Below are 57,671 nucleotides of genomic sequence, written 5' to 3'. Positions count from 1 at the left end.
TGTTGGCATTGCTGGGACAGGACGGTGCCCGGCTGGTTGCCAAAGCCAAAGTGGCCTGTATCGGCCCGATTACCGCCGAGACCTGTTTGACTCACGGCATCAAGCCTGACATTATTGCCGAGGAATATACGATTAAAGGTCTCATTGAAGCCATTACCACCTTATATGGAATCGGCTAGAATTTTTCCGGATATGCTGCCGGTAACGCCTGCAAGGCTTTGCCGGCTACTATATAGTTAGTGCTGCAGCCAGCGATAATATGAAGCATATCAACGGATGCAGCACACAAGGAGGAATTATATTATGTCCATGGTATATCGTCCCCGGCGGCTGAGAGCTACCAGCGGCATCCGCAATATGGTGAGAGAGACGGCTTTGACACCTGACAACCTGGTCTACCCAATATTTGTCGTACCAGGCACCAAAGTGAAAAAAGAAATTTCCTCGCTGCCGGGCAACTACCATCTGTCGCCGGACATGGCCGTTGAATTGGCACGGGAAGTATATGCTCTGGGCATACCTGCTGTGCTGGTATTTGGCCTGCCTGAATACAAAGACGAGCGCGGCAGCAGTGCCTGGGATATGAAGAGCCCGGTACAGCAGGCTATTTTAGCCATCAAAAAGGCGGTGCCTGAACTTGTTGTCATTAGTGATGTCTGTTTGTGCCAGTATACCGATCATGGGCATTGCGGCCTGTTAAACGGACATAAAGTGGATAATGATCCGACGCTGCCGCTGCTGGCTGCGGTTGCCTTAAGTCATGCCAAGGCCGGTGCCGACATGGTGGCGCCTTCCGATATGATGGACGGCCGGGTGGCTGCCATCCGGACCGGACTTGATGCCGGTGGCTATAGTGATGTAAGCATCATGTCCTATGCCGCTAAATATGCTTCTGCCTATTACGGGCCATTCCGGGCGGCCGCCGATTCGGCTCCCCAGTTTGGTGACCGGCGGGCCTACCAGATGGATCCGGCTAACTCCCGGGAAGCGCTAAAAGAAGTGGCGCTGGACATCGAAGAAGGCGCCGATCTTGTTATCGTTAAGCCTGCTTTGGCTTACCTTGATATTGTCCGGCAGGTAAAAGACCGGTTCCTGCTGCCGGTTGTTGCTTATAATGTGAGTGGCGAATATGCCATGGTTAAGGCAGCGGCGGCTCAAGGGCTGATTGACGAACAGCGGTTGGTTATGGAGACACTGCTGGGGATGAGGCGCGCCGGTGCGGATATTATTATTACCTACCATGCTCTTGACGCTGTGCGGTGGTTATAACGTTTCTGTTTGAAAGGAGTTAGAATGGCATGAATTTTACATTAGAGAAATCAGCAACTGCCTTTGCGGAGGCTAAGCGCTATATTCCCGGCGGTGTCAACAGTCCGGTCCGTTCCTTCCGGGGTGTTGGCGGTACGCCGCCGTTCATTGCCAAAGCGGCAGGCAGCCGGATTTATGATATTGACGGTAATTCCTATATCGACTATGTTGGTTCCTGGGGTCCCATGATTTTGGGCCACGCGCATCCGGAAGTAATCGGCGAATTAACCGAGGCTTTAATGCGCGGCACTAGCTACGGTGCTCCTACTCTGCTTGAAACCGAGTTGGCGCGGCTGATTACCGAAGCCGTACCCTCTATGGAACTTGTCCGCTTTGTCAACTCCGGTACCGAAGCCACTATGAGCGCTCTCAGACTGGCCCGGGCCTATACGAAACGCAATAAAATCGTCAAATTTATCGGCTGTTATCATGGTCATCATGACAGTCTGTTGATTAAAGCCGGGTCAGGCGCTGCTACCTTCGGTGTGCCGGACAGTCCGGGGGTGCCTGATAGCATTGCCAGCAATACTCTGACAGTAGAGTATAATGATGCGGCAGGTTTGGCGGCGATATTTGAAAAACAGGGTGAGGATATTGCCGCTGTCATTATTGAACCCGTACCCGGCAATATGGGGATGGTTCTGCCGCGCCCCGGTTATCTGGAAGCAGTACGGGACATTACTGAAAAACATGGTGCTCTGCTGATCTTTGATGAGGTCATGTCCGGTTTTCGGGTAGCCTATGGCGGAGCCCAGGAAGTATTTAATATTACACCCGACCTTACCTGTTTGGGCAAAGTTATCGGCGGCGGCCTGCCTGTTGCTGCCTATGGCGGCCGCAGGGATATTATGGAGCTCATAGCGCCGTCCGGGCCGGTTTACCAGGCCGGGACATTAAGCGGCAATCCGCTGGCTATGACGGCAGGGATTGCCACCTTGCACCTGTTAATGCAAACCGAAACCTTCTACGAAGATGTGACGAAAATGACAGCTGCGTTATGTGCCGGTATCAAGGCACAGGCAGAGAAACATGGCTTTAACTTCCAATTCCATCAGCTTGGCACGATGTTTGGCCTATTCTTTAGTGAAACCCCGGTCTATGATTATGCCAGTGCCAAACAGTCGGATATAGCCGCCTTTAATATTTTCTTCCATGCCATGCTGGAACAGGGAATTTATCTGGCACCGTCACAATTTGAAGCCGCTTTTATGTCTGGAGCACATTCGCAGGCTGATATAGATGCAACCATTGCCGCCAGCGGCAATGCCTTTGCGAAAGTGGCTCAATACTATAGTCAACAAAAAGCGTAACTGGATCGACCCTGTGTACACGATACACTGGGTCGATTTTTTATCCCAACAGAAAATATAACTTCAGCTCGGTGCAAGCCGTGTTTTCTTTATGTCTAACAAAAATATATACGTTTGCGCGCCCCCTGAAGCCTTATAAAGAAGATGCCGGTACGAGGGCCGGCCGGACGGCCGCCATACAACGCTGTATTACTGGCACTTAACTTATGTCGATTTTTGTAAAATTATAAGGGAATTTGCGTTTGGATTTTCTAGAAAATAACAGAAAATTTTTAACTTTTTATTTTGTGAATATGATAAGATAGTACTATTAGCAAAGTATATACTATACCTCTGCAGGTAAAGGAGCTTGAGGTTCGTGAGTTTTGCCAAGCGCATGTTGGTGATACGAATATGGGGTGATCCCGCCTCACAACTGCAAATTATTGTCAGGCGCATGAGCAGTATTTCCGCCTTATTCAGCATGATAGCTGCTGTGGCAATCTCCGGCCCGCAGTGGCTGGTAGTTGTTGCCTTAGCGGTTACGCATATTATGTATAACTTGGTTTTTTGCTGGCAGCGACCTAAACTGCAATTGGGTGAACTTGTTTTCAATTTGGCATTGTGTGCGGGTTTTACGCTGGCTGGGGCTTTGCATAGTGAAGTCTTATATCATTTGCTGTTGATGCGCATGGTACTCAGGGGCGGGCGCAGCCGGGTCTGGCGAATGGTTGCGGTTGTTTCGTTTGTGTATATGGCCGCTCATTCATTGGTGGCAGGAGCCTTTACAGCTGCTTTTTGGCTGGAGCACATTTATAATATTATTGCGTTTGCCGTGGTATCCTTTACTACTGTTTATATGCTGCGGGTTGCTGAAAGCCAGCAGCAGCAGGAAGGACAAATTGCCCAGCTTATGCGGGAAAATGCCCGGCACTATAAACTAGCCCATACCGATGAGCTGACAGGCTTGCTGAACCATCGCTCCTATTTGGAAAAAACGGCTGATTTACAGCAATATGCCCTGTTAATTGTCGATATTGACCATTTTAAGCAACTCAATGATGCTTATGGCCATTTGTTTGGGGATCAGGTGCTGACAACCATCGGCAATATTATCAGAATGAATATTCGTAGTAAAGATATGGCTTTCCGCTATGGCGGCGAGGAATTCGCGCTGGTTTTACCGGGAACATCTTTGGAACTGGGGTTTAAAATTGCTGAGCGCCTCCGCTTTCAGGTAAGCAGCTGCGATTTTTTCCATCATGGGGAGCGGGTCAAAGTCACTATCAGTATCGGGGTGGCACTCAAGCAGCAAGGACTGACTTGCCAGGATGCATTTCAGGAGGCTGACAGCGCTTTGTACCGGGCTAAACGGCAAGGCCGCAACCAATGTGTGGTGTTTGAAACCGCAATTTAATGTTCGTGTACATAATTCAAGGCGAGAGAGTCTGTGTTGAAGAGCATAGTTTCGGCACGGCTCTTTTTACTATTTTAAATTCTCTTATCACAAGCAATTCAGATTGAATCTATGCAAAAAAAGCTACCACCTAATCAATGGTTACAAAATGTTGAATATTTTTGCAAGTACCTTATAAAAACAATGTTTAAAAATCTTTATTTTTATGGCATAATAAAAGTAATGTATCGATTATTTAGAAGTACACTGTTATCATATTTTTTCATATGCTAAATGTAAGATTACTAAACATGAAATCCGGAGGTAGTAAATGTATGAATATGGCAGAACGTGCTGGCCGGTTAATGGAATTTCGGCGTATTCCTGTGAGCAGCCAGGGGCAGGTCACCTTGCCTAAGGCAATTCGTGAACGTTTGGGCGTTACGGCCGGAGGAACTCAGCGCATTACTATTTTTGTTAAGTCTGACGGTATAATAGTTATTGAGCCTGAGCCGACAGTCAATGAGCTTTTTGGGATCTTAAAAACAACAACTCCCACGAGCCCGGCCAATATTCGCGAGCTTAGGGGGGCGATGGTTAATGAACGAATCCAAGGACGTGGCTATGATACCAAAGAGCAGGATTGATACCAATATTATCATCAGGTTTTTGGTGGGTGACGGCGGTGACCATGCCAATAAAGCCAAGGCTTTATTTGAAAGGGCTGCGGCCGGGGAAGAAATTTTGGTTTTATGTGATACTATTTTTATCGAAACTGTATTTGTGCTGCAAAGCTACTATAAGCATAGCCGTACCGATATTTCCAAAGCCTTACGGGCTTTGATACGGTTGCCCGTGATTGAGACTGAAACAGAGGTAGCGACACTTGCTCAAGCTTTAGATTTCTATGAAATGGATGGGATTGACTGGGCTGACGCTATTGTTGCCGCTAAAGCGTTAACCTATGGTCAGGCAGTGTATTCGTTTGATCATCATTTTAATAAATTTCCTGGCGTTATACGAAAAAAATTATAATTTTTATTGTGCAAGTCTAAGGGGCGAATCACCTGCGGTGATTCGCCCCCTTTTTAATCCCAAAAACAGGATAAGGTCAACATCGGCTTCCGCAGTTGCCAAAGGCTTGGCGCAAGCCGTGTTTTCTTTAAAATATACCTAATTAGCAATCAACACTGCCGGTGGCGTTGAGCTCTTCCTCGGTAACGCTGGCGCTGACCAGTTTCGCGATAACTAAGTCGCCGGATACGTTCAGCGTCGTTCTGCACATATCAAGGAAACGGTCAACACCGAGAATCAAGCCAAGACCTTCCACCGGCACACCGACATTTACGCATAAAATCGCAATGATTGGCAAGGTGCCGCCAGGAACGCCGGCGGTGCCGATGCCGCCTAAAACAGCTGTCAATACGACAATGATTTGCTGTTCAATTGAGAGGTTGACGCCGAAAACCTGCGCCAGGAACAACAGTACCACACCTTCATAGAGACCGGAGCCATTCTGGTTGGCCGAAGCGCCGCAGGTCAGGACAAAGCGGGAAATCTTCGGCGGCAGTTTTAAGGTTTTCTCTGCCGTTTCCAACGCGATTGGCAAAGTGGCATTGGAGGAAGCGGTAGAGAAAGCGTATATATAGGCTTCCTTGCAAGCCTTGAAGAATTCCCAGGGATTGGTTCTGGCAAATATTTTAAGAAATGCGGAGTAAACGACAAGCTGCTGAATTAAGATACTGAGCACGACCACAGCGGCAAAATAAGCGACATTGGTCAGGAACCCGGCGCCCATCCGATAGGTCGTATTGAATACAATGGCAAAAATGCCGTAAGGAGCAAGTCTCATAGCCCAGTCAATGATTTTCAGCGAAATATCAAAGATGGACTGCAACATGCGAACAAGCGGATGTTCTTCCTCCTTAATGACTATGCTCATGGCATAGCCAAACATTAGTGCGAACACCATGACGGCAATGATTTCGCCGCCAAAGGCTCTGGCGGCAGAGTCAATCGGGTTTTGCGGAATTAAGTCAGTAATATAAGTAGTCCAGGGCTTATTTTGTGCAAGCTGCACATTTTTATTGATGCTGATAACTCCTTGGTTCTTGGCCAGCGCTTCTTTGTCAAATTCCACTCCAGCTCCGGGCTGCATAATATTGGTCATGGTGACGGCGAGCATAACGGCAATTACGCTCAGCGCAACCGTGAACATGAGCGACTTGGCGGCAACCTTGCCCAGATTGCGGCCTTTGCCAAGCTCATACACGCCCAGCATTAGCGCCGATACCAACAGGGGAACAACCACCATGAAAATCATTTTGAGGAATATGGCACCGGTCAGGGTGCACAAATCGGTGACTGTTTTCATGAAGGGATAGGATTTTTCGGGAAGAGTATAATAACCAATTAGACCAACTATGATACCCAAGACAAAACCTAACAGCAGTTTTTGATATTGCTTCATACTTTTAACCTCCTATCTCAAATTTTGTTTTCATGCTGCGGAATGAAAGGGGACACCTCCTTTGGCATAATGATATTAAGTGGAAAGTATTACAATAAATGTATAATTTGCTTTTTTTATAATTATTCCTTTTATTTCTAATCAAATATTTTCAAAATTTAAAAAATACAAAATACATTCGTTAGGTTACTTGTGCAACCAAGCAAAAAAAAGGGGACGAATCACGCGTAGTGATTCGCCCCTTGACGTTTCTGTTAGCCTAAGATGGCTTTCAAATCTTCATCCGGAGTGGTAATTGGCTGAAGACCGAAATTGTCGTTGAGTACTTTGAATACTCCCGGGGTTACGAAAGCCGGAGCTGTTGGCCCTAAGCGGATGTCCTTCACGCCGAGGTGCAGGAGGGTAAGCAGGATGGCAACAGCTTTTTGTTCAAACCAGGAGAGTACAAAGGAGAGCGGCAGGTCATTTACGCCGCAATTGAAGACTTTGGCAAGAGCAACCGCCACTTGAATACCCGAGTAGGCGTTATTGCACTGGCCGAGGTCGATGAGGCGGGGAATGCCGTCAATGGTGCCGAAGTCAAGATGGTTAAAGCGGTATTTGCCGCAGGCTACGGTAAGAATTACGCAATCTTGCGGAATTTTTTCAGCCAGTTCGGTGTAGTAGTTACGGCCGGGTTTAGCACCGTCACAACCGCCAATGAGGAAGAAGCGTTTAATTTTTCCGGCTTTAACAGCATCGACAATTTTGTCAGCCAGGCCGAGAATGGCGTTGTGGTGGAACCCGGTAGTCAGCGTGTAAGCGCCTGCTTTGTCAGCAAGCTGCGGCAGAGCCTTAGCTTTAGCGATAATTTCCGAGAAGTCGCGGTCGGCGATGTGGTTACCACCCTGGAGGCCGGCTACACTGCGGGTATAGATGCGGTCACCGTAGGTCTCATTGGCTGTCAGCGGCATTACACAGTTGGTAGTCACTAAGATTGCACCGGGGAAGGCTTCAAATTCTTTGCGCTGGTTCTGCCAGGCGGTACCATAGTTGCCAATAAGATGTTTGTATTTTTTGAGTTCAGGATAAGCATGGCCTGGCAGCATTTCACCATGGGTGTAAATATTGATGCCGGTGCCTTCGGTTTGTTTTAAGAGTTCTTCCAAATCAAGCAGGTCATGGCCGGTAACTAAGATACCGTGGCCGGCTTTAAAACCTGTGAATACTTCTGTAGGTACAGGTGAGCCAAAACGGTCAACATGGGCTTTATCCAACAGTTCCATGACCTTAAGGTTAATTTCACCGCATTTCAATACCATGGCAATATGTTTTTCCAAGCTGAAATTTACGTTAGTCAGCGTGAAGAATAAGGCGTCATGCATGAAAGCGTCAACTTGCTCGTCACGGGCACCCAGTTCGCGGGCATGGTGAGCATAGGCGGCAATGCCTTTGAGGCCGAAAATCAGGGTATCCTGTAAACTGGCAATATCTTCGTTTTTTCCGCAGACGCCAATTTTGGTACAGCCTGAGCCACCTGCAGTTTGTTCACATTGATAACAAAACATACTCATTTCTCAAATCCCCCTTGTTTGTTTGTAGCTTATGTTGTCATTATAAGGGATAAAGCAACCCGGGACTGTGACGTATGTCACAGTCCCGGGTGATTTTTCTCAAATTTCAGTTGTTTTAATATCCACCTTGTCTCCATTTGTAACAACTGCCGTATATTCAGTGGGTAAACCATTGAGCAATACGGTAATCCTGCCAACCGGCGGCAGGGTACGAGGATCAAAATCGGCAGCCAGCAATACATCACTAATGAGCGGCTGGCGGTCAGGGGATATAGTAAATTCAATGGTACTGCCGGGAACTGCAGTTTGGCCGGCTTCTGCCGGCTGGCCATCCAATACTATGCTATAGCGGCGGACCGGGATAGCGCAGGGGGCGCCGTTGAATAATACATGAATGGTATCGTCATCTTTGGCGGTAATTCCCAGGACTTCTGCCAGGGTGGGCAGCGGTGGCTTGAGGGTTTCAATCCTGTCGCCCGGGGAAAGCGGACTGTCCAGGGAAGCGGTAACAGCATTAATTGTATATTTGGGCCATACTCTGTAGGAACGGTCGGCACCGTTGACCTGGTAGCGATATTCAGCAGGTGTGGCGACGAGATTCAACCCGGCAAGCACTTGTTCTAATGTTTCTATAGATGTGATGCAAATTTGATCACGGTCGCACAGGCGCGTATCAGGCTCAGCCGGAATCCCGTTTACCGTTACCGGCGATTCCAGTTGAAAGCTTTGACCGTCAAGCAGAATGGTCAGCGGCTCAGGCAGGGGTGCGATTTCTCTGAGCAAAGGTGTCGGCGTTATACCGTCAGAGCCTGGTGTTATTTCCAGAATATCCTGATCACAGAGGATATCGGTAAGCTTGGCTGGCTGGCCGCTGCGCATAATTTGACCGGCAATACCATGACCGCCGGGAATAAAGCGGGTTTGGCCATTGACGGAAATGGTCAGACCCATGCCTGGCCGGCCGCGCAGTGCCCGGATATCAATGCCGGCGGCCAGGAGCGCATCGGCTATGGTTAAGCGGCTTAGGTTAAACAAGCGGATGGGCCGCTCGTTGACGGTAATATTGATGAAGTTTAAGGTACGTCCGCCGGCCAGTTTTAAAATGCCCAGTGGTGTCACCGCATCAGGGGTGCATAAGGCAGAGGGTATGCCGGTAATGCCTTCAATGGAATCAGGGCGGCGAATGGCAACTCTGGCTGCCGGAATATCCAGAGCCTCCGCTAATGCTTCCGGTAAGAGCGGTGTCAGGGCGCCGCCGCCGACCAGGAGGACGGCCTGCGGCTGCTGGGTATTGAGAGTCAGAATTTCGCCGGCAATGGCTTGGGCCAGTTCAACTACTTTGGGGGCCAGGGAATCAATAATGGTCTTGGCCGACTCTTTGTGAGGCATGCCCAGCACGTCGGTGAAAGCAATTTTTTTATTATTACTGCCAAGCTGGCGTTTAACCGTTTCGGCGACATTGAAATCAAGCAAAAAATGTTGTGATATGGCTTCGGTAATTTCATCTCCGGCCAGTGGCACCATGCCATAGCCAATCACTGAGCCGTCGCGGGTAATAGCTACATCGGAGGTGCCTGCGCCGACATCGACAAGTACGAGATTTAGATGGCGCATGGTTGAGGGGATGAGGACATTAATGGCGGCAATGGGTTCCAGCGTAAGGGTTGCCATTTCCAGACCGGCGGCCTGAATGGAAGATTGCAGGGAATCAATGACTTGCCGGGGGAGGAAGGTGGCAATGACTTCAATGGCCGAGCGTTTGCCGCGCTGGCCAACAAGGCTCTTGATGCGGGTGCCATCCAGGCTGAAGCTGACGACGCTGTAGCCGACACAGTAGTAATCGGCCGGGTCAGCCACCGCACCGGAGGTAGCCAGTTCGGCCTGGGCCGTCTGGATGGCCGCCAGTTCAAGGGAGCGTTCATCCTCCGGGGTAAGTGGACCGCGGGAGGCTGTCTCCAGTTCGGCTGAAATCCGCAGGGTGCACAGGGCGCGGCCGGCGGCAGCTACCGCGACTTTGGTCAATTTGCCGACAGTCGCCTCCAGGCGGGAAGTGACTGCCGCCAGTACCCCGGCAACTTCCTGTACATCATGAATCTGCCCGTCAAGCATAGCCCGGGTATGGTGCTCTTCCCGTTCTGAGGCTGTCAGTTTGATTGTGCCGTTTTGCACCTCGCCGACAAGTCCGACGACGCTTCTGGTACCGATATCTAAAGCAAAGAGGAGTTGGTTATTGTCCATAAGTACTCCTTCATTCATTGTATTCAGAATCAACAATGCTAATTTCGCCGCAGGATATCCTATATCCTGTCAGTAAATTTAAGAATATGGCACACATTTATGATTTTTGTCTAAGATTCATAACAATATTTTAGTGTATTGCGTCAGATTATTTGGTAAGATATAGTTTAGGTAGTAGGAGAGGAGGTTACGTAAGTTGTCTACTATACATATAATACTTGACAGTACTGCTAATGCACCTGAAGAAATGCTGGCAGCTCACCCCAACCTTCATATAGTACCGCTAAAAGTGATTATCGGGGATACTGACTGGAATGAGCCTGAACTGAGCAATGCAGAACTGTTTCGCATAGCTAAAGAAAAAGGGATACATCCGCGCACCTCGCAGCCGGCACCGGGCGATTTTGCCCGGGTATTTTCTCCGACAGCCGAGGGGCATCCAATAATAATGATTAGTGTTTCGGGTGGTTTAAGCGGGACCGTTAACGGTGCCAGAGCGGCGGCCAAAGAATTTAAGGGCCGTGAAATCTATGTGATTGATTCCCGTACGTCGTCAATTGGCATGATAAAAATGGCAGAGGTGGCACTTAAGCTGGCTGCTGCCGGCAACCCGGCAGCGGCTATTGCCGAACAGCTGCAGCAGATGGCAGATGCCACCCATACGCTGATTCTGCCTGACTCTCTGGATTATCTGTATAAAGGCGGCCGGATTGGCGGTGCAGCGGCACTGGTTGGTTCGATTTTGCAAATTAAGCCTATCCTTACCTTGCGCGAAGGTAAGGTAGTGGTGTTTGATAAGGTGCGTACCCGGACGCGGGCGGTGGCACGGATGCTGGAGGAACTGGATAAGCATGGTGAACTTGAATATATTGGGGTGGCGCATGGCGAAGCCCAGGCAACAGCCCAGGAAATATATGATACGGTTTGCCAACGCTACCCCAACATTCCGGTATCACTGAGCGGTATCGGTTCGGCACTTGGCGCCCATTTGGGTCCTGGTGTCCTTGGCCTGTTTTTTCAAAAGAAGCAGTAATACAGTAGAGGAGGGAACTGTATGCAATCCAGCATGGATGTCATTAATGGGAGAGATTTTCGCCGCATGATTGCCGGGGCGTATGGAGCCTTCATGCGCGAACACGAATACATCAACAGTCTCAACGTCTTTCCTGTACCGGATGGTGATACCGGTACGAATATGCTGCTGACATTGGGGGCTGTGGCCAAAGCGGTGGCCGAAGCGCCTGATGAGGGGATTGGTTCGCTGGCGCGCCGGGGTGCGGACAGTGCCATTATGGGGGCCAGAGGCAACTCCGGGGTGATCTTGTCGCAACTCTTGCGCGGCATTGCCCGGGGGCTGTCCGGCAAGGACACGGCTACGGCGGCGGAAGTGGGCAAAGCCTTTCAATATGGCGTACTGTACGCGTACCGGGCAGTAGCCCGGCCGGTTGAGGGCACCATCCTGACGGTGGCGAAGGGCATTGCCAAGGGGACGCACCGGGCGGTGCGGGACCGGGTGGCTTTTGCCGATATTTTGACAGAAGCAATTAGCGCCGGACAGGAGGAACTTAAACGGACACCGGACTTATTGCCGGCGCTCAAGGCCGCCGGAGTAGTTGATGCCGGCGGTCAGGGCCTGATTGTGTTTCTGGCAGGGTGTCTGGAAGGGCTGGAGGGGCGGTTCAGCGGGCCTGAAGCCGACTTTGGCCGTACCCTGACAATATCCGGCATGACTGCTGAGGTCAATATTGCCCATCCGTATTGCACCGAGTTTGTGGTCAAGCGATTTGCCGCCAGTAAAGCAGAAGTTAAGCGTCAGTTAGAGCAGATGGGTGATTCACTGGTGATCGCACCCGGTGAGGGCATTTTAAAAGTACATATTCATACCGCTCACCCGGGCGCCGTACTGGAATCGGCAATCGCCTGGGGAACGCTGCATGATATTAAGATTGATAATATGTCTGATCAACACCGGCAAACGCTGGAGACTGCCGAGGAGGCGCAGGTCAGGTCAGGACTGGCCGTCATTAGTGTGGTATCAGGCGAGGGGCTTGCCAACATTATGCAGCAAATGGGGGCAGACATTGTTATTACCGGCGGGCAAACCATGAATCCGCCGGTAGAGGAGTTCGTGGCCGCTATCCACAACAGCTCGGCCGAAACCTATATTATCTTGCCTAACAACAAGAATATTGTGCTGGCTGCGGCGCAGGCGAAAAAACTATTGGGTGACGACCGGGTGGCTATTGTGCCTACCACCAATGTGCCGCAAGGCTTGGCGGCTGTACTGGCCTTTGATGCCCAGCGTGATTTGGCTGACAATCTGGCCCGGATGACGGAGGCGCAGGCTGCGGTGAAATCAGCCAGTCTGACGATTGCTGTCCGCGATTCGCTGGTGAATGGGCAGAAGGTGCCTGAAGGTGCATATATCGGCGTCATTGACGGCAATGTGGCGGTGTGGGCTGACGGGTTGTCCGCGGCGTTGACGCAGGTCGTTAAACAACTGGTTGAGCCTGATACCGGCATCGTCAGCCTGTACTACGGAGCAGAGCTTGACGAGGCTGAAGCTAAGGTCCTGGCAGCAGGGCTTGCCGCACAGCTTGATGCTGTGGAAATAGAAGTGTATTTTGGCGGGCAGCCGCACTATCAATTTATCATCAGTGTGGAGTGACAGGGAGGGAAATGATGTTAAGCTCACTAAATATCAGCGACTTTGCCGGCAGGCTGGCTGCGGCAGAGGTACCGCCAGGCGGGGGAAGCGCGGCAGCTATCAGTGGTCTGATGGGGGCGTCGCTCCTGGAGCTGGCGGTAAATTATTCGCTAAAAAGTCCAGGACAGGTGGTGTGCAGTGAATTGCTGCTTGCCAAGCAGGCCGACTTGAGTAGACTGCATATTGAACTGACTATTTTGATTGACAGAGATGCCTTAGCACTACGGGGATTGCTGGCGGCAGCCGGTTTACCGGAGAATGGTGCCGAAAAGCAGCAGGCACGCCGGCTTGCCTTGCAGAAGGCGATAAAACTGGCCGCAGAGGTGCCGATTGAGACAGCCAGGTCTTGTTTGGAGGTTGTTGAGATTGCAAAAACCATTGTGACGAAAGTAGACAAGATGGTAGTGAGCGATTTGATGGCCGGCGTAGCCATGGCCTATGCCGGCATTGTCGGCAGCTTGCTCAGTACGGCCATTAATTTAAATGAGCTGGAGGATGAGCTTCTGGTTAATGCCCTCAAAGGCCAGATATATCTGTTGCAATCAACGGCCGATGAATTGAAGGCTGCCATTGAGGACAAGGTCTATGCCAGTGCTCCCTTTAGTGTTGTCAGGGGATAATTCTCCGGTCAATACAGGAAACCGATAGTGTTGTCAACAAAGCCCTGTATCCAGGTTGTAAGCCTGGATACAGGGCTTTGGGTGCTTATGCTTTGGGAACTTGTTTTAAACTAAGCGCAATACGTTGGCGGGCTTCATCCACATTAATTACCATTACATCAATGATATCGCCGACCGATATGACATCAATGGGGTGGCGGAAATGTTTGTGGCTGAGCTCGGAACGGTGAATAAGACCGTTGATTTTGATACCGATATCAACAAAGGCGCCGAAGTCGGTAACATTATGGACTGTGCCTTTGACAATGGTGCCTGGCGTGATGTCAGACAGCTTGACAATGTTTTTGCGGGTTTGCGGCGGGGGTACATCTTCTCTGGGGTCACGACCGGGCTTGGCTAATGCGGCCAGAATATCCCGCACGGTAGGCTCGCCGGCTCCGAGTTCGGCGGCCAGCTTGGCGGCATCGGCCGCCGGTGCTGTTTGCTGGAGGGCGGCCAGCTTATTTTTGTCAGACAAATCTTTTAGGGTAAAACCGAGTTTGCCTAAGAGGGCTTCCGCCAGTTCGTAGGATTCCGGGTGAACCGGCGTGTTGTCAAGCGGATTGGCAGCCTTGGCAATGCGTAAAAAGCCGGCACACTGGGTAAAAGCGGCTTTGCCCAGGCGGGCCACCTTTAAAAGCTCTTTGCGGCTTTTAAACTGGCCGTTTTCGGTGCGATAGGCAACAATGTTCTTGGCGACACCGGCATTAATGCCGGCAATATGGGTTAACAGCGCCGGGGATGCGGTGTTGAGTTCCACACCAACATGGTTAACGCAGGATTCCACGATATTGGCTAAAGTGCCGCCTAATTCCTTCTGATTTACGTCATGCTGGTATTGACCGACACCGATGGATTTGGGATCGATTTTCACCAATTCGGCCAGTGGGTCCTGAATCCGGCGGGCAATGGAAACGGCGCCGCGAATGGAGACGTCCAGATCAGGCAGTTCGTCTTTGGCCAGCTTGGAGGCCGAATACACGGAAGCGCCGGCTTCGTTGGCAATGATGTAATGAATGCTTAAATTATGGGTATTGATGAGGCTGGCAACAAATTCTTCGGTTTCGTAGGAAGCTGTGCCGTTGCCAATCGAAATCAGCGTTACGCCATGGGTTTTGACAGCCTCCAGGACTTTGGCGGCGGCTTCTTCGCGCTGGCGTTCACTCATGGTCAGGTAGATGGTATTGGTGGTGAGCACCGCCCCGGTAGGACTGACGACAGCCAGTTTGCAGCCGGTACGGTAACCTGGGTCCAGTCCCATAACGGTATGACCGGCCAGGGGCGCTTGCAGCAGCAGCTGGCGCAGGTTAAGACCAAACACCCTGATGGCCTGTTTTTCGGCATTTTCCGTTAAGAGGCTGCGGATTTCCCGTTCCAGTGCCGGAAACAGCAGCCGTTTATAGCCGTCGGCAATGGCGGCAAGCAGGATTGGGGTAAAAATAGAGCTGCCGGTAATCACCTTATTGGCAATTAACTTGATATTGCCTTCGTGGTTGGTAACCAGCTCAACTTTAAGCGTACCTTTGGTTTCACCGCGGTTAACAGCCAGAATCCGGTGGGACGGCATGCGCTTAACCGGTTCCTGATATTCTTTATACATGAGGAATTCCCTGGCTTCGGCTTCTGCCACGGCAAGCTGGCTGGCAATTTCCGCCTTTTGCCACAACTCTTTGCGGAGCATGGCACGGATGTCGGCCTGCTCGCTGACAGTTTCGGCCAGGATGTCCTGGGCACCGGCCAGCGCCAATTCAGCGGTGGTTATTTCGTGTTCGGCATTTAGGTATTGTTCGGCAAGCACCAGCGGGTCACCGTCAGTAAGTTCCTGGGCCAGGATGGTTTCCGCCAAGGGCTCCAGCCCTTTTTCCCGGGCGATTTGGGCCCGTGTCCGCTTTTTGGGGCGGTAAGGGAGATAGAGGTCTTCCAGCTCCTGCAGTTTGGTTGCTGCCTGAATGGCTTGTGCCAGTTCCGGCGTTAACTTGTCCTGGGACTCAATGCCGGCAAGGATCTCTTCCTGCCGTTTGATCAGATTGCGCAAGTATTGGGTGCGCTCTTCAATGGTACGGATATGTTCTTCGTTAAGTTCACCGGTGACTTCTTTGCGGTAACGGGCAATAAAGGGTACGGTATTGCCGTCATCCAACAAGGTCATTGTGGCCGATACCTGATGCGGCTTAACGGCCAGTTCGCGGGCAATAATAGCGGGGATTTCGGTAATAAGCATCTGTTCACCATCTTTATTAATATGTTTTAACTTCTATATTATATCAGTTTGTGCCGTCAGGACAATATAATTGCAGTGAATTGTTGCAGTAAAGGATTATTTTTCAAAGAGCAGAATGATATATAAGTGAAGCTTGCTTCGCTGCGCCCGCAATGACCGGTTCAGGGGATCGCCTTAATGGCCGGTGCGGGTGCTTCCATGCTTTAAATGGTTTGTCAGGGGGAGCCCAGCGTGTCTTTAGCTATAAAACAATACATGAACAGACAAATTATAAAACTTGCCTGGCCGGTAATCTTTGAAGGTGTGGTCATCGTGGCGGTTAATGTGCTGATTACTGCCATGGTCGGGCGGCTTGGAGCAGTACCGCTGGCAGCCGTCGGGCTGGCCGTCATGATGCAGTTTTCGGCGGCCATGATATTTGCGGCGGCAGGCACAGGTGCTGCCGCTATTGTGGCCCGCGAAACCGGGGCTTGCCACTGGCAGGAAGTCAGAAAGATTACCGGCCAGGCTATTTTACTGGGAAGCGGGTTGGGAATTGCGCTGGCGGTATTGGGGCTGGTAATGGCGAAGCCGATATTGGATTTGACGGCGGCTGATCCGGAAATCAACCGGCTGGCGACTGTTTTGGTCAAAATTTCGTTTGGTTTTACTCCTTTCTTTTTGCTGATGTCCATCGGCAACGCTATTTTGCGGGGGATGGGGCGGACCCGGATTGCTTTTTATATAACCATCTTCAGCAATACGCTGGCTCTCATTATTGCTTACACTCTGGTCTTTGGCTATGCTGGCATGCCGGCACTGGGACCATATGGCGCGGCCTGGGGTCTGGGGGTGTCGCAGCTGGCCGGTGGTTTGGCAGCCCTGGCTGTGCTCAGGCGCCGGGAAACGGTGGGGCTGGCTTTGCGGGATATATTGACAGTCGATAAAGCAGTCATTCAACGGATTGTGGCTATTAGTGTCCCGGCGGCGCTGGAACAACTGGCCATGCAGGGCGGCCGTATGGTATTCATGTTTATGCTGGCCGGAGTGGGGGCCGTGCAGTTTGCCGCCCACCAGATCGCAGTACAAATTGAGTCCATGTCGTTTATGCCCGGCTTCGGCTTTTCAATAGCCGCCATGACGCTTGTCGGACAATATTTAGGCAAGGGTATGCCGCACCGGGCCGAGCAGTTCGCCTGGCTGACCAATAAGATTGCTTTCTGGAGTATGGCGGTTATGGGGGTAATTATTTTTGTGTTTGCCCGGCCGTTGGCGGCACTGTTTATTGATGACCCGGCGGTTATTTACTGGGGCTCGCTTTGTGTAATGGTTGCCGTGCTGGAACAGCCGACAATCGCCCTTTGCTTTGTTCTGGGCGGGGCGCTCAGAGGGGCGGGTGATACGCGCTGGCCTATGTATGTGACAACCTTAGGCGTATGGCTGATCCGCCTGCCGCTGGTATATGTATTTATTATTGTCTGGGGCTATGATATTACGGCTGCCTGGTATATTACGGCAGGCGATTTTCTCATCCGCAGCGCCATTTTATGGCGGCGGTTTGGTTCAAGAAAGTGGATGAAATAGTAAACGTCACGCGTATGCGTGACGTTTTTTTAATCTGCGATTACGTCGACAATCGTTATTTGGGGTTTCATCGCTAAATCAATCATTTGACCGGTGATCATATTGTAGCCGCGGGGCCCGCGCTCGGCAATCTGCACGGTGGGAGTAGCGGCAAACCGGGCTTTGTTTTTTATTACATAGGCCATTTGATTGGTACTGAGTTTGACCAGCGTACCTACCGGATAAAGCGGCGTAGTATGGAAGAAGGCTCTTAACAGGTACATATCAAATAAGGTATTGCCATTGGCCAGCATGGAATCGATAATCTTGCCGCGCGGCTGGCCGGTTTTAGCAGCCATATTCATGTTATTGTCAAAGTGATTGGCGATGGTCACTATGCGTGACAAAGGATGAATTTCTTTTCCGGCCAGTCCGAGCGGATACCCCTGGCCGTCGTATTGCTCGTGATGTTCGGCGGCAATACGGGCTACAATGGTTCCGAGCTTATTTTTCACCAACAGCTGTTGCCCGTACATAGGATGCAACCGCCCCGGATCGGAGGCAATCGATCCCTCAATGGTCGGCATAACTGTTTTGCCTAAATCATGAAAAAGCGCTCCCATGGCCAGGTCCATCAGTACCGGACGCGGCAGTTTAATATACAGGCCGGTGGAGATGGCCATCAGGCAGACATTTATGGCATGAGCAATTTCATCTTCGGTGGGCTGGCGTACCTGGACATTCACAATTTGTCCCAGGTTTTTTTCGGTATTGTCAATTACCTGGCCGACGGTTTGCTGAATTTGTTTTAGGTAAATTGTCCGCAGGCCGGAATTGAGAATATCCTGGCTTTTTTTGTTAAATAATGACCGAAAGCATAACGTAAGCTCTTCTCTGACCTCCGGAGCAATTACGGAATGCTTTTTTAGCTCAACTGCATATGGATCATAAATAGGGATACTGGTTATACCGAGCTGAGTCAGCCGGGTAATGTAGTATTCCGTAAGGGCAATGCCCTGTTCCAGAAGCAGATTGCCATTGTCATCAATAATATCGCGTGCCAGTACCATGCCGGCTTTTACTTCGCTGATAAGCATAAGGCAACCCTCCTTGTCCTGCTTACCATTATTATACATAAACCGCGCCAGAAAGGAAATATGCAATATTCCTAGTTATGTGGGACTTTAGGCTGATATCCGGCACAAAGCACATCTGCTTTTGGCGAGGCATATTATGTTAGTAAGAGTAACGGAAATGTTGCTTGGTCTGAAGGGGGGAATAAAGGTGTCTTTGTTGATAAAAACCCTGAAAGCTAATGTACGCTTAGCGGCGCTTGCCACAGTGCTGTTTGGTATAGTGGGGCTGATTTCCTGGATGCCTGAACATTTCTATGTCATCTATCCGGAAAATTTGTACCTTAGCATCCACACAGTAGCTGAAATCATTTGTCTGGTTATTGCTTTAAGCGTATTTATTGTGGTGTGGTATGGCTGGCCGCAAACCAACAATAGTCGTGATCTGGTTATTGCCATGGTTTTCCTGGCAGTAGGCATTTTTGATTTTGCTCATTTGCTGTCATACAAAGGCATGCCTGATTTCATAACAGCAAATAGTGAAAATAAAGCCTCTATTTTCTGGATTATCAGCCGGCTGCTGGTCAGCGGCGGGCTGTTGGCGGCAGTTTATATTCCCCGGCGCAGTATCAGTGCGGTGTTTCACCGGCTGTACCTTCTGACAATCACAATTTCAGCAGCGGTATCACTTGTCGGAATGGTTATATTGTTTGAGCGTTCTTTGGTCCCGATGTTTATTGCCGGACACGGGCAAACGGTGGAGAAGATTACCCTTGAATATATCGCTATGGGCTTCAATCTGCTGGCCATATACCTGTATGGCTGCCGCAATCCGTCACAGCAGTCGGTATTTTTGCTGCGTGTCAGTCTGGTATTCAGTTTGGCGGCCGGGATGTCGTTCACCTTGTATGCCCATACGTATGACAGTTTTCATTTTCTTGGTCATATCTACAAAATTATGGCATATTACTGCGTGTTACGGTCGCTGCTGCAAACCTCCATTTTACGCCCCTATATGCGTATCTCACGTCTTAATCAGGCACTCAAGCATATGGCTGAAAAAAGAATGAGCTTGTATAAAGAGACCCGGGACTCGGACCGCATTCTGCGGCAGGCATTTATTCAGCTTGGTGCCACGTTGGCCTCCAAGCATGATCTGGCAGCCATGCTGCAGCAGGTAGTCACCGCTACTGGAACCGTGTTTCAATGCGAGCATGTTTTTTTGTCTCTGGTTGAGGGTAAAACGCTGAAAATAGTGGCATATCTCAGCAGTTTTAAGCCGCCGGAGAGACTTCAGCCTGAGAAAAGCTTTATGGGGAAGGTCTTTTTTGATAAAAGGTCGATAGTAATTGACAATGTTGAGAATCATTCGGATGTAATTCAGGACACCTTGTGTCAGGCACAGCTGAAGTCAATGGTTGGCGCACCGATCAGGCATAACGGTGATGTTATCGGCGTGCTGGTATTATTCTCCCGGAAGGAACGTGCCTTTACCCAGCATGATGCTCAATTTTTAAGCGTGTTTTCCCACCATGCCGGCGAAGCCATTAAAAATGCCAGGGCCTATGAGACAACAGTGGAAAGCTTTACCCAGCTTACGCTGCTCTATGATGTTGTCAAAGATTTGGCTGTGCAGAAGTCGCCGGGTGCCATCCTGACAAGGGTAGCCGAAAAACTCTACTCTTTGTTTGCCGCCGATGGAACGGTAGCTTTCATCATGCATCACCGGGATGACGGTATTCACACCGAACCGGTATTTACCACCGGGTTTGAACAAAAAGAAATCGATCACCTGCAACGGGTATTTTCTGACGGGAAAATGACCTGGCCCTGGAGCGGTCTCAGCAGTATGGACGAAAGTACGGCATATGACAGTGAGCGGAGTCTGATTACCATGTCGGTACTTATGTCGCGCCGGCTTAATATTTTGCCGCTGTTAGCCAACGGCAAACTGCAAGGGCTGATTGTGCTTGGCTGGAATGATACTACTAAGGAAATTCCCCAGGGAAAAGAACTTATGCTTAGTACCATTGCCAGCCAGACCGCTATTGGCCTGGAAAGAGCTTACCTGTACGACCATTTTCAGGCCATGGCACTTACCGATCCGCTCACCCGCCTGGCCAATCGCCGTCAGTTTGAGATGGCGTTAGGCCGTGAGATTAGCCGTACACTGAATTATAACCGCCCGCTCAGTTTGATCATGCTGGATATCGATTTTTTCAAAAAGGTCAATGACACCTGGGGGCATCTGGCCGGCGATGTTATCCTGCAGAAAATGGGCGCGATGATTAAAGAGCATTTTCGCACAACCGATATAAGTGCGCGCTATGGCGGTGAAGAGTTTGCGATAGTTTTACCGGAAACCGGTTTGGCGGAAGCCCGCAGACTGGCAGAGAATTTCCGTCAATTCATTGAAACCGCCAAATTTGAAGTGGACGATACCATAATTACCATTACCATAAGTTTAGGTGTAGCTACTTTTGAAATTTGCACAGGCTGGGAAGATCCGAAAACTAAGATTATTGATGCCGCTGACCAGTCGCTGTACCGGGCAAAACAGCAGGGACGCAATCGCGTTGAATGTCATATATCACCAAATTGTCCATATATATAGAATAGTTCTGCCAGGACTTACGCATGCTAAGCCTATAAACCGCAAAGGAGGGGATTATAGGTGTTAACAGCAAAAGAATTGATGCAGCTGGAAGATTTCCTGGGCATGGAACAAAATTGTGCCAAAACCATGAGTTACTTTGGTGCCAATATCCAGGATGCTCAGACTAAACAGCTTTTTCAGCAGATTGCGCAAAAAAGTCAACAGCACTTTCAGACTATGACGAAACATTTGAATGCCGGACAAAATTTACAATAATTGAGGTGAATAACTGTGGCACAGATGGGACAACAATCCAATCAAAGTATGCAGGCCGGCATGAACGGTCAAGGAGCCACCATATCTGAGCGTGAACTTCTGCAGCTGGCGCTGTCAGATGCCAAATATACAGCTGCTGCTATCAATACATTTGCCTTGGAGTGTGTCAGTGAAACACTCCGCCGTGATTATTTGACCATCCTTGGTGAAGTGCATAGTCAGGAAAAGCAAATTTTTGATCTCATGCAGCAAAAGGGGTACTATACCGTCCAAAATGCTAATCCGCAAGATATCGCGCAAGCTAAATCCAAGTTTAGCAGCCAGGCGCAGTAATATAAGGCACATGCCCCGCGTTTAACGCGGGGCTTTTTATGTCCTGTTTCCCCAATTACTTCGGTATAAAAAGCCCTTGACAGTATATGAAATCAGAGTTAGAATTAACTAAGAATTACTCGATAACTATTTTCCAGTGGTAATTTGTAGTAAAGTAGGGGATAAGAATGGACATTTGTGTTACCACACTGTTAAGAGACAAGGGATTCAAGGTTACGCCGCAGCGGCTGGCTATTTATAGTGCTTTGGCCGCTACTAAGGCACATCCAAGCGCCGAAATGATTTACAATGAGCTGCAACCGGTTTATCCGACTATGAGTTTGGCAACCGTGTACAAGACCATTGAAATCTTGAAGGAATTGAATTTGGTGCAAGTACTTAATGTCGGTGAAGATAGTTTCCGCTATGATGCCGACACCACTAATCATCCGCATATCCGCTGCATGGGCTGCGGACGGGTTGATGATTTGTACGGAGTGGATTCTTCCGAGTTTATCAAACAGGTTTCGTCTCAGACCGACTATACTCTTCAGGGCCAGCAATTCTATTTTTATGGTATGTGCCCTCGATGTCAGAAGCAAACTGCGGCGGTCAGCTAAGGAGTAAACAACACCTATAAAGCACGAAGAGATTGGCGTATGACGGCAGTCTCTTCGTTATTCCATGTTAAGGGCAGGTTAGAATTATGAATCTGGCAAAGTATATCGATCATACGCTGCTCAAACCGGCAGCCACGGTGGAAGAAATTATCCGGCTGTGCGAAGAAGCTGCGCAGCATAAGTTTGCTGCTGTCTGTGTCAATCCGATCTATGTTGACCTGGCAGCCCATCATCTGGCCGGAACCGGCGTGAAAACAGCGACAGTTATTGGCTTCCCCTTAGGGGCTACTCTTTCCGCCGTTAAAGCGGCTGAGGCCAAAGAGGCGGTACTGCGAAAAGCCGATGAACTGGATATGGTCATACATATCGGGGCCGTCAAAGCCGGACTGTGGGAAGCTGTTAAAGCCGATATTGAGCAGGTTGTGGCGGCGGCTGACGGCGCTATTGTCAAAGTCATTATTGAGACAGGATTGTTAACCGATGAGGAAAAACGCCAAGCTTGTCAGGCTGTCATTGATGGCGGAGCCCATTTTGTTAAAACCTCTACAGGCTTTGGCCCCGGCGGGGCAACCGAGGAAGACATCCGCTTGCTCAAAGAAGTGGCTCGCGACAAGATCGGGATAAAAGCATCAGGCGGTATTCGCACCCGCGAACAGGCGCTGGCACTTGTTGCTGCCGGAGCAACCCGTTTAGGAACAAGCGCCGGTATTGTCATTGCCGGCACAGATAAGCCGGCGGTCGACGGTTCAAAAGGGTAAGCTGCAGAATTGGATTGCTGCCCGGTGTTTTGAAATCGCGGAGGAGCATGAATCATTGCGAAACACTGTGGTTGGCAATCTTATTTTTTATTTAGTTTACATAAAATACATGTAGAAGTAAACTAGAATTCATGATATACTGTCCTTTACTTGCTCGAAAGGAGGGCAGCTATCATGCGTAATCTGGTTGAAATGATCCCAGGCGGCGTGCCGGTGGTAGTTGGTCTGATGTTAGCCAGTCTGCTGCTAAGCAGCATGGTGCCTATTCGGCCGCAAATGTGGCTGTACCCACTTGTACGGCAGGCGGTTGTAATGAAAATTGATTATCAGACTAAAAACATGCTGGCACAGGAAACGCCGCATTTTATTATTCGATACACACCAAGTGATGCCGATATGGTTGCTATGGTGGCAGAAGCGGCTGAGGCTGCTTATGAGCCGGTAACTTCGGCGCTGCATTATGCGCCCGGCAAAAAAACACTGATTCTGATGCACCCTGACCGTCAAGCGATGAAACAGGCGTACGGCTGGTCCGGAGATGCCAGTGCTATGGGCTTTTACTGGGGCGGCGTTATTCAGATTCTGTCGCCCAAGGCGTGGATGAAAAACCCGTCGCTTAACGAGTTTATTGCTACCGGTCCGTTGGCCCATGAATACACCCACTTGGTGCTTGACCATATGGCCAGAGGCAACTATAGCCGCTGGTTTACCGAAGGACTGGCACAGTATGTGGAATACCGGGTTAACGGTTATGAATGGGTGACGGCAGATAACCGGTTAACAGGCAAGCTCTACACGATGGACGAGCTTGACGGGGATTTTGATAATCTGGATAATCAAGCGCTGGCTTACCGTCAGTCGTTGGCTGCTGTCCGTTATATTGCCGAAGTGCATGGAGAGGCCAAGCTGACTCAGGTGCTGACCTATCTTACCAAGGGTGAAAAGATCAATAAGGCGATTGAAAAATCGCTGGGTATGGATTATGGCAGCTATGAGACGATGGTTAACCTATGGGCACAAGGCAATATGAAACAATACAGCAAAATCGCAAAATAAGGGATGTGCCGGCTATACTGGCATATCCCTTTACATATATATACCAGACTTGGGAAAATTAACAGAGATATTGCCGATAAGGGGGGAGCCTATGCTTACCCGGCGGGAGTTTCTTAAACTCTGTACTTCTGCGGTTTTAACAACTGGTTTGAGTCAGCAATTACTGCCTGTCATGTGTCAGGCCTTTGCGGAAAACAAGACGGTAAAGCCGCCGGTAATCTGGCTGGAACTGGGGTCTTGTACCGGTAATTCCGTCTCCCTGGATAATGCCGTTAATCCCAGTTTGGATCAGCTGCTTACCCAGATGATTGATATGCGCTATAATTGGCTGCTCAATGTGGCGCAGGGGGCTGAGGCCGTACAGGCACTCACCGATACTGTGGCAAATGAAGCCGGTAAGTTCTGGCTGGTCATTGAAGGCTCGGTGATGACCGGGGACAATGGCCGGTATAATCATGTTTTTATGCGTGACAATCAGATGGTGACCGGCATGGCAGCCCTGCAGGAATTTGCCCCGAAAGCCAAATATATCATTGCCGTTGGCACCTGTGCCTGCTTTGGCGGCCCCGGAGCCGCCTATCCCAATCCGGGAGGAGGCAAGGGGGTGTGGGAGGTAATCAAACAACCGGTTATCAATATACCCGGCTGCCCGATTAACCCCGATTGGGTGACAGGTACTTTCAGCCATCTGATGCTGTATGGATTGCCTGAGCTTGATAGCTATAACAGGCCGAAGCTGTTTTTTGGCCAGACCATTCATGATTTATGCCAACGGCGCCAACAGTTTGAAGATGGAATTTTTGCGTCATTTCCCGGCGAAAGCGGCTGCCTTTACAAGGTTGGCTGCAAAGGGCCGGTCACGTATGCAGACTGCCCCAAACGGCAGTGGAATCATTATGTAAATTGGCCGGTCAGAGCCGGCGCACCCTGCATCGGCTGCGTCAATCCGGGATTTCCTGACAGCAGTATGCCGTTTTACCAGCATCTGCCCAATATCCAGACCCCGCTGGGGGCGCTTGATGTTAAAAAGTTTGGCGCCGCGGCTGCCGGACTGGGGGTTGCTGCAGTAGGTGCCTATCTGGCGACCGGCGTTGCCGCCAAGCGGGTCGGCAGACATTGGCAGCAGGGCACCAAACCCAAAGAAACTGAACCGCCTGAAAATTTAGAGCAGCTTAAACAGGAGCTTGATGATCTCATTCGCCAACAAAATAAACTCATTGATGCGAGTCAAAGCTTGGGGCAAAACAAGGGCAGAAAAAAACTGCGCAGAACTTTTCGGCAGAAAGTGGCTGATTTTTTCCGTCCGGGACCAAAATAGAGGAGGTAGAGCGGCATGGCTGTACAGACCGTTTTTCCGGTAACACGTATTCACGAACCGCTGCGGATGGACGTGGAAGTAGAGAATGGTAAAATTGTGGATGCCTGGCTGGGAGCGCAACTGTTCCGAGGGATGGAATGTATGCTGACAGGCCGTGACCCACGGGATGCGGCCCTGTTTACCCAGCGTATCTGCGGCATTTGCTCAGCCGCTCATGCTGTTGCTGCCGGCATGGCTCAGCAGCAGGCCTTTGGCGTTACGCCTACCCCTACCGGGCAGCATATAACCAATTTAATTTTTGCTGCCGACATTATTCAGAACCATCTCCGGCATTTTTATGTTTTGGCATTATTTGATTATGTAAAAGGGCCGGATATGCCGCCATACATACCCCGGCCGCAGGCCGATTTTCGTCTGCCGCCCAAAATAAATGCCGAACTTTTGCAGCATGCGAGGGAAAGTGCAATAAAGGCGATGCAGGCGCATGAGGCCATGGCTGTATTTGGAGCCAAGGCGCCGATGCAGCAAACCATTATCGCCAGTGGGGTTACCGAGCAGGCCACGGCGGAGCGGCTGATGATCTACCGCAGCATTTTGCAGGAACTGACCGAATGGGTGGAAAACGTTTTTATTCATGATGTTATGGTTCTTGCCGATTACTATCCGGATTACTATGCCATCGGGGGAGGGTATGGTAATTTTATGTCTTTTGGCATGTTTCCCGCACCGGTAACCGGTGACAGAGCGTTTGCCCCCGGACTGATAGTAAATCAGGGGCAGGTTGAGCCGCTGAATGTCAGTCATATTGGGGAGGAAATCCGCTACAGCTGGTATAAAGACGAGCAGGAACGGCGAACTCTGCCGGCAGGCCGCACCATTCCTGACCGGGATAAACCGGAGGCTTATTCCTGGGTAAAGGCGCCGCGCTATCAAGAGCTCCCGGTGGAGGGCGGGCCATTGGCCAGAGCTTTTATCAGCGGCGAGTACCGGCGGGGAGTGTCGGTGATGGACCGCCTGGTGGCCAGGGCCCAAGAGACGCTTAAGATATGCCGCCTGGCACAGGAATGGCTTAACGAAATTGTGCCTAATACTCCCAGTTGTCTGCCATTTACGCCACCGGACAGCGGGGTGGGAGCAGGCTTGACAGATGCTATGCGGGGGGTACTGGGGCACTGGATGGAATACCGGCATAACAAGGTGACCCACTATCAGATCATAACGCCGACAACCTGGAACTTCTCGCCCCGCGACAATCGCGGTGCCCGCGGTCCGGTAGAGCAGGCGCTTATTGGCACACCTGTGGCCGACGGCGCCAACCTCGTGGAAGCCGGACGAATTATCCGTTCCTTTGACCCTTGCTTTACCTGTGCGGTGCACATGCTGGAGCGTTAGAATTGTCGGCTATAATGTCAGGTATCCGGACCTTGTGAGCAGTTGAAGCAAGCCGGAGTGCGTGATACAATAGAATAGGTAAAAGCATGCTGAACTTGGCTTTATGCCAAGTTTTTTACATCTGGAAAGGGGACAAGTATGAATATATTTCAAGCTTGTGATATACGCGGGGTTGCCGGCAGAGAGTTAAGTGATGTGATGGCCAGGCGCATTGCCTTGGCTGTTGGTGTCAGGCTTACAGGGCAAAAGATTGTGGTAGGGGGCGATATCCGGCTGTCGACTCCCCGGCTGCAGCGCATTATGATTGACGGGCTGACTGAATCCGGTTGCCAGGTGGTTGACATTGGGACAGTGGCGACCCCGGTATTTTACTATGCGCTTAAGGCAACCGGTGCAACCGGCGGTGTTATGGTAACCGCCTCGCACAACCCATCCCAGTATAATGGCTTTAAGTTAGTCCTTGGGCCTCAGCCTGTCAGCGAAGAAGATGTGGCGCAAATAGGCCGTATGGTGGCAGGAAACGTTCGGACGCAGGGGAATGGTCAGGTAGTACAGCATCCGGTTATTGCCGATTACCTTGCGTACACGGCAAGCAAAGCCCGACCGGGAAGGCTAAAAGTGGTCCTTGATGCCGGCAACGGGGCAACGGCCACCATTGCTCCTAAGCTGTTTGAACGGCTGGGATATGAGGTAATTGCCATCAACTGCATCCCTGACGGGCGCTTCCCCAACCATCCGCCCAATCCGGCACTGGCCGAAAACCTGCTGGCACTCGGTGAAGCTGTGCGTACACATGGCGCAGCGCTAGGGATAGGCTTCGACGGTGATGGTGACCGGGTAGGATTTGTTGACGAAAATGGCCGTCCCCTGGACAATGACGATATTATGGTGCTTATAGCCCGGCATTACCTTGCCGGTGAGAAAGGTGCTATTATCTATGATGCGAAATGCTCCATGGTAGTGCCGGAAGAGGTGGTTAAAGCCGGCGGGCGGCCTGTTATGGCCCGTGCCGGGCATACCTTCAGCAAAACGGCTTTTCTGCGGGAAAATGCCCTGTTTGCCGGAGAAATCAGCGGTCACTTCTTTTTCCGCGAGTTAGGCTATGATGACGGTATGTTTTCCGGATTAAAAGTCTGCCAGCTGGTAGCCGACCAAGGCAGTCTGGCCGTGCTGGTGGACAGCATACCCAACTATCTTTTAACTCCCGATATCCGGGTTCCGTATCACAAGCCGGATAAAGCGGCGGTGCTGGCACAAGTGGCCGGTAAGCTTGCCGCCTACAAGCCTAATCTGATTGACGGTGTCCGGATTGAGTTTGACGACGGCTGGGGTATGATTCGCGCTTCCGTAACCGAGCCATTGTTTACTCTGCGGTTTGAGGCCAAAACGGCTGACAGGCTGCAAGCCATTACGGCTACACTCCTGGAGGCGATGCCAACCGATGTCAGGGAAGCCGTTATCGCCAAACTGCCGCAGGTGTGAGTTGACAAAAAAAAGGATTTGCAGACAGGAAGAGCGAAATAAATACCTGTTTTGGAATAAAGCTGCACAGTAAGGGGTAATTATGCAAATTCACGTTTTAGCCAGCGGTAGTACCGGAAATGCTACGTACATTGAAATGGAAAATACTAAATTGCTGGTGGATGCCGGCATTAGTGCCAGGCGCATTAAACAGTCACTTGACAAAATTGGCACTAAGATAGAAGACATCGATGGGGTGCTGATAACGCATGAACATCGCGACCATGTCAATGGTTTAACAACATTACTTAAAAAATATAACCTGCCAACCTATACCCAGCCTGATACCTGGCAAGCGATGTATTGCAGGAACGCATTGCCGGAGACATGCTGTAAATTACTGTCTGACAGTTTTACTATCGGCAAGGTAAAAATAGAACCCTTCAGCATCTCCCACGATGCGGCAGATCCGGTAGGTTTTCGCCTATACGCCGGCAGCAGCAAAGTCTGTGTTGCCACAGACCTTGGTTTCGTTACCCCTACAGTGAAAGCAGCACTGGCTTTGTCTGACGCTGTGGTCTTAGAAGCCAACCATGATGTCGATATGCTGAAAAATGGCAGTTATCCCTGGTATTTAAAAAAGCGTATTATGAGTAATCGCGGTCACTTGGCTAATACCGACGCCGGCTGGACTCTGGCGCGACTTGACCGTAAAGCGCATACCCATGTTTTCCTGGCCCATCTAAGTCAGGAAAACAATAGCCTGGAGCTGGCGGAAAAAACGGTAGCCGATATTTTAACAACACAGGGCTGCAAACTTGGTCAGGATATCACTCTCCATCGTACCTACCCTGAACAGATTTCAGGACTTAGCGAACACAAATAGGAGGCGATTGCATGAACTGGTATAAAAGGTTGACTCCCTATATTGCAGTATCATTAATAAGTATGATTATTGGCGCCACCCTGATGGTGGGTTGTGCCGGTGGCATTAGCGGCAATAAAGCGCAAAAACCCAATACGGCTGAGTCGCCGTTTACGGCTCTCCAGCCGCCTACGGCTCAGGCGCAAGTATCAGAAGCGCGCAATACTCCCATTGTGCGGGCGGCGCAAACGGTTGGTCCGGCGGTTGTTGGCATTACCAACAAAGGTATTGCCCGTGATTTTTTCAGCAACCGCAAGGTCATGGTGGAACAGGGCAGTGGTTCCGGCGTTATCTTTGATGCCCAGGGCTATATCGCCACCAACTATCACGTGGTAGCCAATGCCCAGGAAATCTCGGTTTCTTTGGCTGACGGACGCACCATGGACGGGAAAGTTATCGGTGTGGATGCTGCCACCGATTTGGCAGTCGTTAAGGTAGATGCCCAGAATCTGCCGGTTGCCATCCTGGGAGACTCTGATGCGCTGATGGTAGGTGAACCGGCTATTGCCATCGGCAACCCACTGGGGCTGGAATTCAAAGGCAGCGTAACTGCCGGTGTTATCAGTGCGCTCAACCGTTCCCTTGATATCGGCGAGCGCCGTTTCAAGCTTATTCAGACCGATGCGGCCATCAACCCCGGCAATTCAGGTGGTGCCCTTGTTAATGCCGACGGTGTGGTCATCGGTATCAACAGCGCCAAAATTGCCCTCTCCGGCGTGGAAGGCATTGGTTTTGCTATTCCTATCAACAGTGCCCGGCCGATTCTCCAGTCCTTAATCGACAAAGGGCGGGTCATCAGAGCCTATCTCGGCGTAGGTGCGTTGGACCCCACTACTGCTGCCAAATATGGCTATGAGCTTAAACTGGAAAAGGGCGTATATATTGTTAAAGTATCCCTAAACGGTCCGGCCGCTAAAGCCGGTATCCGCGAAAAAGATATCATTCTTAAAGTTGCCGGCGCCGAAACCAACAGTGTCGCCGAACTGCGGGCCATTCTCGATACCCACCAGGTAGGCAGCAGTGTTGAAGTTGTTATCTTACGCAATGACAAGAAACAAACCATTAATGTTCTATTGGAAGAGATGTCTGAACAATAAGATGAAGATTACTATTATTGCGGTAGGTAAAATTAAAGAAAAGTATCTAACTGCCGGTATCCAGGAATTTGTCAAGCGCCTGACGCCGTACTGCAAGCTTGATATTGTCGAACTTGCCGAAGAACGCATGCCTGATAATCCCTCAGCGGCCGAAAAAACACAAGCGCTCACCCGTGAGGGTGAGCGCATTTTAAAAGCTGTTAAGCCAAGCAGCTATCTGCTTGTTCTGGATGTGGCCGGACAGGCCATCTCCTCAGAACAGCTGGCAGCGAAGTTTGATAGTCTGGCCCTGAGCGGACAAAGCGATCTTACCTTTGTAATCGGCGGCGCCTTTGGCCTGTCAGCAGAGGTTTTAGCAGCAGCCAAAGAGCGGCTGTCATTTTCTAAAATGACCTTTACCCACCAGATGATACGTCTGCTGTTGGTGGAACAGGTGTACCGGGCGTTTAAGATTTCTAGGGGGGAACCGTACCATTGGTAACGGTGCTGGTTTTTGCCCTCAAGTCCTGTTTTTGCAGGGCTTGAGGGCTTTTTTTTGTGCGTTTTTAGTGAAAAAGATGAACTGCCCTGATTGCCCTCGAAATTGATTCAGTAAGCGGTTACCTTTTTGGAGAGAAAATAGCACGGTGAAATGGTGCAGGGCTTGAAAATCGGAAGGGATTTATACGTTTTGAGGGAAACATATGGTTTAGAGGACATTACCGACTTATCTTAATATGAACGAGGAGTTAAAAATAATGGCTAACAGAACCTTGGAGGAAGTTTCTAAATATGTTGAATGGCAAAGTCAAAATAAATGTAAGGTTGTGAGTGCAAAACCGGAGCATGAATTTAACGATTTAGGCGTAGAAGTACGAGTTTGGAATGTTAAAACTGATACAGAAGGAGCTTGGTGGGTCGTCGAAGGAGACTCTGTTCCAATGAATTTATACCCTCAAGAAGCCTATTATTTTTCTGCTGATGAGGTTTACTCTTTTCATATGGGATTAATGGATAGGATGAATGCTTCTTCTGAATACAAACCGGAGGAATTTATAGAGGCAATAACTTTAGGCTGTGATATTGCTCCGCAATTATTTAGGAAACTCAAGATTATTGCCTCATCAATAGATACTGCAGTAGAAATTGAAGATTTTCAAGCAATTGGGGTGCAGTGTAGAGAAATACTAATTGAGTTAGGAAATTCCGTCTATTTTGAAGAAATGGCAAGTGATAAAGAGCAGCCGCAAGCATCAAACTTTAAGAAAAAGGCAGAGCTGTTTCTTCAATTCTGCTTGGATGGATCAGATAATGGAGACTATAGAAGTATCATAAAGAAAGTTACGGAAGCTACCTGGGATTATGCATGTAAAATCACCCATTCGAGCAATTCAACATTCTATGAAGCATCAACATGTGTTACTCTTTGTACATCGTTAGTAGGTATCTACGAAAACATAAGACAGAAAGTTTCCGACCCAATTGCTCAGTGTAAGTGTAGGGTCTGTAAAAGCAAAAAACTGAAGATTATTAATGATGACTTGGGTGAAGATGGGTATGTGAAAAAATTAATTTTAAAATGTGAAGAATGTGGAGAGAATACAGAGATTGTTTTTGAAGAGGTAGTTCCTCCTTTAGAATGATTTGAGTAGTACAGTTTGACTTTTTTAATGAGAATTTTGACGTTGCTTTTCTTTTTTCAATCATAGAGCTTTTTTTAGTTTTCCTTCAAAACAAAAAAATAAGTAGACGTAGCCGTAGGCTCTACGGCTACGTCTACATTTTTGTATTTTTGGAGGAAGTTCTATGAAAATAATCAGCATTGCCAACCGTAAGGGCGGCGTAGGAAAGACAGTAATTTCGGCCAATTTGGCTTATGAACTGTCGAAGATGGGATACCTGGTTCTAATGGTAGACCTGGACTCTCAATGCGACCTCAGCAAAATCTATCTGCAGGGAGACTACGAAGGCGGCAACATCTTCCACCTGCTTCGCCAGCAATGCAGCTTGGATAACGCTTGCTTAGAGGTCGGCGAGAACCTGTACCTCATTCCGGGCAGCAGGGATATTGTGCATTTCGACTTTCGCGGCAGCGAGGGAATCCTGCTGCATTATCTCAGAAATGAACGATTGGAAGAAGTCGATATTGTCATCATTGACCATCCGCCAGCATTAAGCGAATCCGCATTGGCAGGCTTTGTAGCCAGTGATGAGGTGGTGATTGTCAGCGATGCGGAGACATTCAGCGTAGCCAACCTGGGGCAGCTACTGGACGATTTGGCGCATATCCAGAAGGTCATGAACCGGGATTTGCATATTCTCGGCATTCTGGTCAACAAGATTGACCGCCGCCGCAAGCTGACTAAGGTGATGGTCGAAGAAGTTTACAACAGCTTTGGTAACTCGGTATTCCGCGCATCTGTTGGCTACGATTCGGCCATTCCGACTGCAATACGCAAAGGAATGCCTGTGCGGAAGCTGACATGGCATAGCCGCGCCCTCGGCCAGATTCGGCATCTGACGAAAGAAGTCATTGAAAGGCTGGGGATAGCAAATGGGAATGGATAAGCTGTGGGAGAGTAAGCAGAAGCTGGACCAAATCAATCATCCTCATATAATGGCAGCGGAGGAGACTGCTCTTGGCGGCAGTTTCGAAGACCGCCACAAGCGGATAACGATATACCTGGAGCGGGAAGTGTACGACCGGCTACAGAGCCTGCGCGTTCGTGGCTATAGCCAAACAAGAATTGTCAATGCTGCTTTGAAGCTATTCTGGGAGGAGCTTGGCAAGGAGGCGTGAGTAAATAGAATACGCTGACTTTTTCGGCTGTAGCTACTGACAAAGAAATTTGAATCAAATATTCCTTCTATTGGATATAATCTGTGGCCTAATATAAAAGATTTTGTATCCTATTAGTTATAAAAAATGCTCTTAAGTCCTGAAATTTTAGGGCTTGAGGGCTTTTGAGTGTTCTAAGGAAACTGCCCTGATTGCCCTGCACTTGAAGAGAGTTGAGCGCATATTTTTTTATCTATCGTCTCCTTGCCTTCAAAAATGATTCAGTAAATGTTATTCAGGGTATGACCTTTTTGGAAAAGCATGAGGAGGTAGCTTTGCGAGTGCGAGGCTCTATAAGCGAAAATAACTACAAGTTCAGGATGGTGGCTTGTATGCGTATCTCTGAGACGTTAAAATGTGAATTAGACTGAATTTAGGAGGATGAGCATGAGCCGCAGAGCGGGGAAATTTCGCGAGGTAGATTTTACGCATGAAGAATTTTGTCAGCATTTCAGGATGGACGAGAAAACGTTTCGAAATCGCTTTAAACGATTTTGTGAAATTTATGATATTGAGAAGAATAATTTCAAACGGAATTATGAGAAAGCTGGCTGCTATTTTTGGGCGGTCGAATGGGCCGAACTTGCAGGGTTATTGATTGAGACCCTTCCGCAAAATCCATGCTTTAGAACAAATGCCCAACAGGAAGGTGTTACTTCCACTAAAATTCATCAATATTACGAGAAGTTACTTGAAGAAACGGAAAGCAACCTCCCAGAGCATATTAGAGAATTAGTCGAGGCGTTACCGAGCTTTATTGCTACAAAACGCATGATAGACAGGCTGCCGGTATTGGAACAGAAGATTGGAGAATTAGTAGCCTGTTTAATCAAAATCGGCAATGAACAACCGGGCGATATATTGGATTACATCCAATATACGCTGGACAAGTGGATTTATCATCTGCATGAAGTGACTATCTGACCAGAAAAGCTAAGGCAGACAATCGAAAAGAGCGAGAAACTGAGTTAGAAAAAATGGAGAGACATGCCAAAGGCGATGATGATAAGCAATTAATTCAGCAGTGGCGCGAGAGTATCGGCAGTGCATCAGGCCAGGACCAGGCCTTAAGCCTGGATGTAGAGATGGCTAATTTGTTAAAAGGACTAATGAGAACGACACAGGAAATGCGATATTGGGACGAGCAAAGTTATGAGCAATGGATCAGAGAACTGAATGGCTGTGTCGATAACATTTTCATGCAGATCAATGATACGGATGATGCCGAAATGAATGAAAAAGAAACGTGGAAACAACGCCTTATGTACTATGAACTAGTCAGTCGTATTTCTTGGGTGCCTGAAACGGTTCGCAGAATGTCTCAAGCGCTGTTAGAGAACTATCAGACAAAGCAAAGCCAATACATGCCGATGCGTGAGAAGGTTATGGAAAAGCTAAAAAAGGCCCAGGAAGAAGGGCAACCCCTGACGCAAGAGTTGGTAGAGCAATTGGAAGAATATCTCAAGTTTTCTGATGAAGTAAAAGCTTTATCAGAACAATATAAGACTGCCAGTCAGTTATTTATAGGACAATTACTGTTGCCGCAAATATTGCGGGGTAGAAAAAGTTAATAGTGATAATGCGAGATGGACACGGGAAATTGATTCCTGTGTCCATCTTTTTTTCTTCATCGGAAATAAAAAAATATATGTTTCCGACGAAATGAGGAGTTTTCTTTTTTTCGGTATTCTATATTCAATTCATTTAAATTTAGTTTCAGAAGAGATTGCTGTAAAAGTGCTGGGAGGGATTGTATCGATTAGCGGATGTTTAGATTGAACCTAAAATAGTCTGTCAACAGGTGAATAAGGGTTATGCACGATAGCTGTATCGCCTATAAGGCGGTGGGCGGCGCTGTAGATGCCAGTCTGCCGCGACATCAAGGAAAAGAATACATTCCCTGCGGAGGGCAATCAGGGCGACAATATCTGCCCACATCGCCCTCAATATCAGAATTCGACGGGGGAGTCTTTGTAAGACGGTTCCTTGACAACTGAATAGGAGTGATGAAAACGAGACGTGGGAGGATTTGTAATTAGTTAGATGCTGGACCTTATTTGGTAGATCAAACTGATACAGGGATAAGGAGAGGATTTTTTAATGGCTACTAAAAGAGATCTGAACGTTAAGGTAATCCGCGCTTACATTGAAAATGAGGCTGTAAAAGAAAACATTATAGATTGCTTTGATATTGCGAAAACTGATTTTCCATTGTCGCCTGATGTCTTTAGCTGGATGGACCATCTTAACTCGCTAGCTTTTCCTCCGAGTAAGATTGAATTAAATGACATAGATGGACTTGTCGCCACCTGGTTTCTGAATTCGCCCTTATGTATAGAATCGAACGAGGAAATGAAGGATTTAGTTGGAAAAATTTTTCGCATTCTTAGGTTGGGCAGTAATTCCATATACAGCGATGACCAGGTCATAGTAGAAGTGGAGTTTGAAGAAGATATCGACACAATTCGTGAAGTAGAAGAGCGCTGGTCTGCTAAACCTGATATTTACTTAGAAGCTGCACTGTCATTCAATAAGAGGCTTCAATAGGATGGCCAGAATAATAGAGTTTTGAAGAGGTAGGGCAATAAATCATTTTTTAGGAGACTGATACTATGAAAATTATTAATACACAAGTAACAGAACTAAACCAGGATAACTATAGTGGCATCTTACGGTGTGATCATTTCATTCTTGAGTTTACCAAATATCAAGGGCGTAAGCTCTCTGATTATTCAATAGAAGAGAGAGCGGCGATTTCCGACCTAATAAAGGAGTCCATTTTGAACATGTCACCGATACCCGATGCTTTATATTATGATGAATTTGCAATCCATGCACAGTGGTTTTTCCCGGCTCCCCTTTTTATTGAAAATGAAGCGGAATTAGATAAGTTTGAGAAAAATCTGACCGATTTTGCAAGAACCAACTCCGTAAGTCAATGCAAGCCTCCTACTATATGTTCGCAAGAGGAACAACTAGAAAGACAACTTGTTAGGTCCTACGATTTTTATAAGAATCTCGGCGTACATCTGGTCTGGGGTGAGATTCCCGGCCAATGATCTGCTGAAAAAGGCGGGTGAAGGTCATGCACAATAGTTGCATCAACCAGTCTACAAGTAGTTCAAGGTAACGAATACATTTGGTTTTGAGGGCAGTCAGGGCGGAACTATCCGCCCGTATGGCCCTCAAGACAGTCATGGAAGGTGAGAGCTTTGCAAGAACAGTTCGACAACAAAACACAGACACAGAAAATCAGAGAGGCCCTGTATCGGTATCAAAAGATGGGGCTGCCAGTCATTCCTTGTGACGGCAAGAAGCCGCTCATTTCCGAATGGGCTAAGCGTAGTGCCGTGCCAACTACTGAGGAAATCGAGGAGTGGCTGGTAAAATGGCCTACTATGAACATCGGCTTGGTATTGGGGGCGGCTTCGGGCATTGTAGGTATTGATGTTGACGGGCCGCAGGCTTGGGAAAGTCTCCAGGAAATCAGCGGGGGAGACATTCCCGCAACCTGGATGTATAAGACGCCCGGCAGTGAAGCGGGGCGTAGGCTACTCTACCGTCTGCCTGAAGGGCTTGGCAAAGCCTCAAAGTGGGTTGACAAGCTCGAAGGCGAACATAGCGAATTGGCCTTCCTGGGAGACGGGCAGCAGACGATTGTACCGCCGTCGCAGAATGGCAAGCCTTACACCTGGATTAAAGGCCATACCCCCAAAGATGTTGAGCTGGCCGACGCCCCCGAGTGGATGCTTAGCCGCATGACGGGCAAGGTGAAAGAGGCTAAACGCAAGGATAAGACGGAAACCAAGCCGCAGCCGGATGTAGCCGATGTGTTCGAGCGTCTGCAGCGTTGTGGAAAGTTTGCGCAGGCATTGACTAGCCAAAGCTCGGAGGGCCTCTCGGAGGATGCGTGGTTTCAATGGGTAAGCCTGCTTGTAAATGCCGGTCATGGCGAGGCGGCCTTTGCCTTTTCCAGACTGAGCGCCAAGCATGATGCAAGAAGCGAGCAGCGTATCCACCTACTTGTCGATAAGGCAGGAGATGCTGGCGGTCCGATGGTACGGTGCACGACGATAGGCTGCACACGGGACGGAGTTGAACGCTGCTTCCATGTAGCGAATGAGAATGAAACCGGCGAAGTGACCAACAGTCCGGGCGCTTTCATTAGAAACATGGAAAAGCCGCTGCCGCCTAATGACCCAGCCTATACGCCGTATGTAGCGGCGCTTCAGGACAATCCCGATTATACGCTTGACCCAAGGGGAAACCTGCTGGGGTTTGACCGCAAAGAGAATCCTTTCAAGATTGCTAACTTTGTGGCCAGGCCTACGCAAGAAGTCATTCGCGATGACGGCGTTTCGCAGGAACGGAATTTTCGTCTGGAAGGGCTGCAGGCTGGCGGCAAGAAACTTGCGCCGGTCGACGTTTCCGCCGCTGAGTTTAAGCGGATGGGCTGGGTAACCGAAGCCTGGGGCCTCGGCGTGTCCATTAGACCTGGCTTCGGTACGCAGGACCTGTGCCGTGACGCTATTCAAAACATGGGCTTAGAGGTGGATACGCACTATATCTATACGCACCTGGGCTGGCGCAGGCTGCCTGACGGAACGTGGTGCTTCCTACACGCGAACGGCTCCATAGGCGCTGACAACATTGCGGTTGAATTGGAGCGGGGGCTGGAGAAATATCGCCTCGACCAGGCTGTCGAAGATTTGAAACGAGCCGCGCAGGCAAGTCTCAGATTGCTCATGGTGGCCCCCTTGGAAGTCACCATCCCGCTGCTGGCGCTAGTATATCTGTGCGCTCTCTGCGAAGCTCTGCGTAAAGCTGGCATAGAGCCAACCTTTGTATTATGGCTGTTTGGCGGCACTGGCACCAGGAAAAGCTCGCTGGGAATGAGCTTTCTTTCGCATTTCGGCGATTTTGGCCTCAAGAGTCCGCCTGCCTCATTTAAGGATACCGCGAACGCCCTCGAAAGAAAGGCGTTTGCAACCAAGGATACCCTGCTGCTCATTGATGACTATCATCCCGAGGCTTCCAGCTACGAAGCGCAAAAAATGGCCCAAACCGCCCAGCGGGTACTCCGTATGTACGGTGACCGCATCGGGCGGGGCAGGCTGACTGCCAGCGTAAAGTTCCAGAAGGAGTTTCCGCCCAGGGGTATGGCACTGGTAACGGGGGAAGACCTGCCGTCCGGCGAGTCTTCTGTAGCCCGCTTTCTCGGGGTGGAACTGCTGCAGGGCGCAGTAGACCTGAAGGCATTGACCAAGGCGCAGCAGGAAGCGCCGCTCCTTGCGCAGGCCATGAGAGGGTACATCGAATGGCTGCTGCCACAGATGGACGCTTTGCCTGAAACGCTCTATGCCGAGTTTATCGACAAAAGAGCCGCCTTTCAGGAAAAAGCGGCACATGGCAGGTCGGGCGAGGCAGCAGCTTGGCTGTACATCGGCTTTCACAGGATGCTCCTGTACATGCAATCTGCAGGGGCTTGCACCGCTGAAAATGCCGCGCAGCTTTTAGACGACGCCGAAACTGTTTTTGCACATCTTATCGGCGACCAGAATGCCCTTGTTGCGCAGGAGCGCCCCGCTGAAATATTCCTGGAGGTTCTGCAGGAACTGTTTGTCACCAGCAAGGTGCGCGTGGATGCACTGTCGGCAGGTATGGAGGAGGACCCCTATAGTACCTCCTTCGGTGAGCGCATTGGTTGGCAGGATGAGCAATACTTCTACCTGTTGCCCGAGGCGACCTATACTGCCGTCAATCGCTTTCTGTCAGGACGCAGCCAGAAGATTTCCGTATCGCCCCGCATTCTCTGGAAGCATTTGGATGAGGCGAAGCTTATCTATACCGAGAGAAGCAGTGACGGAAGGGTTCAGCGTTGCCCCAAGCGCACCATTCCAACCAGGAAGCGCGGCAGCAAGGATAAGGAGTGCCGCCCCAGGCTGCTGCATCTGTACAAAAGCGCCTTAGACACCGAAGCGCTCAGCGCCTAGCGGTTCTTAGTGACTAAAAAATGCACCAGCGGCTTTAGCTCAGCCGTCTGGTGCCATATATAAACTACTACCATCATTATACACCAATACAGGGAGGAAACCATCATGCTAAAAAACCTGAAAAACAAAAACCTGTCTGCTAACCTGGCAAGCAACAAAGCCTTACAGGCTATGCTGGGAGAAGAAGAGGAAGCTTTTGAGCAAAAAACCGACTTCGATTTGACTGCGGATACTTATGGCAACAATGCCGAGACCGATAATGCAGATACCTTTGGGGATGAGTTCGAAGCGGAGGATACACCTGACGCAGCGGACAACGAGTTCGAGTCAGGTACTGGCGATGACGACTGGGAGTCCGAGGAAGATGACTTGCTGGTACTTAAGGTCATTAAGCGGGAGGCCAGGCTGAGTAAGGGAGAATACCCGGCGCGGATTGGTACCGTCGCCGCCGAGAAAATGAGCGGTAAGGATGGCTCGAATTGGGTTAAGGTAACATTGCCTTTCGAAATTAAAACTACTGGCGGAATGGTTACCGTTCCCTTCATTGCCAGCATGAGCCTCAGCCCTAAAGGCAGATTCTACCCGGTTATCAAGGGCATTCTCGGTCACGAACCCCAGGCAGGTATCAATCTACGCGAATTGCAGGGCATACAGGTCAGGGTGCAGATTGACCATCGTGTCGATGATCAGGGCAGTGTCTGGGAAGAAGTGAAGCGGGTTAAAAGAGTAAGCTAATCAAGGATTACGTATAGGGCGATGAGGGCGGAATACCGCCGCCCTGATTGCCCTCTTTCATATTAAATAATATAAAAGGGGATAGAAACATGACAAACAATAAGCCAAATACGCAAATGACCTTAGAATTTCTCAATAACTTGTATCAAAAGGTTGATGATCGTTATTATAAAATAGTTGATGCTGATAAAACTTTGGGTGACGAGAAAGGTTACCGTAATTTCCCAGAGTTTGTGGAAGCCTTAGCCCAAGAAAACTATTTACATGGAAAGAATATCGTAAATTATATAGGTAATGGTCGTAAGATGAATTATCACAATCCTTTTGAAAATTGCAGGTTGGCTATGATTGATTCAAGCAATATTTTATACCTGAGTGCCGGTATCAAATATCGGGATGTAGCTGGAAAGGATACGGCAGCGGCCAGGCAAGATGTGCTTAAGGTAGCGGTGTCGTTACCGCTTAAACCTACCGCTATTGTTGATAGCGGTGTAAGTATACAGCTTTACTGGAAAATGGACGGATATCATTGCCTGAGTTATTCGTATGAAGATTTAGATGAATACGGAAGTAGTTTCTTTATTTCTAATCGTGAAACTTGCGTACTGGTCGATGCTTTTTGGCTAATGGTGAATGAGTATGCTTATGAGGCTGGATTCCAGTTGGACAATACGGCAGTGGATATAGATTGGTATGAGGATGTTTGCTCAATAGACTTCTATGCCTTACTACCGGGCTTTGTGCATCGTTTTTTCAATAAAGAAACTCATAAGGTTGAAGAGTTTATGGTACAGACTATTGAAATGAACGACAACTGCTACAGCGACGACGAATTAGTAAGTTGCATTGAAAACTGGATATGTTCCATTAGTGCTTATTCTGAAGCTAATATTGAGGAAGAACTCCTTAGAAAATTCATTCAAGGATATATTGACGGAGGAATTTTGTATTATACATTAGTTGAGGCATTACCTAAAACATGGGCGATTCCCTACAAACGGCGCGGTATCGAGTTGAGCGTTTATGCTGAAGAAGCCGAGGAATGGCTGCGCCAGGCAGAAGCGGATGATCTTGTCGACAAGGAAGACTTTTATTTCCTCTATAGCAAGGAAGAGCAAGCCAGCATGAGAATGGCAGATGCTGACGATTGGGAATAAAGGGAGCTTACAAATATATATTATTTTCCTGAAATATTGGCTGACAGGCTTCTTGCCTATCAGCCTTCAAAACAGGAGGAATGACATAATGCACATCATTAAAACCATGGCCAACATCAGGCGGCTGAAACTCGCTGGCAGTATCACGCAGGCACTGGCCGAGCAATTTGCCCGGAAAATGCACCGCTTGCACGAGGAACTGGCTCCCGAACTGGACCTGGAAGACTTCAATCTGGAAATGCACGGTGTATTCGGGGTAGTGGAAACAACCGACCAGGACCTGAGCGCCATCGGCTTGCCGCCCTCTTTCGCGCTGCTCATGCCCGAATGGGTGAGCCGCCTGGAACTGGCAGGCGAGGTGTACTATGTAATTTATTTTATGCCTGACAATGATATGGTCGATCAAATCTATGTTCCCGAACCTAACATGCCTGAAAACCTTCGCCTGTGGTTGGCGGAGCAGTCCATCGAACCGGAGAGCGGGGAGGAGGAGACTGCCGATGCTGTTCATCCGTTTTAAGGTAGCAGTCTTGAAAAGAAGCAGGTTTTGGCAAGTTGTTGTAAGGGGTGTGAGACCATGTACATCCTGAAAACCATGACAGACTTACAAAGCCTTTTGCAAACGGGCTGGATTTGTCCGCTGCTGGCCCGTCACCTTGCCTGGAAGCTGAAACGTTTGCAGGCGGCGGTAGAGCCGGACGGTGATTTGGACGCCTTTAGCCTGGAAGCCTATGGCGTGTTCGGAATACTGGAAGCGAAGGACAAAGACCTGACCGCTCTTGACCGAACAGTATCAGTAGCGGCGATGCAACCGGATTGGATTCATTGTCTGCATCTAAAAGGCGATAGCTATTATGTGTGTTATTTCCTTACAGCAAGCGGCTATATGGACCAACTCTATGTAGCAGCTCATTTGACCAATGAAAGTCTTTGCCTGCGTTTGGCAGCGGAAGCAGTAGCGACAGAAAGGAGCGGTGAAGATGACCCTACCTTTTACCAGCCTTTCTAACGTGGCCGACGAGGAGCTTTTAGAAGTTGTTCTGCCTAAGCCTGCAGTGCGGGAACTGCTGACCGAGTATGGCAGCGTCCAGCAGGCGCTTTTGCGGAGCTATCCCCAGGAATTAGAGCGCATCAGAGGCATTGGTCCCGTTAAGGCCAGGCAGCTTCAGTATCTGTGTGAGCTGGCTAAGCGCATTTACCGTGTGAACGCCAAACTGCCGCCCGTCATCCGTGCGCCGCAGGACGTATTTGAACGGGTAGTGGATATGCAGCACCTGCCTGTCGAACAGTTTCGCGTGCTCTATCTCAACACCAAAAACGGCATTTTAGCCGAAGAAACCGTATCGCAAGGGACAATAAGCGCGGCGCTGGTCGACCCTCGCATGGTGTTTGGCCGGGCCGTGCGTCTCCTGGCGGCGACCGTTATTCTCATTCATAACCATCCCAGCGGTGACCCGAGTCCCAGTCCCGAAGACATTGCATTAACCCGAAAGCTGGTAGAGGCGGGAAAAATTTTGGATGTGCAGGTGGTTGACCATCTCATAGTCGGACAAGGGCGTTACGTCAGCTTCAAGGAAAAGGGGCTGATCGGCTGATGCCTTGGTTGGAAATTGTCGTGATTATCTTAAAAGTCATTCTAGACCGTAATAAAAACTAAGCGTTTTCATTCCTTTCCTTAACGGAAAGGTTTCAATAGAAGGAGGAACTTGGCAATGGAGGTATCGGAAAGTGTAGCGTATCAATATGAAATGGTAGCCAATCTGGTGGCCGAAATGATAGTTGATTATCTGAAAATCAATCCCCCGAGTGATGCGGCGGCAAAGGCAGACGGGCAGAAAACTAAGCAGGCAAACAGCCGTGCGGTTAACTCCGCACCGGCTGAAAACGCCGCCTAGAAAGGGGCTATGGTATGTATAAGGAACAACAGGTTGCTCTCTATGTAAGAGTCAGCCGCGAAGAGCAGGTGGACGGTTTCAGCCTGGAAGCACAGGAGGCGGCGCTGCGAGCCGAGGTCAAGCTGCGGAACAAGCTTGTATATGACATCTATAGAGATGAAGGCATTTCGGGCGTTCGGGGGGACCGTGAAGGCCTGAATGCCCTCCTGCGGGATGCCCGGCGCGGCTGTTTCGGGGCGGTGCTGGTCTGGACCATTAGCCGCCTCAGTCGCAAGCTTGATTACCTATTGGAAGTTTTCTCGGAACTGCAAGGTTTGGGCGTTGCTGTCCGCAGTCTAAATGAAGCGTTTGACATGTCGACGCCTGGGGGCAACTTTGCTCTTACGATGTTGGGAGCCGTTGCCCAGATGCAGCGGGAGGCCTGGATGGAAGCCTCCCTCATCGGCATGGAAAGACGGGCCAAGTCGGGACGGTGGGGCGGCGGCATGATGCTGGGCTACCGCATGGTGGCTGATGAGGAAGACTTGCGCGGCGGCGGTAAGCTGGAAATCATAGCGGAAGAGGCCGAAACGGTCATGGAGATATTTACCCTGTATGCGGCAGGACTGGGATATAAGGCCATCGTCAACCGTTTAAACGGGGAAAACAAGACAGGCAAGACGGGCAAGGCATTTACCCTCAATACGGTTAAAGGAATCCTGACAAATGCGGCCTACGTCGGTAAAACGCGCTTTGGCGAGGTATATTACGACGGCCTGCATGAGCCGATTGTCAGCAAGGAACTGTGGGAAGCTGTTCAGTTGAGGCTTTGCGAACAGACTAAACCTGTTCAGAAAGTAATAGACCATGAATACCTATTGTCGGGCTTGCTCAAATGTCCCGCCTGCGGCAGCGGCATGTTGCCGTCCCATACCAAAAGCAAGCGCAAGGATGGCAGCTATCGCATCAATCATTATTACGCCTGCGGAGCCTATCTCAACAAAGGCAGTACGGTTTGTAAGCCTAATAGCGTTCGCGCCGTCGAGGCTGATGCCAAAGTGCTGACCTGGCTGCAGGAATTTCTCACCAGCCCCTTTTGGCTGCGCCGCGTGACCGAGGTCCTCCGTCAACAGTACGAACAGGCTGTTCTGCCGCAAATTGAGCAGCGCGAGCAGGCAGAGCGGAAGCTTACTGAGCTTGGCAGGCAGTCTAAGGAACTATTGCGCCGTTATGAGGAAGGATTTTTGGACAAGCCAGCCTTCCTGACTGCTATGGGGGAACTTGCGGCGGAAAGGAAAAGCTGGCAAGCGGTTTTAGTGGAAAGCGTGTCAATGGCAGAGCAACCTGACTGCTGGTCTGAAGCGGACATACGGGCGGCCTTTTGCGTTTTTCAGCAGGTGCTTTCGCAAGCGAAGCCCGAACAGAGGAGCAAACTCATACGGCAGCTTGCTCATAAAATTTATGTCAACGAAGAGCGGCAGGTAGTGGGTATTGATTTGCAACTGCCGTCCACTCTCGCTACCGAGCAAGGCGAAGGACTGCCGCTGCGTGTAGCTATCTAGTTTCTGCAATGAGGGCATGGAGGGCGGCTATTCTGCCCTCAAAAATGCAATAAGTTTAACTAAGGAGGTGCTCTGCGATGCAAGCAGCAGAGAAACTGGAAAAGGCAAGCAGGGTTGCCCTCTACGTCCGGGTGTCGACCGAGGAACAGGCCGAGCATGGCTACTCCATCGAAGCCCAACTAGACATCCTGCGGCAACATTGCAAGAGTAACAATAAGGAAATCGTGGCGGAGTATGTCGATCCAGGGGTTAGCGGCAAGGAAATGACCAAACGGGCCAAACTGCAGAAGCTGCTGCGGGATGCCGAGCTGGGCCGGTTTGATGAGGTCATGGTTTGGAAGTTTAATCGCATGTCCAGAAAAATGTATGACTTAATGAAAATTGTTTCTCATCTGGACAAGCATAAGGTCTCCTTTCGTTCCTGCTCTGAGAACTTCGATACGGCTACGCCGATGGGACGGTTCTCCTTGCATATGATGGGGGCGGTCGGTGAATTCGAGCGCAATACCATTGTTGATAATGTGAAGCTCGGCATGAAGCAGCGTGCGCGGATGGGGTTTCGCAACGGCGGGGCCTGTTTGGGTTATTGCAGCGTGGAGGACTCTGGCGGCACAGGCAAGAAACGGAAAACCCGCCTGGTCGTTGTGCCGGAGGAGGCAGTCATTATCAAAAAGATTTTTGACCTGTACGCTGCGGGTAAGGGGTTCCGGGCCATTGCCACGCAACTCAACCGGGAGGGCGCGAAGACTAAGAAAGGTAATTTCTTTGCTCCCGATTCCGTGAGGGAAATCCTGAAAAATCCAATTTATGCGGGTACGGTCCGCTATAACCGCTACGAGGGCTGGAGCGAAACCCGGCGGCGCGGTAAAAATGATAAGCCTATTCTAACAGAAGGCAGGCATGAAGCCATTATCAGCCGTGAACAGTGGGAGCAGGTGCAAGAGATGTTTGCCAAGCGCTCCAAGGCGTCGCCCCGTGTGCATGATAGTGAAAATCTTCTGACAGGTCTGATTCGCTGTCCTGAATGCGGTACGCCGATGGTCATCAGCCGTTCCCATTACCGCTTAAAGGATGGCAGTAAAGTAGCACTGCGTTATTATTCTTGCGGTCAGTTCAAGGGCAAGGGCAGTACCGTCTGTCATGCCAACTCGGTACGGGCCGACTATGCCGAAGCCTATGTTCTGGAGCGTATCCCGTTAGTCTTGCACCAGCCAAAACTGCTGACCGCCATTGTAAAGGCGGTGAACCAAAAGCGGCGGGGCAGCGGCGACGCATTACTGGGGGAACGGGCCGCCATTGAGGAAAACCTGGCGCAAATTGAAACGAAAAAGCGCCGCATCCTGGAAGTGTACGAGATGGAAGGATTAGACCGGGAGGCACTAGCCATTCGTCTGGACACGCTGGCGGCGGAAGCCAGAAACCTGTGCACCCGCAGAGCAGAGATTGACAGTGAAATGGAGGAGGATACGGGCCAGGAAGTAACGGTAGCGACGGTCAGGCAGTTTCTGGAGCAATTCAACCGGGTGCTGCAGGCCGCGTCGCCAGAGCAGAAAAAGACGCTCCTTCACCTGGTCATCAGGGAAATTACCATTCATGCGGACAAAACCATTGACCAGATTGTTTTACACTTTGACCCCGATTCAGAGGCAGGAAAAGACCCATTAGCCAACGCAAAGGCTAATGGGTCTTTGTTACATTTTGGGGCAAATAGAAAGAGAGGTCCCAAATGGAGGATAGCGATTTGATTTTGTTAATAGGAAGGTGTAACGAATGCTTACAATTACGCATGTCAGAGAATGCGAAGACTTGAACCTGCCACAGGAAGTGGTTGCCGCTGTAAAAGAAGCCGTAACTATTTTGGACAGGGACTATGGCGAGGACCGGGATATGGACAGCGGCTATGGCGGCTACGTGCTGGTGCTGGAAACAGAGGAAGAGGTTAGAAACCTACCTGAACCCATTCGAACGACCCTGCCCGAATATGTGGAAGTCCTGGCGGCTGACCAGACTTCATTTGTGAGTGCGCTTATTTTGCTGGGAAATGATTTCGGAGTGGTTGTCATTTTTCCCATAGCGCTTCTGCCGCTTACTGGGTGGCAGCTAACGGGGGAGGTGAGCTAGATGGACAAGCAGATCATCCTGGTTATTAAACTAGGACGGGACGATGTGCTAGAAGCCTTGAGGCTGCAGGGGATTGAACCCACAGAACAAAAACTCCAAGCCGCTTTGCACAGCCAGGAATTAGCTGAGGGCCTTTCCCGTGCTGTTCTTCCCTACTGCCAGCAAGCCCTGGATGTACTGATTACTGAGTATCTAGAGGACGATTGAAGCATGAAAAAAACGCGTTTACCAGACCGGTAACCGCGTTTTTTACTCAATTTTATTATCAGTATTTTGCAGGTCAATAGGACGAAAGAACACGCCGATGCTGATATTAAGTGCTTCGGCAATCTGGAACAGTACCTCCAGCGAAAAAGTCATCGTCGAATTGGGGGCCTCTATTTTGCTCAGATAGCTGGTGCTGATGTCAACTTTGTCGGCCAGAGCTTCCTGCGAAAGCCCTCTTAGCGTACGGTAATAGGCAATTTTGCGTCCGATTTCCCGGAATTCGGGCAGGTATTTTGATGGCAAAAAGCTCCACCTCCATTACCTTTCATTATAGAGAGACTAACTATTAAAAGTCAAGCCCGAATTTGAGGATGGAGGACAAAAAACAGATGGTTCAAAAAAGGGTATAGCAAAACAGACGTCCACAGGACGCCATGCGGGCTATCGAGAGAGAATCAGGCTGCCAGACGATAAGGCTCGCCGGATTTCTCCAGAGCATAAATGAGCCGGACCAGCTTCTTGGCAGCATGAGAGATGGCCACATTGTAATGCTTTCCCTCGGCGCGTTTCCTGGCGAGGTAAGCGGCAAAGACAGGGTCCCAAAGGCAAACAAATTTTGTGGCATTGAAGATGGCATAGCGTAGGTATCTGGAGCCGCGCTTCTCCATATGGGCATAGCAATTTTTAAGCTGCCCGGATTGGTAGGTAGAGGGCGACAGGCCGGCATAGGCCAAAATCTTGTCAGGGGAATCAAAGCGTGAAAAGTCACCCACCTCAGACAGAATCATAGCCCCCATCCTGTAGCCAATGCCGGGAATCGTGGTAATAGGCGAAAGCATCTTGTCCATGATGCGTTGGATGACCTGTTCAATTTCCGCAATCTCGGCATCGAGTTCACGGATGAGCCGGATGGTATGCCGCAGTTCCAGTGATTTCGCGGTCGTCACAGAGCCAATCGATTGCCTGGCGGCTTCACGTATCTCTATGGCTTTGTCCCGTCCGTAACGGCCTTTGGAGGATTCGGCAAGCAAATGGGTGAGCCGCGTCAGATGTGCCGCTGCAATCTGCTTAGCCCCCGGGAACTCATCGAGCAAGGCGTAAACAGAGGCCATATGGAGTGACGATACCAGCTTTTCCAGCTCCGGGAACAGGATGCATACCAGCCTGGCAATTGAGGACTTCAGCTTAGCGCGTACCTTCACCTTGTCGAACCGGTATCTGGTGAGTGACTTTAGCTCCTCATTGTGGTAAGCTGTGTCTGTGTAGGGCTTGAGGCCCACATCAGACATGAGCATAGCCGCAATTGTTCGCGCATCGACACGGTCAGTCTTCGTCTTTCGCAGGGTGAGGCTTTTCCGGTAAAGATTGGTGTGCAAGGGGTTAATGACATAGGTGTCCAGACCATTGTCAAGGAGAAACCCGAGAATGTTGTAGCTGTAGTGTCCGGTAGCCTCAAGCCCTACCTTTATTTTGTCCAGGGGCAAAGAACAGGCACGGATTTTTTCCAACAGGTAGCCAAATCCTTCCATGCTGTTTTGGATGGTGAACACATTTGCAAGGACTTTACCCTCCGAACTGATGATGAAGCAGTCGTGTTTATCCTTAGCGACATCAATCCCGACACAAATCATAGCAAGACCTCCAACGGTATTATTTGATGCTGTACCCACAGAACACTTTGCTCTTGTAACCTTGTTCTACATCAACCGTCTGGCGGTATCTAACTGATTAACAAACCTGCAAAGGGCTGCGGTTGGAGCCTCTCTTGAACCATCTGGTGGTAGGAGATAAAACCAATCCACAGCATCCTTTACAGTGTAGCATATAGCCCTTGGAGAGGGGCTCTAATAACTACTACTCTATAATACAAGGGAGAGTCGGACAAGCACGACAGTATAATTGTTTTTGACTTGCAGTTTATATGCAAGAAGTGCTATAATTTGTAACAAAGTGGTACAAGGAACGGTAGAAATGCAGAGTTTGAACCCAAAGGAGGAGTAGGGCGACAATGAAATATGTGGCAATGATTATCATTTTGGCGATAGTCGGTTTTGGCTTAGGAAGCAACTGGGTAGTTACTTCGTCTACAGATATTACGGCGGCACCATTTCTGGGCTTTAATTCCGTTCCAGCCTTAAAGGTATTTCAAGAGCATAAGCTAACTGTACAGGCTGAACTCACTTTTATGGACGGAATGAAAAATGGGATAAGAGCTTGTGCGACATTTCTCAGTGGCGCGTTGGTTAGCGCGTACTCGTTATATGTCGCTTTGTTTCCTCAAGAACTGATTTGGAAAATTGTTTGGGCCATTTTGGGAATACCGTTATCGTTTATAGGAGGAGTTGCCATGCTTTTATTAGGGGCAATCCCCTTAATTGTAAAACGATTGCTGCTTGTACCTGCGGATTGGTCATACTACTGCGGTTTTATCAGTGCGTGCCTTGTTTTTATAGGGGCAATTGCCGTTGTGAGCAGGGAAAAAATCCAGTCCAGGAGGTCCCAGGCATGAGTTTTACCTTGATTGCGATTGTGCTGGCTATAGCAGGATATATCATGGGACTGGCTCCTCTTATTGCAATTGTGATACCTATTGGTCTGGTCATATGGCTGACAACAGCGTTATTGCCGTTTACGCTGGCTATCATTTTGAGCGTTTGTTTTGCTTTATATTGGCTTACTCGAAACACTTAGTCAGGAATGGTGAGTTGACCGTTATGAAGAGACGAATAAGGAGCGTGTATACTATTGAAAAGCACAAAAATATGTAAGGTAATATTTATTGGCATCCTGCTTGTTTTGCAATCCGTAGCGGCATTTGCTGAGCCGTCCATCAGCGAATGGATGTATTCCAATGAGCAGCAGGGCAGCGGATTTTCTATGACCCTCTGGCGTGAGGGCAACAAGGTATGGGGCCAGCATACAGGCTGGGCAAGGAATGGAAGTCGCATTGATGATTCCAGGGACAAGATTTCGATTGAGGGGGCCAGTGAGGACAAACCGAACGAGTATATCGTACGCTGGCAAAGCGGGTACAGCAATGCCCAAGGGTGGGCATACCTGATTTTTAGTGATGATGGTACGCTGCTGTGGCAGGTTTTCAGAGTCCAAGTAGAAGGTGAACGATACATACCGGCCAAGGCGATATTGCAGCCAGTAACCAATTAATGGTATGTAACAGAATAGCAGTACAAAAGGAAGACCTATCAGCCGTGAAGGAAGCTGATAGGTCTTCTGCTTTTACTGTACTATTCCTAAGAAGGGGAGATAAGAAATGCAAAAAATGGCTCATGTGAGAAAGATACAAAGCCTAGATGCTTTGCAGCTAGGCCAGCTTGGTGAAGGGGTGGTAAGTGTCAATGGCAATAAGTAAGGACTGCATTCGTATTCGGATTATCAGGGCGTCTTCGCCGGACGTTTGGTACGCTAAGAAGATTGGTCAGGAATTTCAGGTGCTGTCGGAAAGAATGGATTGTTATCGGGTAAACGTGGGTGACCCGGCGGCTCATTACGTGGCCAAGCGGGATTGCGAGATCGTCAGTACGGATCAGCGGACGTATTTCGGTGATATGGACAGTGTTCCTGATGAAGAGTGGATTGATGCTGCTATGGACGGTGATGATGAATATTTGCTACAGTATGCCATTCTAAGCGAAACCATTTACTACCGGCTGCTTGGGGATAACGATGATGTAGTTGAACATGGAGTGATTTCAAAGACAGCCTTTATGAAGCTTTTTCGCGAGAATTTACCTGGATTAATAGCTCTAACGGGAGGGATTGAAGATGCTAACGGATAAGAGTGTAGTTAAAACGGAAGCGGTATTTTCCGATGACCGAAAGCACCGCTACTTGCTACGGAAGGAATGGGACAAAAACAAGAAAAAGGCGATGGTGCTGATGGTCAGTCCGAGTTATGCTGATGGCATGCTGGTTGACCCTACGACCATGTATGTATTGAATAATCTGTATCGCATGGATTTTGGCACTGCAGAAATCGTCAATCTCTTTTCGGCTGTTGACGGCAGAAAGAGCATGAAGGATGAAGTCGAACAGGAGAATTTGGAGCAGCTTTTAGCCTCGGCAGCGCGTGTGGATGCAATCATCATTGCTTGGGGCAAGGCGGGAGATACCAGTAAGGCTGTTCAGAAACGGCAGGAGTATTTTCTGGAGAAGCTAGGAGAGTTTGCGGACAAAATGCAGATGATAGGCTTTCATCCTTTGTTTCCGCGAATGCGCTTGAGTTGGAAGGTGGAAAGGTTCTCAGTGAAGTCTGTAACAGAATTTGATACGAATCCGTGATAGTAAAAATTTTGCAAACAACAAAATGGTATCATTTGATACTATTTTGTTGTTTTTTTATAATGATTTGTATATAATAGTATTAAAGAATAGCAGCATTGGCGGTGATCTATTTGCAGCGAGGATGGACGGAAGGTGAGGAAGATGTTGGGAACTTCCTGCAGAAAGTTAAGGATTTACTTACTGATCCGAATAATTTATCTATAGTTCAGAAAACAGGAATTAGAGATAAAACACGAGAGTTTAGAGAAAAATATGGAATTAATCATCAGATGGTTTGTGACGAAATATTGCGGTTAGATGTTAGCAATTATTCTTATACAGATGATGACCATAATAAAGAGATAGGCGGGGAGTTTCTGATCTTTGGTCAATTTATATTACCGCCTATTGTAGATAAACCTGTACAAGTATATATTAAACTGAAAATTAGAGGGAGAGTGGTTTGTATGTCATTCCATGAAGCAGAGTTCCCTTTAAATTATCCTTATAACTGAGTTTTACACTAAAGAAGAAACGGTTACATCTTGATGTAACCAGGAGGGATGCAAAATGAAAACATACTGCCCTGAATGCGACACTGATAGAGAAGTAGAACTTCTGGAGAGAGAAGTAGAATCTACAATTGATAATTTAACCTTCAAATATCTTGCAAAAATACCTTATTGCAAGTCATGCGGTAATGAAGTCTATATTGCTGAAATTAGTGACCAAAACTTAAAATTAGCTAATGATCAATACCGTGAGTTAGCGGGGCTAATTAAAGTCGCTGAAATTGAAGAATTATTGGAAACCTATGAGATAGGTAAAAAACCGCTAGCTTCTTTGCTGGGTTGGGGGGAAGCGACTATTATAAGATATCTAGATGGTTTTACTCCCCGTAAGATTTATAGCGATCAACTAAAGGAACTCAAAGATCCGAATAAGATGTTAGAGTTATTTGAAAGAAATAAAAGTAGTCTTTCTGAAGTTGCTCAAAGAAAATTATTTAATCGGATTAGTCAACTAATAGATGATTTTAGAGAAGTTGAAGATCATGGTGTAGTCCGCGTTGCTAAATATTTTCTATCCAAGATAGATACTGAAGCTGAAGAGGTTATTACTCCGCTTAAACTTCAAAAAATTATCTATTATGCTCAAGCCTGGCTCTTAGCTCTAAAGGATAGAACATTCTTTCAAGAAGATTTTCAAGCATGGGTACATGGTCCGGTTATTCCCAATCTATATTATCAATATAAAAAACATGGTTATAGCTCTATACCAAAAGTTGAGAATTTTGATGATAGTATTTTTGATGAAGATCAATTGAGTGTTTTAGAAATGGTTAAATTTGCGTATGTACGATATGATGCAAAATATCTAGAGGAATTAACGCATAGAGAACATCCCTGGAGAGACGCGCGCGGAGAATGCAAAGCGGACGAGATATGTAACCGTATTATCGAAAAGGAGTCTATAAGAAGCTATTTTAAAGAAATTAAAGACACCTTTAATATTCAAAATAAAAATGACTTAAAAAATTATATAGCTAATTTATAATGGCTAAAAGAAGATGTTGGTATGAGTGGAAAGTAAGTTGCGGATTCTCTGCAATAACAAAATTACGGTTGCGCAAACTATTTAGTATGGTTCTCAAGTATCTGATGCTACTGATGAAGAAAGAGGCTATACGGCTAAAAATGTTGACGTTGGATGTGAATTCCAACATATCACGGCCTTAGTCAATAGATGAAAGAAAGGGATTTCCTATATGATGGGGGATCAGTAAAGGGGAGTGCTTTTTTGTAAAAAAGCATAGTAAGTCAAGCTGTGTTAAAAAATACTCATAGCTGACTATAGATTAGTTATGAGTATTTTTGTTTACTGGTAAAGGAGCTTTTGGTCTAAAAGTAATGACTTCTAAATACGATAAGATTTATTGCCTACAGCATATAGATAGGAGGCCGCTATACTATGCAAATCGATATTTACGAGAATGTTTTTATTGGCAATTTTATTTATACTCTTGGAATACAGGTTGGAAGGATTTTGTGCCAGGATAAGGAACAACTCCCAGCATGTATCAACTTATTACAACAGACTCCTGCTGATAGACCTCTTGGTGATTTATTTGCATCATTTCCTGGAGTATCATTTTTGATAGAATTCAAACGAGAAAGCAATAAAAGTTTAAAAGAACAAAAAAAACTCAAAATTCTTCGGAATGAAATTAGGAATAAAGGTGAAATGACTAAGATTAGTAAGTCTGCGCATTGGTTTTTACAAATGAAAACGCCAAACAGTCAAGAGTTTCAGACTGTAGCCGTTCCATATTTAGAGATGGATAAAATAGATACCTATTTAGATGAGAAACATACATTTGACTCTTTTATTGAAAAGATTGTAGAACAGATTTTCAATTTTAGAGAAACTAGCGGAGAAATAAACGTCGGAGTTTCTGAGGTAGAAATGTCAGCATATCTTAAGTTTCTTGGGCAAATTTACCGTAAGTCAGGAGTAAAGTCGGGGGGACTAGTTATGACTGTATCACCTGATGGTGGATTTACATATATAGTAACAAATGACATAACTCAGATGTTGGAAAAACACAAAACTATAGTCAGAAAACATCAGCTTGAGCTAAGTAGAAGTTCACAATTGAGTTATGGCGGAATTGAAAGGTAAGTTGTTGTAAATTTAGAGAGCAATGAGGGCAGGCCTAACCGTGCATTTCGTCAGCTTGGCTCAGCTCGTTACTGACTTGAAAAAGAGCCATGCAGATCGGCAAACTTGACCGACGCTGGAAAATCTATACAAGGCTAGCCATGTTGATCATTGATGAGGTTGGGTATGCACAGATCGACCGGGAGGCAGCGGAGTTAATATTTCAGTTAATTTGCTTTCGCTAGGAGAAAGGCAGTATCATCCTCACTAGCAACAAATTCTTTAGCGACACCGTAATTTTAACCGCCTTTCTGAATCGGCTACTGCACCATGCTCATGCCATCAACATCCGAGGAGATACCTGCAGGCTCAAAGACAGACTGAAGACTGGCGTAAAAACGGTGCCGCCAGCTGACATCCATGCAACGGACAAACCGCCGATAGCCTGATCGGCGGTTACGAAATCCGGTATATTATTTCCGGCGTGTGGGTCATTTTTCAACCGGCGATTGGGTCAGATTAACTCCGGAGTTGACAGTAGCGTAGTATCGTGCATGCTGTTATAAATAAGCATACTGATATTGCAGATAGGGGTGAATAAATTGGATTTGAACTCAATGGAAACTATGTTTTTAAATGATTGGGTTCAACATGATTTTTCGACGTGGAATGAATCTGACATAAGAGAAGACTTTATTGCCCCCTTATTAAGAATGCTTGGCTATAGTAAGGGGACAGTAAATGAAATAATTCGAGAACCACATCTAAAGTTAAGTAAACCGTTTCACCGAGTGGGAAGAAAACATATTTCTATAGATTATGTGCCTACTATACGACTAAAATCTTTTTGGATAATTGAGGCCAAGCCGGGAAATAGGAAAGATATGGATTATGGAGATTTATTACAGGCTCATCTTTATGCGATCCACCCTGAAATACAGGCTCGTGTTGTGGTATTAATTAATGGATGGGAAATTAGGGTTTATGATGCTTTAAGCATTGAGGATTGGAATCAGCCATTACTAATTTGCACACAAGAAAACTGCAAAGAAAAATTTGAGGAATTGAAAAAGATTATAAGCGCCCCCAACATGCTCAGTTATCAAAGATCACGCTTGTTAGAAATCGCACGAAACACTTTTTCAGTAGAGATAGATGAGCAGCAAATTAAAACCTTCCAATCAGATGTGAATAAGTTAGTTGCGGAATGTGCGCCAATAGTGCGCGAAAACGCTAAACAATTACAGATTATGGCCTGGAAACAAGCTGAGAAAGAAGAAGTAGAACAACTAAGAAATACAAAAGAAAATTTATTACTCGTTCATATGGATATTCCCACAGATGCACGTCTTGTATCCGCACAAGAGTATCTTCGACGGATTATTGAAGGAAATGATAGTGAGAGAATAAGACTGATTGATTTATTAGCGATGAATTTTCGAGCAAGACCACATGCAATATTTCGGGTAAATTGTGTCTATATTTTACTTGTATTGATATCTAGGAATATTGAAATTGGACCATCACTATATTCGCGTAGTGTAAAAGAGAGTTTTGAAGAATTGGTATTAGCTAATGTATCATATTGGATCTTTAGTGATTTGAGTAATTCGTTATGCCATTTAGATAATATATCATTCCGATTGGCAAAAAAAATAGGAATGAAAATTGCTATGGATCATTTAGCAAAGCGTGTAGGTGACCTGAAAAGTACGCTGTCTGTCGAAGATTTATTAAGACAGAGGCCAACAGTAGCAAGGCACATGAGCGGCTTTATTGGTCTATTAGGTGAAAATTTCTGGCGGGAATTTTGTTCATTATCTAAGGCGGAAGAAATTTGGAATGGGATTTGGTTGTATGAAAAAATAGAAAACTTCATTGATCAGTTACCAGATAAGAAATATCCAGACGGAGACTCTGATCTATTATGGTTTAATTACTATGGTAGAGGTTTTGATATGTTATTATTGGGCACATGGGATGTACTACATAATTCTGTTAATGCAATGGCGGAAAAAAATATAAGACAAGAAATTTTAGATTTTGCAAAGTTAGAGAGAGAGCAGGTTCTTAGTATTATCCCAAGAGCGAAAGAATGTCCAGACGACTGGCATCCTGATTCAGAGCAACTGCGTAATATTATGGACCGATACCTAAATCTCAGATAATAGTTGCATCATTGTCTTGGAAAAAGTTTTAGGTGACAGTTTCCCCCGTCTATTGCTGGACAAAATGCGGCAGCAGCAACACTTAACCCTTCGATTTCGAGGTTTTTGGAGTTTAAAAAGCCCTCTTCGCGAAAGGTGGATTTGTGTCATGAGTAAAAAGAAACATAAGCAAAGATTAGTTAAAGCTGATGATTATTATAATGATGGGCTATTTGAACTTGCTCGATGTGGTAAGGTTGTGTCTATACGCAATCTAAGTACACCCGAACAGCATGTCCAATTGCAAGCGTTTTATAAAGACGAATACCCGAAAGTTAAAGAACGCATAGATGAGAAGGTCAAAAAAATAAAAGAAAAAATATCTGTATGTGATCCTTTAATGATACTTAAATTCACTAAAGACATGGCTATGCTGTCCCATTTGAATAAGTTTTCTGAGCTTGATTATACGAGCGAAGAAAATATGGTTATCAGGGCTCAGGAATATATCCAAAGCATTTTGGTCTCAACAGAAAACCATTTTGATGATACTGAATCGAAAGAAGAACAGGAGAAACGATGGCATTCAATTCACGCGGACATAGAAGATTTGTATAAGGAGTTCGTGTATTTTTATCATTATTGGTCGGTATATAAAGAAGATTCCGGCGAGATTTCTAATGAGATGATGTGCTACATCGTAGAATCTCAGATGCTCTATTTTGTCAGGGGGAAGCGATATCAAGCATTTGAACTTGAGCCACTCAAAAAACTTTTGCCTCTGCATAATGATGTACTTGTGGAATTGTTTGGTGTTACAACTGAGCAAATAATTGAAGGACTTGAAAAACTTGAATATTCTATGTCACAGGGTTTAGCGGATGCTTGGATGGACATGGGGAAGAAGTTCAATGAGCTATTTGAAGCAGTTGATTTGGAATTAGCCTCCGAAGCAGCAAGTGATGAGGCGCGAAATGTAATGAATCCCATAGTCGAAAAAATATTCGGCGAAGCTTTAAATAACATTTCTCACGTTACCGGATGGGATGCAAGACTGATTGATGCTTTGTCTTTTGGCATTGGAGAATGTAAAACCTTCTTTGACGACTCAGAGTTTTCGGGCTGGCCGATCATGGAACTGCCGACCAAGAAGAAACCGTTTATAAAGATAGATGGCATCTCATACGGATTTGATTATTATTCTTTATTTGATAATTTTTATCGAGCATTACAGAAGGCAATCTTTCGATTGAAACCTGAGTATGTTGATAAATGGAGTAAGCGCCAGAACATAGCCAGCGAAGACATGGTTAAGGCGCTATTTTTGAATTTGCTGCCTGGAGCAACGGCTTTTACAGGAAATTACTATCCTACAGGTAGTTCTTTAAAGCAGATGAACGAAAATGACTTGCTTATTACATATGAAAATTACCTGTTTATCATCGAAGTAAAAGCGGGCTCCTTCCCCCAGACGCCACCGATTAATGACTTCGGCGCCCATATCAAAGCATATACAAAGCTCGCCCAAGAAGCTGATGCTCAATGCAGCCGAACTATAAGGTACATAAATGAGCACCAGCCTGCTCCATTCTACGACGTTGAAAAACACAAGAAATTTGAAATCAGTAGACTCTCGGATTATAAGGAAGTCTATTCATTTTCTATAACCGTAGATAATTTTAACGAATTTGCAGCAAGAGCGGAAAAACTGAACTTTATCACGCTTTCGAGTAAAACAATTGTAATTTCGTATGATGATTTATTGTTGTACGCAAACTATTTTGACTCGCCCATATATTTTCTGCATTTTTTGAAACAGCGGAAGATTGCTATAGATATTCCTCAAAT

Annotated in this window: 57 protein-coding genes and 1 pseudogene (2 of these 58 cut by a window edge); 51 read left to right on the top strand and 7 right to left on the bottom strand. The window is 48.0% G+C overall.

All coding sequences use genetic code 11. The features are described from left to right. The 6 genes from cobA to SPSPH_RS20300 all read left to right on the top strand — a co-directional run. A protein-coding gene (cobA, locus tag SPSPH_RS20325) for a uroporphyrinogen-III C-methyltransferase (RefSeq protein ID WP_075758045.1) crosses the window boundary here: on the top strand, window positions 1–179 show its final stretch. It extends 1,339 nt beyond the left edge of the window; 179 of the gene's 1,518 nt are visible here — the last part of the coding sequence; the start codon falls outside the window, past its left edge; it ends in the stop codon at window positions 177–179. 124 nt (window positions 180–303) lie between these two features. Further along, window positions 304–1,269 (top strand): porphobilinogen synthase, encoded by a 966-nt coding sequence (gene hemB, locus SPSPH_RS20320; RefSeq protein ID WP_075758046.1) that lies wholly within the window; start codon window positions 304–306, stop codon window positions 1,267–1,269. Between the two features lie 29 nt (window positions 1,270–1,298). Next, window positions 1,299–2,618 (top strand): glutamate-1-semialdehyde 2,1-aminomutase, encoded by a 1,320-nt coding sequence (gene hemL / locus SPSPH_RS20315; protein WP_075758047.1) that lies wholly within the window; start codon window positions 1,299–1,301, stop codon window positions 2,616–2,618. A gap of 358 nt (window positions 2,619–2,976) precedes the next feature. After that, a complete protein-coding gene (locus SPSPH_RS20310) occupies window positions 2,977–4,014 on the top strand; it encodes a GGDEF domain-containing protein (RefSeq protein WP_075758048.1) in 1,038 nt (345 codons plus the stop codon). A 314-nt stretch (window positions 4,015–4,328) separates the two neighbouring features. Then, window positions 4,329–4,640, top strand: coding sequence for an AbrB/MazE/SpoVT family DNA-binding domain-containing protein (locus SPSPH_RS20305; protein ID WP_075758049.1), 312 nt, complete (start codon window positions 4,329–4,331; stop codon window positions 4,638–4,640). Continuing rightward, window positions 4,594–5,028, top strand: a complete 435-nt coding sequence (locus SPSPH_RS20300; RefSeq protein ID WP_083945744.1) for a PIN domain-containing protein — start codon at window positions 4,594–4,596, stop codon at window positions 5,026–5,028. Before SPSPH_RS20305 ends, SPSPH_RS20300 begins: the two co-directional genes overlap by 47 nt. Before the next feature lie 142 nt (window positions 5,029–5,170). Here SPSPH_RS20300 and SPSPH_RS20295 read toward each other — a convergent pair whose 3' ends face one another. From SPSPH_RS20295 to SPSPH_RS20285, 3 genes are all read right to left on the bottom strand, one after another. Next, window positions 5,171–6,463: a dicarboxylate/amino acid:cation symporter gene (locus tag SPSPH_RS20295; protein WP_075758051.1), complete on the bottom strand. Its 1,293-nt coding sequence runs from the start codon at window positions 6,461–6,463 to the stop codon at window positions 5,171–5,173. A 254-nt stretch (window positions 6,464–6,717) separates the two neighbouring features. Then, a complete protein-coding gene (gene hcp, locus SPSPH_RS20290) occupies window positions 6,718–8,016 on the bottom strand; it encodes a hydroxylamine reductase (protein WP_083945745.1) in 1,299 nt (432 codons plus the stop codon). A 99-nt stretch (window positions 8,017–8,115) separates the two neighbouring features. After that, a complete protein-coding gene (locus SPSPH_RS20285) occupies window positions 8,116–10,254 on the bottom strand; it encodes a cell division protein FtsA (protein ID WP_075758052.1) in 2,139 nt (712 codons plus the stop codon). Window positions 10,255–10,450: 196 nt separating this feature from the next. Between SPSPH_RS20285 and SPSPH_RS20280 the strand changes: the two genes are divergently transcribed. From SPSPH_RS20280 to SPSPH_RS20270, 3 genes are read left to right on the top strand one after another with little or no spacing between them, the layout of a single operon-like run. Continuing rightward, window positions 10,451–11,287, top strand: coding sequence for a DegV family protein (locus SPSPH_RS20280; RefSeq protein WP_075758053.1), 837 nt, complete (start codon window positions 10,451–10,453; stop codon window positions 11,285–11,287). Window positions 11,288–11,308: 21 nt separating this feature from the next. After that, the gene (locus tag SPSPH_RS20275) at window positions 11,309–12,922 is read left to right on the top strand and encodes a DAK2 domain-containing protein (RefSeq protein ID WP_075758054.1); all 1,614 of its coding nucleotides are present in this window, start codon (window positions 11,309–11,311) and stop codon (window positions 12,920–12,922) included. Between the two features lie 11 nt (window positions 12,923–12,933). After that, window positions 12,934–13,581: a cyclodeaminase/cyclohydrolase family protein gene (locus SPSPH_RS20270; RefSeq protein WP_083945746.1), complete on the top strand. Its 648-nt coding sequence runs from the start codon at window positions 12,934–12,936 to the stop codon at window positions 13,579–13,581. Window positions 13,582–13,666: 85 nt separating this feature from the next. Here the strand turns inward: SPSPH_RS20270 and SPSPH_RS20265 are convergent, their stop codons facing one another. After that, the gene (locus SPSPH_RS20265) at window positions 13,667–15,841 is read right to left on the bottom strand and encodes a Tex family protein (RefSeq protein ID WP_075758056.1); all 2,175 of its coding nucleotides are present in this window, start codon (window positions 15,839–15,841) and stop codon (window positions 13,667–13,669) included. 231 nt (window positions 15,842–16,072) lie between these two features. Between SPSPH_RS20265 and SPSPH_RS20260 the strand changes: the two genes are divergently transcribed. Next, window positions 16,073–17,404, top strand: a complete 1,332-nt coding sequence (locus SPSPH_RS20260) for an MATE family efflux transporter (protein WP_075758057.1) — start codon at window positions 16,073–16,075, stop codon at window positions 17,402–17,404. A gap of 29 nt (window positions 17,405–17,433) precedes the next feature. On the opposite strand, the gene SPSPH_RS20255 is transcribed toward SPSPH_RS20260, so the two are convergent. Further along, the gene (locus tag SPSPH_RS20255; protein ID WP_075758058.1) at window positions 17,434–18,480 is read right to left on the bottom strand and encodes an HD-GYP domain-containing protein; all 1,047 of its coding nucleotides are present in this window, start codon (window positions 18,478–18,480) and stop codon (window positions 17,434–17,436) included. A gap of 187 nt (window positions 18,481–18,667) precedes the next feature. Between SPSPH_RS20255 and SPSPH_RS20250 the strand changes: the two genes are divergently transcribed. The 30 genes from SPSPH_RS20250 to SPSPH_RS20105 all read left to right on the top strand — a co-directional run bounded on the left by SPSPH_RS20250 (window position 18,668) and on the right by SPSPH_RS20105 (window position 46,734). Continuing rightward, complete coding sequence (locus SPSPH_RS20250) at window positions 18,668–21,070, top strand: MASE3 domain-containing protein (RefSeq protein ID WP_075758059.1); 2,403 nt, start codon at window positions 18,668–18,670, stop codon at window positions 21,068–21,070. A 60-nt stretch (window positions 21,071–21,130) separates the two neighbouring features. After that, entirely contained in the window at window positions 21,131–21,328 is a 198-nt protein-coding gene (locus SPSPH_RS20245; protein ID WP_075758060.1) for a hypothetical protein, read from the top strand. Between the two features lie 24 nt (window positions 21,329–21,352). Then, window positions 21,353–21,661, top strand: a complete 309-nt coding sequence (locus SPSPH_RS20240) for a spore coat protein (RefSeq protein ID WP_233139215.1) — start codon at window positions 21,353–21,355, stop codon at window positions 21,659–21,661. Window positions 21,662–21,828: 167 nt separating this feature from the next. Continuing rightward, entirely contained in the window at window positions 21,829–22,260 is a 432-nt protein-coding gene (locus SPSPH_RS20235; protein ID WP_075758062.1) for a Fur family transcriptional regulator, read from the top strand. A gap of 86 nt (window positions 22,261–22,346) precedes the next feature. Continuing rightward, window positions 22,347–23,018, top strand: coding sequence for a deoxyribose-phosphate aldolase (gene deoC, locus SPSPH_RS20230; RefSeq protein WP_083945749.1), 672 nt, complete (start codon window positions 22,347–22,349; stop codon window positions 23,016–23,018). 174 nt (window positions 23,019–23,192) lie between these two features. Then, window positions 23,193–24,074: a peptidase MA family metallohydrolase gene (locus SPSPH_RS20225; protein WP_075758064.1), complete on the top strand. Its 882-nt coding sequence runs from the start codon at window positions 23,193–23,195 to the stop codon at window positions 24,072–24,074. 91 nt (window positions 24,075–24,165) lie between these two features. After that, complete coding sequence (locus SPSPH_RS20220; RefSeq protein ID WP_075758065.1) at window positions 24,166–25,392, top strand: hydrogenase small subunit; 1,227 nt, start codon at window positions 24,166–24,168, stop codon at window positions 25,390–25,392. 15 nt (window positions 25,393–25,407) lie between these two features. Continuing rightward, entirely contained in the window at window positions 25,408–26,784 is a 1,377-nt protein-coding gene (locus SPSPH_RS20215; RefSeq protein ID WP_075758066.1) for a nickel-dependent hydrogenase large subunit, read from the top strand. A 138-nt stretch (window positions 26,785–26,922) separates the two neighbouring features. Continuing rightward, window positions 26,923–28,266 (top strand): phosphomannomutase/phosphoglucomutase, encoded by a 1,344-nt coding sequence (locus SPSPH_RS20210; protein WP_075758067.1) that lies wholly within the window; start codon window positions 26,923–26,925, stop codon window positions 28,264–28,266. Between the two features lie 82 nt (window positions 28,267–28,348). Then, window positions 28,349–29,131: an MBL fold metallo-hydrolase gene (locus tag SPSPH_RS20205; protein WP_075758068.1), complete on the top strand. Its 783-nt coding sequence runs from the start codon at window positions 28,349–28,351 to the stop codon at window positions 29,129–29,131. Between the two features lie 11 nt (window positions 29,132–29,142). Beyond that, window positions 29,143–30,267: a S1C family serine protease gene (locus SPSPH_RS20200; RefSeq protein ID WP_075758069.1), complete on the top strand. Its 1,125-nt coding sequence runs from the start codon at window positions 29,143–29,145 to the stop codon at window positions 30,265–30,267. A 1-nt stretch (window position 30,268) separates the two neighbouring features. Beyond that, the gene (gene rlmH / locus SPSPH_RS20195) at window positions 30,269–30,748 is read left to right on the top strand and encodes a 23S rRNA (pseudouridine(1915)-N(3))-methyltransferase RlmH (RefSeq protein WP_075758070.1); all 480 of its coding nucleotides are present in this window, start codon (window positions 30,269–30,271) and stop codon (window positions 30,746–30,748) included. A 256-nt stretch (window positions 30,749–31,004) separates the two neighbouring features. Continuing rightward, the gene (locus SPSPH_RS20190) at window positions 31,005–31,889 is read left to right on the top strand and encodes a hypothetical protein (RefSeq protein ID WP_075758071.1); all 885 of its coding nucleotides are present in this window, start codon (window positions 31,005–31,007) and stop codon (window positions 31,887–31,889) included. A gap of 163 nt (window positions 31,890–32,052) precedes the next feature. After that, window positions 32,053–32,814 (top strand): ParA family protein, encoded by a 762-nt coding sequence (locus SPSPH_RS20185; RefSeq protein WP_075758072.1) that lies wholly within the window; start codon window positions 32,053–32,055, stop codon window positions 32,812–32,814. After that, entirely contained in the window at window positions 32,801–33,046 is a 246-nt protein-coding gene (locus SPSPH_RS20180) for a hypothetical protein (RefSeq protein ID WP_075758073.1), read from the top strand. Before SPSPH_RS20185 ends, SPSPH_RS20180 begins: the two co-directional genes overlap by 14 nt. 426 nt (window positions 33,047–33,472) lie before the next feature. Continuing rightward, entirely contained in the window at window positions 33,473–34,009 is a 537-nt protein-coding gene (locus SPSPH_RS20175; protein WP_075758074.1) for a hypothetical protein, read from the top strand. 53 nt (window positions 34,010–34,062) lie between these two features. Further along, complete coding sequence (locus tag SPSPH_RS20170) at window positions 34,063–34,656, top strand: hypothetical protein (protein WP_075758075.1); 594 nt, start codon at window positions 34,063–34,065, stop codon at window positions 34,654–34,656. A 529-nt stretch (window positions 34,657–35,185) separates the two neighbouring features. Further along, complete coding sequence (locus SPSPH_RS20165; protein ID WP_075758076.1) at window positions 35,186–35,632, top strand: hypothetical protein; 447 nt, start codon at window positions 35,186–35,188, stop codon at window positions 35,630–35,632. Between the two features lie 65 nt (window positions 35,633–35,697). Then, complete coding sequence (locus SPSPH_RS20160) at window positions 35,698–36,144, top strand: hypothetical protein (protein ID WP_075758077.1); 447 nt, start codon at window positions 35,698–35,700, stop codon at window positions 36,142–36,144. A gap of 153 nt (window positions 36,145–36,297) precedes the next feature. Next, window positions 36,298–39,078 carry a bifunctional DNA primase/polymerase gene (locus tag SPSPH_RS20155; protein ID WP_075758078.1) on the top strand — a complete coding sequence of 927 codons (2,781 nt, stop codon included), beginning with the start codon at window positions 36,298–36,300 and terminating at the stop codon, window positions 39,076–39,078. A 105-nt stretch (window positions 39,079–39,183) separates the two neighbouring features. Beyond that, the gene (locus SPSPH_RS20150) at window positions 39,184–39,813 is read left to right on the top strand and encodes a hypothetical protein (protein WP_075758079.1); all 630 of its coding nucleotides are present in this window, start codon (window positions 39,184–39,186) and stop codon (window positions 39,811–39,813) included. An 89-nt stretch (window positions 39,814–39,902) separates the two neighbouring features. Continuing rightward, a complete protein-coding gene (locus SPSPH_RS20145) occupies window positions 39,903–40,970 on the top strand; it encodes a hypothetical protein (RefSeq protein ID WP_075758080.1) in 1,068 nt (355 codons plus the stop codon). Window positions 40,971–41,058: 88 nt separating this feature from the next. After that, the gene (locus tag SPSPH_RS20140; protein WP_075758081.1) at window positions 41,059–41,490 is read left to right on the top strand and encodes a hypothetical protein; all 432 of its coding nucleotides are present in this window, start codon (window positions 41,059–41,061) and stop codon (window positions 41,488–41,490) included. Window positions 41,491–41,547: 57 nt separating this feature from the next. Beyond that, window positions 41,548–41,979 carry a hypothetical protein gene (locus tag SPSPH_RS20135; protein ID WP_075758082.1) on the top strand — a complete coding sequence of 144 codons (432 nt, stop codon included), beginning with the start codon at window positions 41,548–41,550 and terminating at the stop codon, window positions 41,977–41,979. Then, a complete protein-coding gene (radC, locus tag SPSPH_RS20130) occupies window positions 41,951–42,565 on the top strand; it encodes a RadC family protein (protein ID WP_075758083.1) in 615 nt (204 codons plus the stop codon). Before SPSPH_RS20135 ends, radC begins: the two co-directional genes overlap by 29 nt. A 117-nt stretch (window positions 42,566–42,682) precedes the next feature. Continuing rightward, on the top strand, window positions 42,683–42,865 hold the full coding sequence (locus tag SPSPH_RS20125) for a hypothetical protein (RefSeq protein WP_075758084.1): 183 nt from the start codon (window positions 42,683–42,685) through the stop codon (window positions 42,863–42,865). 14 nt (window positions 42,866–42,879) lie between these two features. Beyond that, window positions 42,880–44,406: a recombinase family protein gene (locus SPSPH_RS20120; RefSeq protein WP_075758085.1), complete on the top strand. Its 1,527-nt coding sequence runs from the start codon at window positions 42,880–42,882 to the stop codon at window positions 44,404–44,406. A gap of 77 nt (window positions 44,407–44,483) precedes the next feature. Continuing rightward, the gene (locus tag SPSPH_RS20115; RefSeq protein WP_075758086.1) at window positions 44,484–46,151 is read left to right on the top strand and encodes a recombinase family protein; all 1,668 of its coding nucleotides are present in this window, start codon (window positions 44,484–44,486) and stop codon (window positions 46,149–46,151) included. Between the two features lie 25 nt (window positions 46,152–46,176). Next, complete coding sequence (locus SPSPH_RS20110; RefSeq protein ID WP_075758087.1) at window positions 46,177–46,527, top strand: hypothetical protein; 351 nt, start codon at window positions 46,177–46,179, stop codon at window positions 46,525–46,527. Next, complete coding sequence (locus SPSPH_RS20105; protein ID WP_075758088.1) at window positions 46,528–46,734, top strand: hypothetical protein; 207 nt, start codon at window positions 46,528–46,530, stop codon at window positions 46,732–46,734. A 42-nt stretch (window positions 46,735–46,776) separates the two neighbouring features. Here the strand turns inward: SPSPH_RS20105 and SPSPH_RS20100 are convergent, their stop codons facing one another. Beyond that, on the bottom strand, window positions 46,777–47,037 hold the full coding sequence (locus SPSPH_RS20100; protein ID WP_075758089.1) for a helix-turn-helix domain-containing protein: 261 nt from the start codon (window positions 47,035–47,037) through the stop codon (window positions 46,777–46,779). Window positions 47,038–47,189: 152 nt separating this feature from the next. Next, complete coding sequence (locus SPSPH_RS20095) at window positions 47,190–48,365, bottom strand: IS110 family transposase (protein WP_075754228.1); 1,176 nt, start codon at window positions 48,363–48,365, stop codon at window positions 47,190–47,192. 377 nt (window positions 48,366–48,742) lie between these two features. On the opposite strand from SPSPH_RS20095, the gene SPSPH_RS20090 reads away from it, so the two are divergent. From SPSPH_RS20090 to SPSPH_RS20045, 11 genes and pseudogenes are all read left to right on the top strand, one after another. Continuing rightward, window positions 48,743–49,243, top strand: coding sequence for a hypothetical protein (locus tag SPSPH_RS20090; RefSeq protein ID WP_075758090.1), 501 nt, complete (start codon window positions 48,743–48,745; stop codon window positions 49,241–49,243). Next, window positions 49,240–49,425, top strand: a complete 186-nt coding sequence (locus SPSPH_RS20085; RefSeq protein ID WP_075758091.1) for a hypothetical protein — start codon at window positions 49,240–49,242, stop codon at window positions 49,423–49,425. Before SPSPH_RS20090 ends, SPSPH_RS20085 begins: the two co-directional genes overlap by 4 nt. Before the next feature lie 54 nt (window positions 49,426–49,479). After that, window positions 49,480–49,899 (top strand): hypothetical protein, encoded by a 420-nt coding sequence (locus tag SPSPH_RS20080; protein ID WP_075758092.1) that lies wholly within the window; start codon window positions 49,480–49,482, stop codon window positions 49,897–49,899. A gap of 191 nt (window positions 49,900–50,090) precedes the next feature. Then, complete coding sequence (locus tag SPSPH_RS20075; RefSeq protein ID WP_075758093.1) at window positions 50,091–50,531, top strand: hypothetical protein; 441 nt, start codon at window positions 50,091–50,093, stop codon at window positions 50,529–50,531. Continuing rightward, window positions 50,518–51,033, top strand: coding sequence for a DUF1643 domain-containing protein (locus tag SPSPH_RS20070; protein WP_075758094.1), 516 nt, complete (start codon window positions 50,518–50,520; stop codon window positions 51,031–51,033). The genes SPSPH_RS20075 and SPSPH_RS20070 overlap by 14 nt, the downstream gene beginning before the upstream one ends. A gap of 104 nt (window positions 51,034–51,137) precedes the next feature. Continuing rightward, a complete protein-coding gene (locus SPSPH_RS20065) occupies window positions 51,138–51,530 on the top strand; it encodes a type II toxin-antitoxin system MqsR family toxin (RefSeq protein ID WP_143559044.1) in 393 nt (130 codons plus the stop codon). A 55-nt stretch (window positions 51,531–51,585) separates the two neighbouring features. Next, window positions 51,586–52,572 (top strand): type II toxin-antitoxin system antitoxin SocA domain-containing protein, encoded by a 987-nt coding sequence (locus SPSPH_RS20060; protein ID WP_075758096.1) that lies wholly within the window; start codon window positions 51,586–51,588, stop codon window positions 52,570–52,572. A 414-nt stretch (window positions 52,573–52,986) separates the two neighbouring features. Next, entirely contained in the window at window positions 52,987–53,697 is a 711-nt protein-coding gene (locus tag SPSPH_RS20055; RefSeq protein WP_075758097.1) for a hypothetical protein, read from the top strand. Between the two features lie 89 nt (window positions 53,698–53,786). Further along, window positions 53,787–54,125 (top strand): annotated as a pseudogene (locus SPSPH_RS23595) (ATP-binding protein). A 153-nt stretch (window positions 54,126–54,278) separates the two neighbouring features. Next, window positions 54,279–55,844, top strand: a complete 1,566-nt coding sequence (locus SPSPH_RS20050) for a hypothetical protein (protein ID WP_075758098.1) — start codon at window positions 54,279–54,281, stop codon at window positions 55,842–55,844. Between the two features lie 148 nt (window positions 55,845–55,992). After that, on the top strand, window positions 55,993–57,671 hold the 5' portion of the coding sequence (locus SPSPH_RS20045) for a YecA family protein (RefSeq protein WP_075758099.1). Its footprint extends 718 nt past the window's final position; the window shows 1,679 of its 2,397 coding nt (coding positions 1–1,679); the start codon lies at window positions 55,993–55,995; its stop codon lies off the right edge, out of view.

Source organism: Sporomusa sphaeroides DSM 2875, assembly GCF_001941975.2.
Lineage (GTDB): Bacteria > Bacillota > Negativicutes > Sporomusales > Sporomusaceae > Sporomusa > Sporomusa sphaeroides.
The sequence above is the reverse complement of the archived record's forward strand: the minus strand, read 5'-3'. Positions and strand labels throughout refer to the sequence as shown.

Excerpts from the sequence above, each read along its gene's own strand:
- hemB (WP_075758046.1), top strand. The coding sequence starts at position 304 with ATGTCCATGGTATATCGTCCCCGGCGGCTGAGAGCTACCAGCGGCATC.
- hemL (WP_075758047.1), top strand. The coding sequence starts at position 1,299 with ATGAATTTTACATTAGAGAAATCAGCAACTGCCTTTGCGGAGGCTAAG.
- SPSPH_RS20305 (WP_075758049.1), top strand. The coding sequence starts at position 4,329 with ATGAATATGGCAGAACGTGCTGGCCGGTTAATGGAATTTCGGCGTATT.
- SPSPH_RS20300 (WP_083945744.1), top strand. The coding sequence starts at position 4,594 with ATGAACGAATCCAAGGACGTGGCTATGATACCAAAGAGCAGGATTGAT.
- SPSPH_RS20295 (WP_075758051.1), bottom strand. The coding sequence starts at position 6,463 with ATGAAGCAATATCAAAAACTGCTGTTAGGTTTTGTCTTGGGTATCATA.
- hcp (WP_083945745.1), bottom strand. The coding sequence starts at position 8,016 with ATGAGTATGTTTTGTTATCAATGTGAACAAACTGCAGGTGGCTCAGGC.
- SPSPH_RS20285 (WP_075758052.1), bottom strand. The coding sequence starts at position 10,254 with ATGGACAATAACCAACTCCTCTTTGCTTTAGATATCGGTACCAGAAGC.
- SPSPH_RS20275 (WP_075758054.1), top strand. The coding sequence starts at position 11,309 with ATGCAATCCAGCATGGATGTCATTAATGGGAGAGATTTTCGCCGCATG.
- SPSPH_RS20270 (WP_083945746.1), top strand. The coding sequence starts at position 12,934 with ATGATGTTAAGCTCACTAAATATCAGCGACTTTGCCGGCAGGCTGGCT.
- SPSPH_RS20265 (WP_075758056.1), bottom strand. The coding sequence starts at position 15,841 with ATGCTTATTACCGAAATCCCCGCTATTATTGCCCGCGAACTGGCCGTT.
- SPSPH_RS20255 (WP_075758058.1), bottom strand. The coding sequence starts at position 18,480 with ATGCTTATCAGCGAAGTAAAAGCCGGCATGGTACTGGCACGCGATATT.
- SPSPH_RS20240 (WP_233139215.1), top strand. The coding sequence starts at position 21,353 with ATGGGACAACAATCCAATCAAAGTATGCAGGCCGGCATGAACGGTCAA.
- SPSPH_RS20235 (WP_075758062.1), top strand. The coding sequence starts at position 21,829 with ATGGACATTTGTGTTACCACACTGTTAAGAGACAAGGGATTCAAGGTT.
- deoC (WP_083945749.1), top strand. The coding sequence starts at position 22,347 with ATGAATCTGGCAAAGTATATCGATCATACGCTGCTCAAACCGGCAGCC.
- SPSPH_RS20225 (WP_075758064.1), top strand. The coding sequence starts at position 23,193 with ATGCGTAATCTGGTTGAAATGATCCCAGGCGGCGTGCCGGTGGTAGTT.
- SPSPH_RS20220 (WP_075758065.1), top strand. The coding sequence starts at position 24,166 with ATGCTTACCCGGCGGGAGTTTCTTAAACTCTGTACTTCTGCGGTTTTA.
- SPSPH_RS20215 (WP_075758066.1), top strand. The coding sequence starts at position 25,408 with ATGGCTGTACAGACCGTTTTTCCGGTAACACGTATTCACGAACCGCTG.
- SPSPH_RS20210 (WP_075758067.1), top strand. The coding sequence starts at position 26,923 with ATGAATATATTTCAAGCTTGTGATATACGCGGGGTTGCCGGCAGAGAG.
- SPSPH_RS20205 (WP_075758068.1), top strand. The coding sequence starts at position 28,349 with ATGCAAATTCACGTTTTAGCCAGCGGTAGTACCGGAAATGCTACGTAC.
- SPSPH_RS20200 (WP_075758069.1), top strand. The coding sequence starts at position 29,143 with ATGAACTGGTATAAAAGGTTGACTCCCTATATTGCAGTATCATTAATA.
- rlmH (WP_075758070.1), top strand. The coding sequence starts at position 30,269 with ATGAAGATTACTATTATTGCGGTAGGTAAAATTAAAGAAAAGTATCTA.
- SPSPH_RS20190 (WP_075758071.1), top strand. The coding sequence starts at position 31,005 with ATGGCTAACAGAACCTTGGAGGAAGTTTCTAAATATGTTGAATGGCAA.
- SPSPH_RS20185 (WP_075758072.1), top strand. The coding sequence starts at position 32,053 with ATGAAAATAATCAGCATTGCCAACCGTAAGGGCGGCGTAGGAAAGACA.
- SPSPH_RS20180 (WP_075758073.1), top strand. The coding sequence starts at position 32,801 with ATGGGAATGGATAAGCTGTGGGAGAGTAAGCAGAAGCTGGACCAAATC.
- SPSPH_RS20175 (WP_075758074.1), top strand. The coding sequence starts at position 33,473 with ATGAGCCGCAGAGCGGGGAAATTTCGCGAGGTAGATTTTACGCATGAA.
- SPSPH_RS20170 (WP_075758075.1), top strand. The coding sequence starts at position 34,063 with ATGGAGAGACATGCCAAAGGCGATGATGATAAGCAATTAATTCAGCAG.
- SPSPH_RS20165 (WP_075758076.1), top strand. The coding sequence starts at position 35,186 with ATGGCTACTAAAAGAGATCTGAACGTTAAGGTAATCCGCGCTTACATT.
- SPSPH_RS20160 (WP_075758077.1), top strand. The coding sequence starts at position 35,698 with ATGAAAATTATTAATACACAAGTAACAGAACTAAACCAGGATAACTAT.
- SPSPH_RS20150 (WP_075758079.1), top strand. The coding sequence starts at position 39,184 with ATGCTAAAAAACCTGAAAAACAAAAACCTGTCTGCTAACCTGGCAAGC.
- SPSPH_RS20145 (WP_075758080.1), top strand. The coding sequence starts at position 39,903 with ATGACAAACAATAAGCCAAATACGCAAATGACCTTAGAATTTCTCAAT.
- SPSPH_RS20140 (WP_075758081.1), top strand. The coding sequence starts at position 41,059 with ATGCACATCATTAAAACCATGGCCAACATCAGGCGGCTGAAACTCGCT.
- SPSPH_RS20135 (WP_075758082.1), top strand. The coding sequence starts at position 41,548 with ATGTACATCCTGAAAACCATGACAGACTTACAAAGCCTTTTGCAAACG.
- radC (WP_075758083.1), top strand. The coding sequence starts at position 41,951 with ATGACCCTACCTTTTACCAGCCTTTCTAACGTGGCCGACGAGGAGCTT.
- SPSPH_RS20125 (WP_075758084.1), top strand. The coding sequence starts at position 42,683 with ATGGAGGTATCGGAAAGTGTAGCGTATCAATATGAAATGGTAGCCAAT.
- SPSPH_RS20120 (WP_075758085.1), top strand. The coding sequence starts at position 42,880 with ATGTATAAGGAACAACAGGTTGCTCTCTATGTAAGAGTCAGCCGCGAA.
- SPSPH_RS20115 (WP_075758086.1), top strand. The coding sequence starts at position 44,484 with ATGCAAGCAGCAGAGAAACTGGAAAAGGCAAGCAGGGTTGCCCTCTAC.
- SPSPH_RS20110 (WP_075758087.1), top strand. The coding sequence starts at position 46,177 with ATGCTTACAATTACGCATGTCAGAGAATGCGAAGACTTGAACCTGCCA.
- SPSPH_RS20105 (WP_075758088.1), top strand. The coding sequence starts at position 46,528 with ATGGACAAGCAGATCATCCTGGTTATTAAACTAGGACGGGACGATGTG.
- SPSPH_RS20095 (WP_075754228.1), bottom strand. The coding sequence starts at position 48,365 with ATGATTTGTGTCGGGATTGATGTCGCTAAGGATAAACACGACTGCTTC.
- SPSPH_RS20090 (WP_075758090.1), top strand. The coding sequence starts at position 48,743 with ATGAAATATGTGGCAATGATTATCATTTTGGCGATAGTCGGTTTTGGC.
- SPSPH_RS20085 (WP_075758091.1), top strand. The coding sequence starts at position 49,240 with ATGAGTTTTACCTTGATTGCGATTGTGCTGGCTATAGCAGGATATATC.
- SPSPH_RS20075 (WP_075758093.1), top strand. The coding sequence starts at position 50,091 with ATGGCAATAAGTAAGGACTGCATTCGTATTCGGATTATCAGGGCGTCT.
- SPSPH_RS20070 (WP_075758094.1), top strand. The coding sequence starts at position 50,518 with ATGCTAACGGATAAGAGTGTAGTTAAAACGGAAGCGGTATTTTCCGAT.
- SPSPH_RS20060 (WP_075758096.1), top strand. The coding sequence starts at position 51,586 with ATGAAAACATACTGCCCTGAATGCGACACTGATAGAGAAGTAGAACTT.
- SPSPH_RS20055 (WP_075758097.1), top strand. The coding sequence starts at position 52,987 with ATGCAAATCGATATTTACGAGAATGTTTTTATTGGCAATTTTATTTAT.